Source organism: Vibrio sp. 10N.247.310.23 (assembly GCF_041467155.1).
Lineage (GTDB): Bacteria > Pseudomonadota > Gammaproteobacteria > Enterobacterales > Vibrionaceae > Vibrio > Vibrio crassostreae_C.
In genome coordinates this window covers 1-57288 of the sequence record NZ_JBFSTZ010000028.1, presented here as the reverse complement: position 1 = coordinate 57288, position 57288 = coordinate 1, and the positions used below count along the sequence as shown (strand labels likewise).

Genomic DNA, 57288 nt, shown 5'->3' with positions numbered 1-57288 from the left:
GCCATGTTCCACATGAAACATCCTGCTATTTTCGTCATGCATATCTGCAATCTGATCAGCGGTAATAGAGCTTACAAAAACTTGAGCCTGGGTCGCCTTTAAACACTCAGCAAGACGTGCTCGGCGTTGGCTATCTAATTCGGAAGCGAAGTCATCTATCAAATAGATGCACTGCTTACCTGTCATTTGAGTGAGGTGTTGCCCTTGTGCTACTCGTAGCGCGCACACCATCAACTTCAATTGACCTCGTGACAAGACATCTTCCACTGGAGTGCCGTTCACTTTTATCTTCAGATCCGCTTTGTTTGGCCCACTAAAGGTGTAACCAAGCTGCTGATCCCTTTCAAAATTCTTTTCTAATATATCGGCGTACGGGGTGTCTTTGTCCCAGCCACGATAGTAGTTAATCTTTATCTCAAACTCAGGAAGGAAGGTCGCACAGATTTCTTCGGCGACTTCTTTGAGCTGATCAACGTAGGTGGCACGCCACTGACTGATGCTTTCTGCTAAACGGGCCAATTCTTGGTCCCAATAGCTCAGCTCTCGATAGTGCGTTGCCGTTTTCAATAAGGCGTTTCGCTGCTTATTGAGGCGCTTTACCCTGCCCCACGCATCATAAAAGCCCGACTCACTGTGGAAGACTCCCCAATCAATGAATGCTCGGCGATGCTTAGGTCCATCGGTTAGTAAATCAAACCCTTCAGGGTGAATCAACTGCAAAGGTAAGACTTGAGCTAACTGAGCCAACTTTTGCCCAGTTTGACCGCTTATTTTAACCTCTGTCGTGCCATCGCGCTGCTTATTAATGCCAATTGGCAGCTCAAATTGATCCGAGGTCATAAAACGGCCATGTACAAACAGCTCACTACACTCGTTTTGTATGATACGACCGGTAAGTGAACTCTTGAATGAGCGACCATGTCCGAGCAGATACACAGCTTCAAGGACACTGGTTTTGCCGCTTCCGTTAGCCCCTATAAGAAAGTTAAAGCCTGATGACGGTTGAATGTCACAGGCTTCAATATTTCTAAACTGCTTAACGATTAAGCGCGATAAAGGCATAACGTCTTCATATTAATCTTCAATCACGACTCGGTAGGTCAACATAGGGCTGCTTATAAGCGAATTGGCATAACAACGTACATCGCGCTGTCATCTTGTGCGTTCTCGATAAGAGCACTCGCATTGGCGTCTGACATTGAGATGCGAACCTGTTCACAACGCAGTGTGTTCAGAACATCCAATACGTAGCTTACGTTGAAGCCAATCTCTAGCGCGTCACCGTCGAAGTTAACATCGAGTACTTCTTCTGCTTCTTCTTGCTCTGGGTTGTTCGCGGTAATGCGCATCTCGCTATCCGCAAGGTTAACGCGAACACCACGGAATTTTTCATTCGATAGAATCGCAGCACGAGAAAATGCTGAACGTAATTCATCACAGCCAGCTTCAAGTGTCTTGGTGGTATTTTGCGGCATTACGCGGCGATAATCAGGGAAACGACCATCAACCAGCTTAGAAGTGAAGACATAGTTGTTCACTTCAGCTCGCACGTTAGAGTTACCAATTTGCAGTGTTACTGGCTGTTCAGGTGCATCCAATAGCTTCACTAACTCTTGAACACCTTTACGAGGAACAATGATCTGCTTCTGAGCAAAATCCGCACCCAGTTGTGCTTGAGATACTGCCATACGGTGACCATCGGTCGCTACGCTGCGCAGGATAGAGCCTTCAATCTCAAACAACATACCGTTGAGGTAGTAACGAACATCTTGGTTCGCCATTGAGAATTGTGTTTTCTCGATAAGACCGCGAAGTTCAGCTTGTGTCACTGACACTTCAACTTCACTGCTCCAGTCTTCAATATTTGGAAAATCTGCCGCAGGTAATGTTGCTAAAGAGAAGCGGCTACGACCAGAGCGAACCTGAATACGGTCACCATCCAATACCACAGTGATCACTGAGTTATCTGGCAATCCACGGCAGATATCTAGGAATTTACGTGAAGGTACGGTAATGCTACCCGCTTCGAAATCACCTTCAAGCGTTACACGGCTGATCAGTTCAACTTCTAGATCCGTCGCTGTCATCGACAACACGTTATCTTCTACTTTAATCAGTAGGTTTCCTAGAATTGGAAGCGTTGGCCTGCCACCGAGTGCGCCAGATACTTGTTGTAATGGCTTAATCAGGTGACTACGTTCAATGGTAAATTTCATATCTTGCTCTTACGGTCTAAATGGCACTGCGTAATAGTACGTGGCCAAGATTCTGCTTATTAAGGTTAAGAATACTGTGTATTAAGAAGAAAGGGTACGAATCAAGTTCGAATAATCTTCTTTAATGTCGTGGCTCTCTTCACGCAGCTGAGCAATCTTACGACAAGCATGCAGTACCGTCGTGTGGTCACGACCACCGAATGCATCGCCAATCTCAGGCAAGCTATGGTTTGTTAGCTCTTTCGCCAGTGCCATCGCCAATTGACGTGGACGAGCAACAGAACGAGAACGACGCTTAGACAATAGATCAGCGACTTTGATTTTGTAGTACTCGGCTACTGTCTTTTGAATGTTATCAATAGTGACCAGTTTTTCTTGCAGTGCAAGTAGGTCACGCAGTGCTTCACGCACGAAGTCGATCGTGATCGGGCGGCCAGTGAAGTTTGCATTCGCAATAACACGGTTCAATGCGCCTTCCAGTTCACGAACGTTAGAGCGTAGACGCTTGGCAATAAAGAACGCCACTTCATCCGCAAGGTGAATTTGGTGGTCTTCGGCTTTCTTCATCAAGATCGCAACACGTGTCTCAAGCTCTGGTGGCTCAATCGCTACCGTCAAACCCCAGCCGAAACGAGATTTAAGACGATCTTCTACCCCGTTGATCTCTTTTGGATAACGGTCAGACGTTAGGATGATCTGTTGATTGCCTTCAAGCAGCGCGTTAAAGGTATGGAAGAACTCTTCTTGAGAACGCTCTTTATTAGCAAAGAATTGGATGTCATCGATAAGCAATGCATCAACACTACGGTAGTAGCGCTTAAATTCTTCGATCGCGTTGTTTTGCAGAGCCTTTACCATATCCTGAACAAAACGCTCTGAGTGCATGTAAACCACTTTCGCATTCGGCTTATTATCAACAATGGCGTTACCCACCGCATGCAACAAGTGCGTTTTACCTAAACCAGTGCCGCCGTATAGGAACAACGGGTTGTAGGCTGTACCTGGGTTATCAGAAACCTGACGTGCCGCAGCCAAACCGAGTTGGTTCGACTTACCTTCAACAAAGTTATTGAACTTATGTTTTGGGTTCACGTTTGAGCGGTGATTCAAGTCAACCGCGACAGGCTCTTCATCACGCCAGATATTATGGACAGGTTTGCGAGCTTGTAATTGCGCAGGTGCTGATGACTCAGCGGCCACATCAGCTGCAGTGCGAGTCTGAGTTGGTGTCGGTGTCGCAGGCTTTGGTGCAATCACACGCTTGCTTCCCACTTCAAAATGAAGATGTGGGATATCGTTACCGCAATATTCTTGCAGCAGACGGTTAATGCTATTTAGATACTTATCACGAACCCAATCGAGTACGAAACGGTTCGGTGCAAATAGAGTTAGAGTATTGTCATTGAGTTCCGCTTGTAACGGACGAACCCACATACTGAATTCTGTAGCTGGTAACTCTTCTTGAAGCTGTTGCAAACACTGCAACCAAAGCGAAGATGACACGGTGCCCTCACTCTATTTAAAGTAATATGAAATGACCGCTAATTTTACCTGTTGATAAGTCAGATCACCAGCAATTGATCACAGATCCAGTGAATAAGATCCAAGTTATTCACAATAAATTTGTAATTTATCGGTGGATCCACACATCTTGCCCCTAATTTACTCACACAATGATCCACTTATGCCCGGATCCTTGCTAGTTATCCCCAAATCGGGAATTCAATCTGGTTATGGTTAATAACATCTGGTTATTTATTCTAGTGAGCATTTTCCCAGTAACATCCAAACCCATAAATATAAGGAGTTACCAAATGAATAACTGGATTAAGGCTGCAATTGCGGCTATCGCACTCTCTGCTGCTACTGTTCAAGCTGCGACTGAAGTTAAAGTCGGCATGTCTGGTCGCTATTTCCCGTTTACGTTCGTTAAACAAGACCAGCTACAGGGTTTTGAAGTGGATTTATGGGATGAGATCGGTAAGCGTAACGATTACAAGGTTGAATACGTAACGGCAAACTTCTCTGGTCTGTTTGGTCTTCTTGAAACGGGTCGCATCGATACCATTTCAAACCAAATTACAATGACGGATGCACGTAAAGCGAAATACCTATTCGCAGACCCATACGTAGTAGACGGCGCACAAATTACCGTTCGTAAAGGTAATGACAGCATTAAAGGCATCGAAGACCTTGATGGCAAGACGGTTGCGGTAAACCTAGGCTCAAACTTTGAACAACTGCTTCGCAGCTACGACAAAGATGGCAAGATCAATGTAAAAACCTACGATACAGGTATTGAACATGACGTGGCACTGGGTCGTGCCGATGCATTCGTAATGGATCGCCTATCAGCACTAGAGCTTATCAAGAAGACTGGTCTACCATTACAACTAGCAGGTCAGCCATTCGAAACAATTGAAAACGCTTGGCCTTTCGTCGACAACGATAACGGCAAAAAACTGCAAGCAGAAGTAAATGAAGCATTAGCAGCAATGCGCGCAGATGGTACGCTAGAAAGTATCTCTCAGAAATGGTTTGGTGCGGACATTACTCAGAAGTAATTAATCACTTTCTCCATTCAAGGCCCACTGCTTTATACAGCGGTGGGCTTTTTGCTTTTGTGCACTGATTAAAAAACCTGATACAACAGTACTTACATATAGAACAACACTGCCAATAAAAATACGAGATAGATTATGGGATTTGACTTTAATTACATGCTAGAGCTGTTGCCAATACTACTGAAGTATTTAGGCACCACGATGGAGATGGCGACCTGGGGCTTGTTCTTTGCTCTGATCCTGTCTCTGATACTGGCGAATATTCGTGTATTCAAAATCCCAGTGCTCGACCAACTGAGCCAGCTGTACATTAGCTTCTTCCGAGGCACACCACTGTTGGTGCAGCTGTTCCTCCTTTATTACGGCTTACCACAAGTCTTCCCGTGGATGGTTGGGTTGGATGCCTTCAGCGCCGCTGTGATTGGCTTAACCCTGCACTTTGCCGCGTATATGGCAGAAAGTATTCGTGCCGCGATTATCGGTATTGATCGCAGCCAGATGGAAGCCAGCCTTTCGGTCGGTATGACAACCAGCCAAGCGATGCGCCGAGTGATCTTACCGCAAGCAACTCGCGTGGCACTGCCGTCGTTGATGAACTACTTCATCGATATGATCAAGTCGACTTCACTTGCCTTCACCCTAGGTGTCGCCGAAATCATGGCTAAAGCTCAGATGGAGGCTTCTTCAAGTTTCCGCTTCTTCGAGGCTTTCTTAGCAGTCGCACTGATTTACTGGGGCGTGGTGGTTATCCTCACTCGTATTCAAATTTGGGCCGAAGTGAAACTGAATAAGGCGTATGTACGATGATCAAATTACAAAATATCCACAAGCAGTTTGGTGACACCGAAGTTTTGAAAGGGATCGACCTAGAAATCAAACAAGGTGAGATAATTGTCATCATAGGTTCAAGTGGTACGGGTAAATCTACCCTACTGCGTTGTGTGAATTTTCTAGAGCAAGCCGATCAAGGCACGATTTCGATTGATGATATCAAGGTTGATACTCAGAAACACACTAAGGCAGAGGTGCTTGCACTGCGTCGTAAGACCGGTTTTGTGTTCCAAAACTATGCACTGTTCGCTCACCAAACCGCGAGACAGAATATTGCTGAAGGTTTAATTACCGTTCGTGGTTGGAAAAAACAGCAAGCCCATGAAAAAGCACAACAAATACTTGATGATATTGGCTTAGGTGACAAAGGTGATAGCTACCCAGCCGCGCTCTCTGGTGGCCAGCAACAACGGGTGGGTATTGGCCGTGCAATGGCACTACAACCCGAGCTTTTACTGTTTGATGAGCCGACTTCAGCGCTCGATCCTGAGTGGGTTGGCGAAGTGCTTAACCTAATGAAAAAACTGGCAAATCAGCATCAAACCATGCTGGTGGTTACCCATGAAATGCAGTTCGCGAGAGAGGTCGCAGACCGAGTGATCTTCATGGCTGACGGTCATATTATCGAGCAGGGATCTCCACAGGATATTTTTGGTAATCCACAGGATCCTAAATTAAAAAAATTCTTAAATAAGGTTGGGATCGACTAAGGATCCTTGTGATTTTAGTTATTCTACGTATAATCCCCCGACCGGAATTTTAGTTAACCCAATCATTGACACTTTTTGTGACAGTGATTACAATTCCGCCTCTTTGTTGAGAGGCGTCGGTTTTCCTTTCTTATATAAAGAAGAGAAAAAATGCCCACGCCGGGTTTAACAAAAACCTAAAACTACTGATCAGTAAGGTAATTACAATGAAACGCACTTTTCAACCTACAGTTCTAAAGCGTAAGCGTACTCACGGTTTCCGTGCTCGCATGGCTACTAAGAACGGTCGCGCAACAATCAATGCACGTCGTGCAAAAGGCCGTAAGCGTCTTTCTAAGTAATCTTTGATTATTTTGAATAAGCTAGCCTTCGGTCGGGAGTTACGCTTGTTAACTCCCGAACATTATCAAAATGTCTTCAAGCAAGCTCATCGAGCTGGCTCCCCTCATTTCACCATCATTGCCCGAAATAACTCTCTTTCAAATCCTCGTCTTGGATTAGCCGTTCCGAAAAAGCAGATTAAAACCGCCGTGGGTCGTAACCGATTCAAGCGTCTTACTCGTGAAAGCTTTCGTAACACTCAACACAAACTTCCTAACAAAGATTTTGTTGTAATCGCTAAGAAGAGCGCGCAAGATTTAAGCAATGAAGAAATGTTCAAGCTACTCGACAAATTATGGCTTCGCCTGTCTCGCCCTTCGCGTGGATAGCGCTAATACCCATCTATTTTTATAGATGGTTTATTAGTCCACTCATCGGCCCACGCTGCCGATTTACTCCAACCTGCTCTTTATATGCGATAGAAGCGTTGAAAGCTCACGGTTTTGTAAAAGGGTGTTGGTTATCAGGCAAACGTCTATTAAAATGCCATCCTTTGAACGAAGGGGGCTTTGACCCCGTTCCACCAGTCCAAAAACAAGACAGAGATAAATAACGATGGATTCTCAACGTAATATCCTGTTAATCGCATTGGCTTTGGTTTCTTTCCTACTGTTCCAACAATGGAACGTAGCTCAGAATCCAGCACCACAAGCGGTTGAGCAGGCACAATCTGGCAGCACCCTACCAGCGCCATCTTATGCAGATGATCTAGACCCGGCTCCTGGTCAAGTTGCTTCTTCTGCTAAAACTATCACAGTAACAACTGATGTACTGACTCTGTCAATTGATACGGTTGGTGGTGATGTCGTTAAAGCAAACCTAAACGATTACTCTGCTGAGTTCGATTCTGAAGATACGTTTGTTCTTCTTAAAAACGAACCCGGTCACCAATTTATCGCACAAAGCGGTCTAGTGGGTCCTCAAGGTATCGATTTAAGCAGCACAAACCGCCCAAGCTACACAGTTTCAGCAGACAGCTTCACGCTTGCTGATGGTCAGGATGAACTACGCATCCCGATGACTTACCAAGCGAACGGCCTTGATTACACGAAAACATTCATCCTTAAGCGTGGCAGCTACGCAATGGATGTTGAATACGATGTAGTCAACAACTCTGGTAACAACGCGACATTCGGCATGTACGCTCACCTGCGTCAGAACGTAATGGATGACGGCGGTAGCCTAACAATGCCAACTTACCGTGGTGGTGCTTACTCTACGGAAGATACGCGTTACAAAAAATACAGCTTCGACGACATGCAAGATCGCAACCTGTCTCTTAACCTAGCAAACGGTCAAGGTTGGGCAGCGATGATTCAGCACTACTTTGCAAGTGCATGGATCCCACGCGACGAAGCAGGCAGCAACCTTTACACTCGTGTAATTGGTAACCTTGGCGACATCGGTGTTCGCATGCCGAACAAAACCATCGCTACTGGCGACGAAGCAAACTTCAAAGCAACGCTTTGGGTTGGTCCTAAACTTCAAGACCAAATGGCTGCTGTTGCACCTAACCTAGACCTAGTAGTTGACTACGGTTGGTTATGGTTCATTGCTAAACCACTTCATACTCTGCTTTCGTTCATTCAAGGCATCGTTGTGAACTGGGGTCTGGCAATCATCTGTCTAACTTTCATCGTTCGTGGTGCTATGTACCCACTAACGAAAGCTCAATACACGTCTATGGCGAAAATGCGTATGCTTCAGCCTAAGCTGACTGCAATGCGTGAGCGTATCGGCGACGACCGTCAACGCATGAGCCAAGAAATGATGGAGCTTTACAAGAAAGAGAAAGTAAACCCACTAGGTGGCTGTTTACCTATCCTTCTGCAAATGCCTATCTTCATTTCGCTATACTGGGCACTAATGGAGTCTGTTGAACTGCGTCACTCACCGTTCTTCGGTTGGATTACTGACCTTTCAGCACAAGACCCATACTACATCTTGCCACTTCTGATGGGTGCTTCAATGTTCCTAATCCAGAAGATGAGCCCGACAACTGTAACGGATCCAATGCAGCAGAAGATCATGACCTTTATGCCGGTTATGTTCACATTCTTCTTCCTGTTCTTCCCTTCAGGTCTGGTTCTATACTGGCTAGTATCGAACATCGTAACTCTGATTCAGCAAACGCTTATCTACCGCGCGCTGGAAAAGAAAGGCTTACATTCTAAGTAAGTTCGATAATAGAAAGAGACAAAGAAAGGCGACCAAAAGGTCGCCTTTTTGTTTTTAGCTGATTACAATTCAGCTAATTGATTAATCGTGAGCGCCCCTTTTTGGCTTTCACATGCTAGCAGGCACAACTATGACTACAGATACGATTGTTGCTCAAGCGACTGCACCCGGCCGTGGCGGCGTCGGTATTATTCGCGTTTCAGGCCCACAAGCAGCCCAAGTTGCGCTTGAAGTTACCGGCAAAGTACTGAAACCACGTTACGCTGAGTACACCCCTTTTAAATCTCACGATGGTTTAGAGCTAGACCAAGGCATCGCGCTTTACTTTCCTAACCCGCACTCGTTTACCGGTGAAGACGTATTAGAGCTACAAGGCCACGGTGGCCCTGTGGTAATGGATATGCTCATCAAGCGCATCCTCGCGATTCCAGGGCTACGCGCAGCACGCCCTGGTGAGTTCTCGGAGCGTGCCTTCTTGAACGACAAGATGGATTTAACCCAAGCAGAAGCGATTGCTGACCTCATTGATGCCAGTTCAGAAGAAGCGGCGAAATCAGCTCTGCAATCGTTGCAAGGTGAGTTCTCGAAACGCATTAATACGCTGGTGGACTCTCTGATTCACTTACGCATCTATGTTGAAGCCGCTATCGACTTCCCAGAAGAAGAGATTGATTTCCTTGCTGACGGTAAAGTAAGTGCTGACTTACAAGCTATCATCGACAACCTCGAAGCGGTTCGCCAAGAAGCCAATCAAGGTGCCATCATGCGTGAAGGTATGAAGGTGGTGATTGCAGGTCGTCCTAATGCCGGTAAGTCGAGCTTACTGAATGCATTATCGGGTAAAGACTCCGCGATTGTGACTGATATTGCAGGTACAACCCGTGATGTACTTCGTGAACATATCCATATTGATGGTATGCCACTGCACATTATTGATACCGCAGGCCTGCGTGAAGCCTCGGATGAAGTCGAAAAAATCGGTATTGAACGCGCTTGGGAAGAAATTGCTCAAGCCGATCGCGTTTTATTTATGGTCGATGGCACCACTACCGATGCAACCGACCCGAAAGATATCTGGCCAGATTTCGTTGATCGTCTGCCGAATAACATCGGAATGACCGTGATTCGTAACAAAGCCGATCAAACCGGTGAAGATCTCGGGATTTGCCATGTTAATGATCCAACTCTGATTCGACTATCAGCAAAGACGGGACAAGGCGTTGATGCACTACGTAATCACTTAAAAGATTGCATGGGCTTTGCTGGTGGCAATGAAGGTGGCTTCATGGCACGTCGTCGCCACTTAGATGCCCTAGAACGCGCATCTGAGCATCTAGATATTGGCCAGCAACAGCTCGAAGGCTATATGGCAGGGGAAATCTTGGCAGAAGAACTGCGTATAACGCAGCAACACCTTAACGAGATTACTGGTGAATTCAGTTCCGATGACCTACTCGGCCGTATCTTCACCTCTTTCTGTATTGGTAAATAACCTTTAAAGGCCGGCTCATGCTGGCCTTTTTCTTTAGTAAGGACAGCTTAATGATCCACATTATTACAGGCAGCACCTTAGGTGGTGCAGAGTACGTTGGCGATCACCTTAATGATCTTCTTGAAGAGCAAGGCCACGAGATCACCCTTCATAATCAGCCTGAATTCGATGATATTCCCCAACAAGGCTTTTGGTTGCTGGTGACTTCAACTCATGGTGCGGGTGAATTTCCAGATAATATTAAGCCGTTTATCGACGCATTGACCCAGCAATCTCCAGATTTAAGCCCGGTTCGCTTTGCTGTCGTGGCGCTTGGTGATTCGAGTTACGATACCTTCTGTTTGGCGGGAAAATCAGTCCACAGCCAGATGAAAGAGCTCGGTGCTCAGCCTATTTCTGACTGTTTTACCATCGATGTATTGGAAACTCCGGTACCAGAAGACGCAGCAGAAGCTTGGTTCAACGATCATAGCGACCAGTTTTAACCTCTCTCCTCTCTCAAAAAGCGGCTTATGCCGCTTTTTTTGTCTCTGAACATCGTGATTGTGAATAACTTTTTTTCAAAAACATCGAAAATTAGCGATCTATTTTCAATTTCTGCTGTGGATAAGATCATACATATACGGTGATTAACCTATAGTTATCCAAATAACAAGTTTTAGGCTAATTTCCTCCTGTGAATAAGTAGCCATTTTGATCCCAGCTAATCCTCATCCTGATCAAAGTTAGATCACATCATTTGATCCAAAAAAGATCCATGATCTCGTTGATCATTTCCGACTTATCCACAGATACCCTCGATCCTAATAATAGATCTAATAAAAGATCTCCTTAAAGATCTTATCTATATTAATTAAAAACAGCTTTTTCGAAAAATCCCAAAAACGTTTTCTCAGGCTATGAAAACAGGTAGAATATCGCTCCTTTTTATCAATCTAGAAAACGTTTGAATACCTGAGGTCGGTTCATGCTTTATCACGAAAAATTTGACGTCATCGTTGTTGGTGGTGGCCATGCAGGAACGGAAGCCGCACTCGCATCTGCACGTACTGGTCAAAGTACGTTATTACTTACTCATAATATCGATACACTAGGACAAATGTCTTGTAACCCAGCCATTGGCGGGATCGGTAAGGGCCACTTGGTAAAAGAGGTCGATGCAATGGGTGGATTAATGGCGCAAGCTATTGATCATGCAGGTATTCAGTTCAGAACATTGAACGCATCAAAAGGCCCTGCGGTTCGTGCTACTCGTGCACAAGCTGACCGCGCACTGTACAAAGCCTTTGTTCGTAACGTTCTTGAAAACACGCCAAACCTGACTTTGTTCCAACAGTCGGTTGATGACTTGATCGTTGAACAGGATCAAGTGGTAGGTGTGGTAACGCAGATGGGCCTTAAGTTCCGCGCAAGCGCTGTGGTTCTGACTGTGGGCACATTCCTAGGCGGCAAGATCCATATTGGTATGGAAAGTTCTTCAGGTGGCCGTGCTGGTGATCCACCATCGATCGCACTGGCTGACCGTCTTCGTGATCTTCCATTCCGAGTTGATCGCCTGAAAACAGGTACTCCTCCTCGTATCGATGCGCGTAGCGTTGATTTTTCTGAGCTTGAGGTTCAGCACGGTGATAACCCGACGCCTGTTTTCTCGTTCATGGGCAGCCGAGCTCAACAACCTCGTCAAATTCCATGTTACATCACGCATACCAATGAAAATACGCATGACGTAATTCGTGCCAACCTTGATCGCAGCCCTATGTACGCGGGTGTGATTGAAGGCATTGGCCCTCGTTACTGCCCTTCGATTGAAGACAAAGTAATGCGTTTTGCTGACAAGAACAGTCACCAAATTTTTATTGAGCCAGAAGGTCTAACGACTCACGAGCTATACCCGAATGGTATCTCTACCAGTCTGCCGTTTGATGTACAGGTTCAAATTGTTCGTTCGATGAAGGGCTTTGAAAATGCTCATATCGTTCGCCCTGGCTATGCGATTGAGTACGATTTCTTTGATCCTCGCGACCTTAAGCTGACTTACGAAACTAAGTTTATCAAAGGTCTATTCTTTGCGGGTCAAATCAACGGTACCACTGGCTATGAAGAAGCGGCTGCACAAGGCTTGATGGCCGGTCTGAATGCAAGTTTGTTTACTCAAGGCAAAGAAGGCTGGAGTCCACGTCGTGACCAAGCTTACATGGGCGTGCTTATCGACGACCTATCTACCATGGGTACCAAAGAACCTTACCGCATGTTTACGTCTCGCGCGGAATACCGTCTGCTGCTTCGTGAAGACAACGCCGATATCCGCTTGACTGAAAAGTCGCGTGAACTTGGCCTTGTTGATGACGCTCGTTGGGCTCGTTTCAACGAGAAGATGGAAAACATGGAGAAGGAGCGTCAACGTCTGAAAGAGACTTGGATTAATCCAAAATCTGAAGATATTGATCAACTGAACCAAATTCTGAAAACACCAATGTCTCGTGAAGCGAGCGGTGAAGATCTTCTTCGTCGCCCTGAAATGACTTATTCACAGTTAACCGCATTGGATCGTTTTGGTCCTGCACTGGAAGATCAACAAGCGTCTGAGCAAGTTGAGATCCAAGTGAAGTACGATGGTTACATTCAGCGTCAACAAGACGAAATTGAAAAATCACTGCGTCATGAAAACACCAAACTGCCTGCTGATATCGATTACAGCAAGGTAAAAGGACTTTCTAACGAAGTGGTTCTTAAACTAACGACAGCTAAGCCTGACTCAATTGGTATTGCTTCGCGAATTTCAGGTATCACACCTGCAGCAATCTCAATTCTGTTGGTTTACTTGAAAAAACACGGCCTGTTGAAAAAAGGTGAGGAAGCATAATGAGCGCATTACGCGAAAAACTGGATCACCTTATTGGCCAGACTGAACTTGAAGTATCTGAAAAACAACGTGGCCAGTTGGTTGGCTACGTTGAGTTACTGAACAAGTGGAACAAAGCTTATAACCTAACATCAGTTCGTGACCCACAAGAAATGATGGTGAAACATATCTTAGATAGCATCATTGTTAGCACTCACTTACAAGGTAAGCGCTTTATCGATGTGGGTACGGGACCTGGTCTTCCTGGGATTCCGCTCTCAATCATGAATCCAGACTGCGAGTTTTACTTGCTAGACAGCCTAGGTAAGCGTATTCGTTTTATCAAACAGGTGATTCATGAGCTGGGTATCGACAACGTGGTACCGGTTCAAAGTCGCGTTGAAGAATTTCAACCAGAAGAAAAGTTTGATGCAGTGCTCAGTCGTGCATTTGCGTCAATGACAGACATGGTAGAGTGGTGTCACCATTTACCTAAAGAGCAATCCGGTGTATTTTTGGCTCTTAAGGGACAACATCCTAGAGACGAAATCGACCTGTTACCTGAATGGTGTTCAGTGACAGACATTAAAGCTTTGCAAGTGCCAGAGCTTGATGGAGAGCGTCATCTAGTTACTTTATCGCGTCAGGGATAATCAGCGAGGCCATAGTGGGTAGAATCGTAGCAATTGCCAACCAGAAGGGTGGCGTAGGAAAAACAACAACTTGCATTAATTTAGCAGCATCAATGGCGGCAACAAAACGCAAGATATTGGTTGTTGACCTCGATCCTCAAGGTAATGCCACTATGGCGAGCGGTGTCGACAAGTATCAAGTTGAAGCAACAGCTTACGATTTGTTGGTTGAAGACACCCCATTTGATGAGGTGGTTTGCCGGAGTACATCTGGCAATTATGACCTCATCGCCGCGAACGGTGATGTTACTGCGGCAGAAATCAAGCTGATGGAAGTGTTTGCTCGTGAAGTTCGTTTAAAAAATGCACTCGAACCCATTCGCAATAACTATGATTTTATCTTTATTGATTGCCCTCCCTCATTAAACCTTCTTACAATCAACGCGATGGCTGCGGCCGACTCCGTATTGGTTCCTATGCAATGTGAATACTTTGCTTTGGAAGGTTTGACTGCATTGATGGATACCATCAGTAAGCTAGCGGCTGTTGTAAACGAGAACCTGAAGATCGAAGGTCTTCTGCGTACTATGTACGATCCTCGCAACCGCTTATCGAACGAAGTATCTGATCAACTCAAAAAACACTTTGGTAGCAAAGTCTACCGAACTGTGATCCCTAGAAATGTGCGTCTGGCAGAAGCCCCGAGTCACGGCAAGCCAGCAATGTACTACGACAAATATTCCGCAGGAGCTAAGGCTTACCTTGCTCTTGCAGGCGAAATGTTGCGTCGTGAAGAAGTCCCAGTATAGGTCTAACCAAAGGAATTCGCTCAATGTCTAAGCGTGGTTTAGGAAAAGGGTTAGATGCATTGCTTGCAACTAGCTCATTGGCTCGTGAAAAACAACAAGTTGCTTCTCATAGTCAGGCTTTGTCTGCAGAAGGCGAGTTCACAGAGATTGCTATTGGTAGCTTGAAGCCAGGTGTATATCAACCGCGTAAGGATATGGCGCCAGAAGCGCTAGAAGAGCTGGCCGCATCTATTCAATCTCAAGGTATTATTCAACCTATCGTCGTGCGTCCTTTAGCGTATGGTCAATATGAGATTATCGCTGGTGAGCGCCGTTGGAGAGCTGCGCGTCAAGCTGGCTTAAAACAGGTGCCGTGTTTGGTCAAGAGAGTCGAAGACAAAGCCGCTATCGCGATGGCGTTGATTGAGAATATTCAGCGTGAAGATCTGAATGTTATCGAAGAAGCACAAGCGCTAGAGCGACTACAGAACGAATTTGAGCTGACACACCAACAAGTCGCTGATGTAATCGGTAAATCGAGAGCTACGGTGAGTAACTTATTACGTCTAAATCAGCTCGAAAATGAAGTAAAAGGTTTAGTTTCCAATAAACAACTGGAAATGGGGCATGCTCGAGCACTGCTTGCGCTTGAAGGTGTTACCCAGGTTGAGGCAGCGAATACTGCAGCAACCAAAAAAATGACCGTGCGTCAAACTGAGCAACTTGTCAAAAAGTGCTTAAAACCAGACGTTGAAGCGGAATCGAAGCCCGAAGACACTGAGGCCATCGAACTTTCACGAAGACTCACGGAAAAATTGCAAGCAAACGTTTCAGTTACTCGTTCTGTTAGCGGTAAGTCAAAAGTGACAATTACTCTTGATGAGCCTCACAAATTAGAGCAACTTATTGCTAAACTAGAGTACTAAATGAGATAATTGATTTAGGTCAATTATGTAATAAACAAGTAATTTCTTACAAAAGTTGTCGGTTTGTATACAGAAATGTAAATGATTGCTGCATTCTTATTGCAATCAATTTGGCTGAACGTATAATTTTCGCCAATTTCTCAGCACGCTTTTAAGCGAGTGGTAAAGTGGGCTTAAAGAGGAACGAATACATGGTAGCGGCGTTAGCAAGACCAGGACGAGTGCTTGCAAAGCAAATGTTATTGATCGAGCTTAGCGCGGTTATATTAGTGGCGATAGGGTTAGGTTTAGCTGTTAATCCTGATTGGGGTTTTGCTGCATTGGTTGGTGGCGGTATTTTTGTCATCGCGAATGTGGTTTTTTGTGTGTGTGCTTTCCTATTTTGTGGAGCTCGCGCAACTAAGTTAGTTGCGGCGTCGTTCTATGCAGGTGAAGCACTAAAGATCCTTATCACAGTTCTACTATTCTCTATTGTCTACATGTATATGCAGGTGGAATTAATTCCCCTCAAACTGACCTATTTACTGGTTCTAGGTATTAATATCTTTGCGCCAGTGCTTTTCATTAACAATAAAAAATAGGATGAGTTATGGCTGCGCCAACAGCATCCGGATACATTGAACACCATTTACAAAACCTTTCTTTAGCTAAGTTTGGTCTTGTAGAGGAGACAAGTTTCTGGAACGTACATATAGACAGTCTGTTTTTTTCGGTGTTGACAGGGATGTTATTCCTTTGGGTTTTTCGCTCAGTCGCTAAGAAAGCAACAGTAGGTGTACCTGGTAAGCTTCAGTGTTTTGTTGAAATGGTAGTGGAATTCGTTGGCGACAACGTTAAAGAAACTTTCCATGGTCGCAACCCTCTGATTGCCCCACTAGCACTGACTATATTCTGCTGGATTATCATTATGAACTTGATGGACTTAGTGCCTATCGATTTCTTACCATATCCTGCAGAGCATTGGCTAGGTATCCCTTACTTGAAAGTGGTTCCTACAGCTGATGTAAATATAACCATGGCAATGGCTTTGGGTGTTTTTGCTCTGATGATCTACTACAGCATCAAAGTGAAAGGCCTAGGCGGATTTGCTAAAGAATTGGCACTGCATCCATTTAATCACCCAATCATGATCCCATTTAACTTGGTACTTGAGGTAATTTCGTTATTAGCGAAGCCACTATCTCTAGGTATGCGTTTATTTGGTAATATGTTTGCGGGTGAGGTGGTGTTTATTCTTATCGCGGCAATGCTACCGTGGTACTTACAATGGGTAGGTGCACTACCTTGGGCTATCTTCCATATCTTAGTTATATTGATTCAAGCGTTTGTTTTCATGATGTTGACAATCGTTTACTTATCAATGGCTCATGAAGATAGTGATCACTAAAAAATTTTTAAGCTTTATTCTAACTATTAATGTTAATCGGAGAACGTAAATGGAAACTGTACTAAGTTTTTCAGCAATCGCTGTTGCTATTATTGTTGGTCTTTGTGCCGTAGGTACTGCAATTGGTTTTGCTATTCTTGGTGGTAAATTCCTAGAAGGCGCTGCGCGTCAACCTGAAATGGCTCCAATGCTACAAGTTAAGATGTTCATCATCGCTGGTCTACTGGATGCTGTTCCAATGATCGGTATCGTAATCGCACTACTATTCACGTTTGCTAACCCATTTGTTGGTCAACTAGCAGGCTAATTAACTCTTTAATAGTTAATTAAATTTTTGTAGTTGATTCTTAACGAGGGGTAGCTGTTGTGAATATGAACGCAACTCTGCTAGGTCAAGCAATTGCTTTTTCACTGTTTGTTTGGTTCTGCATGAAATATGTATGGCCACCAATCATGCAAGCAATTGAAGAACGTCAGAAAAAAATTGCTGACGGTCTTGTAGCCGCTGAACGCGCTGCTAAAGACTTGAACCTGGCACAAGCCAACGCTTCTGAGCAAATGAAAGAAGCAAAGCGCACTGCAACTGAGGTTATTGATCAGGCAAACAAACGTAAAGCTCAAATTATTGATGAAGCACGCGAAGAAGCTCAGGCAGAACGCCAGAAAATCTTAGCGCAAGCAGAAGCAGAAATTGAAGCAGAGCGTACACGTGCCCGTGATGACCTGCGCAAACAAGTCGCAACTCTGGCTATAGCTGGTGCTGAGAAAATCCTTGAGCGTACAATCGATAAAGATGTACACGATGATCTTCTTAACAACATTACTGCAAAACTTTAAAGCAAGGGGCTGTATATGTCTGATTTGACTACAATCGCACGCCCCTATGCTAAAGCAGCGTTTGACTTTGCGGTAGATAAAGGTGAGCTAGACCAATGGGGTCAAATGCTTACTTTTGCTGCCGAAGTGGCACAAAATGATGATGTTCACAATTTATTAAGCGGTTCTATGACTGCTGAAAAATTAGCTGAAGTATTCATTGTAATTTGTGGCGAACAATTTGATGAATTCGGCCAGAACTTAATTAAAGTGATGGCAGAGAATGGCCGCTTAATGGCTTTTCCTGATGTTTGTAAAGAGTTCTTTATACTCAAAAAAGAGTATGAGAAAGAGATCGACGTTGAAGTTACTTCAGCTGTTGAACTTTCTGAAGAACAACGCACAAGCATTATCAGCAAATTGGAACTGCGCCTTGCGCGCAAAGTTCAGCTGAATTGCAGTATAGATGAGACTCTACTTAGTGGAGTTATTATTCGAGCCGGAGACCTAGTCATCGATAACTCAGCGCGCAGTCGTTTAGACCGCCTGAGCGATGCATTGCAGTCTTAATGGGGATTGGAGCATGCAACTTAATTCCACTGAAATTAGCGATCTAATTAAACAACGTATTGAATCTTTCGACGTTGTTAGTGAAGCTCGCAATGAAGGTACTATCGTTTCTGTAAGCGATGGCATCCTTAGCATCCACGGCCTAGCGGACGTGATGCAAGGTGAAATGATCGAACTACCGGGTGGCCGTTACGCTCTAGCACTGAACTTGAACCGTGATTCGGTTGGTGCTGTTGTAATGGGCCCGTATGCTGACCTACAGGAAGGCATGAAAGTTACAGGTACTGGTCGTATTCTAGAAGTACCAGTAGGTCCTGAAATGCTTGGTCGTGTTGTAAACACGCTAGGTGAGCCAATTGATGGTAAAGGTCCAATCGAAGCTAAATTGACTTCGCCTGTAGAAATTATCGCACCAGGTGTAATCGACCGTAAATCGGTAGATCAACCTGTTCAAACTGGTTACAAGTCTGTTGACTCAATGATCCCTATCGGTCGTGGTCAACGTGAACTAGTAATCGGTGACCGTCAGACTGGTAAAACAGCAATGGCGATCGATGCGATTATTAACCAAAAAAATTCTGGTATTTTCTCTATCTACGTAGCTATCGGCCAAAAAGCGTCGACTATTGCTAACGTAGTTCGCAAACTAGAAGAGCACGGCGCACTAGCAAACACTGTTGTTGTTGTTGCATCGGCTTCTGAATCTGCAGCGCTGCAATACCTTGCACCGTATGCTGGTTGTGCGATGGGCGAATACTTCCGTGATCGCGGTGAAGATGCACTGATTGTTTATGATGATCTATCTAAGCAAGCTGTCGCTTACCGTCAGATCTCACTACTGCTTAAGCGTCCACCAGGTCGTGAAGCGTTCCCTGGTGATGTTTTCTACCTTCACTCTCGTCTACTAGAGCGTGCTGCTCGTGTAAGCGAACACTACGTAGAAGAATTCACTAAAGGCGAAGTGAAAGGCAAGACGGGTTCTTTAACTGCTCTTCCTATCATCGAAACGCAAGCTGGTGACGTATCTGCATTCGTACCGACGAACGTAATCTCGATTACCGATGGTCAGATCTTCCTACAAACTGAGCTATTCAACGCGGGCGTACGTCCAGCTGTTGACCCTGGTATCTCAGTTTCTCGTGTAGGTGGTTCGGCGCAGACTAAAATCATCAAGAAGCTATCTGGCGGTATCCGTACTGCTCTAGCTCAATACCGTGAACTTGCAGCATTTGCTCAGTTCTCTTCGGATCTTGATGAAGCGACTAAGAAGCAGCTAGACCATGGTCAAAAAGTTACAGAACTGATGAAGCAGAAGCAATACGCTCCTATGTCTGTATTTGACCAAGCTCTAGTAATCTTCGCTGCAGAGCGTGGATACCTTCAAGACGTTGAACTTTCTAAAGTTCTAGACTTTGAAGCTGCTTTACTGTCGTTTGCTCGTGGTCAATATGCCGATCTAGCAACACAGATCGACACAACGGGTGCTTTCAATAAAGAAATCGAAGCTGAGCTGAAGAAGCTTGTTGACGATTTCAAGGCAACCCAGACCTGGTAATTGGTAGGTGGTCTTAGGGCCACCTCATACCATTAACGGAGAGTAACGATGGCCGGCGCAAAAGAGATACGTAATAAAATCGGTAGTGTTAAAAGCACACAGAAGATTACGAAAGCAATGGAAATGGTAGCAGCTTCAAAAATGCGTCGTTCTCAAGACGCAATGGAAGCTACTCGTCCATATGCAGAAACAATGCGTAAAGTGATCGGTCATTTGGCTAATGGTAGCCTCGAGTATAAGCATCCTTATCTTGAGGAACGTGAAGCCAAACGTGTTGGTTACATCATCGTTTCTACAGACCGTGGTCTTTGTGGTGGTTTGAACATTAACTTGTTCAAAAAAGCCATGAACGACATGAAAGATTGGTCTGAGAAAGGTGCTGACGTTGAACTTGCAATTGTAGGTTCAAAAGCGACAGCATTTTTCAACAACAGCGGCGCGAAAGTAGCAGCTCAAGTTTCTGGTCTGGGCGATCGCCCAAGCCTTGAAGACTTGATTGGCTCAGTAAGCGTTATGCTGAAGAAATATGATGAAGGCGAATTGGATCGCCTGTTCGTAGTGTTCAACAAGTTTGAAAACACTATGGTACAAGAACCAACGATCGATCAATTACTTCCTTTGCCTAAATCAGACAGCGAAGACATGAAACGCGATCATGCTTGGGACTACATTTATGAGCCTGAGCCAAAACCACTACTAGATGCACTACTGGTTCGCTACGTCGAATCTCAAGTATATCAAGGTGTGGTCGAGAACCTTGCTTGTGAGCAAGCGGCTCGAATGATTGCTATGAAATCAGCAACAGATAACGCTGGTGACATTATTGATGACTTAGAACTTGTGTACAACAAAGCGCGTCAAGCGGCAATTACACAAGAACTTTCTGAGATCGTTTCAGGCGCAGCTGCGGTTTAAGCTTAGGTAAAACTAAATAGTTAGAGGATTAACGATGGCTACAGGTAAGATCGTACAGATCATCGGTGCGGTAGTCGACGTAGAGTTCCCACAGGGTGAAGTACCTCGTGTATACGACGCTCTGAATGTTAATGAAGTACAAGAACGTCTAGTTCTTGAAGTTCAGCAACAACTTGGCGGTGGCGTAGTTCGCGCAATCGTAATGGGTAGCTCTGATGGTTTACGTCGTGGTTTGACAGTTGAAAATACTGGCGCTCCAATCTCAGTACCAGTAGGTACTAAGACATTGGGTCGTATCATGAATGTCCTAGGTGACGCGATTGATGAGTGTGGCGAGATTGGTGCTGAAGAGCATTACGCCATTCACCGTGAAGCTCCAAGCTATGAAGAGCAGTCTAACGAGACAGCTCTTCTAGAAACTGGTGTTAAAGTAATCGACTTGATTTGTCCATTCGCTAAGGGTGGTAAAATCGGTCTATTCGGTGGTGCTGGTGTAGGTAAGACCGTTAACATGATGGAACTTATCAACAACATCGCACTTCAACACTCAGGCCTATCTGTATTTGCAGGTGTAGGTGAGCGTACTCGTGAAGGTAACGATTTCTACTTTGAGATGCAGGAAGCAGGTGTTGTAAACATCGAAAAACCTGAAGAATCAAAAGTAGCGATGGTTTACGGTCAGATGAACGAGCCACCAGGTAACCGTCTACGTGTTGCCCTGACTGGCCTAACAATGGCAGAGCGCTTCCGTGACGAAGGTCGTGACGTTCTACTGTTCGTTGATAACATCTACCGTTACACACTAGCAGGTACTGAAGTATCAGCACTTCTAGGTCGTATGCCTTCTGCGGTAGGTTACCAACCTACACTGGCTGAAGAAATGGGTGTTCTACAAGAGCGTATCACGTCAACTAAAGCTGGTTCTATCACGTCTGTACAGGCGGTATACGTACCTGCGGATGACTTGACTGACCCGTCTCCAGCAACAACGTTCGCTCACTTGGATGCAACGGTTGTACTTAACCGTAACATCGCATCTATGGGTCTATACCCTGCGATCGACCCGCTAGATTCTACTTCACGTCAACTGGATCCATTGGTAGTTGGACAAGAGCACTACGACATCGCTCGTGGCGTTCAGTCTACTCTTCAGCGCTATAAAGAGCTGAAAGATATCATTGCTATCCTAGGTATGGACGAGCTATCTGAAGAAGATAAGCAAGTTGTATCTCGTGCTCGTAAGATTGAGAAGTTCCTAACTCAGCCTTACCACGTAGCGGAAGTATTTACAGGTGACCCAGGCATTTACGTACCTCTTAAAGAGACTCTACGTGGCTTCCAAGGTCTTCTATCTGGTGAATACGATGACATTCCAGAGCAAGCGTTCATGTACTGTGGTGCAATTGACGAAGCTATCGAGAATGCTAAGAAGCTATAAGGCTAACTAGGAGGCGATATGGCAGCAATAACCTTTCACCTAGACGTTGTAAGTGCCGAGAAACAAATTTTCTCTGGTCTTGTTGAGACGTTTCAGGTGACCGGTAGTGAGGGTGAGCTTGGTATTTTCCATGGTCACACTCCACTGCTGACCGCTATCAAGCCTGGTATGGTGCGTATTGTTAAGCAGCACGGCCACGAAGAAATTATTTATGTTTCTGGTGGTATGGTAGAAGTTCAGCCTGGTACAGCGACTGTACTGGCTGATACAGCTATCCGTGGTGAAGAGCTAGACGCAGCAAAGGCGGAAGAAGCTAAGCGCAAGGCTGTGGAGAATATCCAAAATCAGCATGGCGACATAGACTTCGCACAAGCGGCCGGTGAACTGGCTAAAGCCATTGCTCAGTTACGAGTTATCGAACTGACAAAACAGCGTCGTTAATCTTTTTAAGATTACAGACTCTGAGATAAAGGCGACCTAAGGGTCGCCTTTTTGCATTTTTAGATTCTCAAAAATGCTTCTTTTACGTATCACTACCGGTTAAATGGTTATTGCGATTTAATTTTTTGCCCAAAAACGGTTACAATATCGGCTTAATAAAAATAACGTTGGATAGGTTTACAATGAAGTTTAGCGCGGTAATTCTCGCGGCGGGCAAAGGCACTCGCATGTATTCAAACACACCAAAGGTTCTGCACACACTTGCGGGTAAGCCAATGGTGAAACATGTTATCGATACATGTAATGGTCTAGGCGCTCAAAACATCAACCTGGTTTACGGCCACGGTGGTGATCAGATGAAGGCTACCTTAGCTGAAGAATCTGTAAACTGGGCACTGCAAGCTGAACAGCTCGGCACAGGTCACGCTGTGGATCAAGCATCTGCACATTTCGCTGATGATGAAAAAGTATTGGTGCTCTACGGTGATGTTCCACTAATCTCACCTGAAACCATTGAAAACCTATTAGACGCTCAGCCAAACGGTGGCATCGCGCTACTTACTGTCGTGTTAGACAACCCGATGGGCTACGGACGTATTATTCGTCGTAATGGCCCTGTTGTGGCTATCGTTGAACAGAAAGATGCAACGGATGAGCAGAAGCTTATCAAAGAGATCAATACCGGCGTTATGGTGGCGACTGGTGGCGATCTGAAGCGCTGGTTGTCAGGTCTAAGCAACGACAACGCACAGGGTGAATATTACCTGACTGACGTTATCGCTGCGGCTCACGACGAAGGTCGTGCAGTTGAAGCGGTACACCCAGTAAGCCCGATTGAAGTGGAAGGCGTAAACGACCGCTCTCAACTGGCTCGTCTAGAGCGCGCTTACCAAGCTGAGCAAGCCGATAAGCTATTGAAGCAAGGCGTAATGCTACGCGACCCAAGCCGCTTTGATCTGCGTGGTGAACTGCAGTGCGGTATGGACGTTGAGATTGATACTAACGTTATCATCGAAGGCAGCGTAAGCATTGGCGATAACGTGGTTATCGGCACTGGCTGCGTGCTGAAAGACTGTGAGATCGATGACAACACAGTTATTCGTCCATACAGCGTAATCGAAGGAGCGACTGTTGGTGAAGACTGTACGGTTGGTCCATTTACTCGCCTACGCCCTGGTGCAGACATGCGTAACGATTCGCACGTTGGTAACTTTGTTGAAGTGAAGAACACTCGCCTTGGTGAAGGTTCTAAAGCGAATCACCTAACGTACTTGGGCGATGCTGAAATTGGTCAGCGTGTAAACGTAGGGGCGGGTGCAATTACTTGTAACTACGATGGGGCGAATAAGTTTAAGACCATTATTGGTGATGACGTGTTTGTTGGTTCAGATAGTCAATTAATAGCGCCTGTTACGATTGGTAATGGTGCGACGGTTGGTGCTGGCTCTACAGTGACGCGTGATGTGTTGGAAAATGAGCTGGTTATCAGCCGTGCGAAAGAACGTAAGATTGCTGACTGGCAGCGTCCGACTAAGAAAAAGTAGTCTCTTAATAAATAAGATGATTTAAATGAAAGTCAGTAGTACCGCTACTGGCTTTTTCTTATTTATCTAGATATAAAAAAAGAGCGAGTAATCTCGCTCTTTTTTGTTTTCGTTAACTTAGAAACTAGTCTTGTTTCTCGTCAGCGACTACTCGAGAGTTGTCAGGTGTCGCGAAGTGTTCAGAAAGCTCTTTGTTCGAAACAATATAGCCAACCCACAACGCACCCAAACAGATCACAACGGCAATACCCGTCGCGCTTAGTGCTTGGCTAGCCATTGCCGCGACCAATGCACTTGATAGGCCACTGATACTGATTTGCAGGCTGTTTTGTAGACCAGCAGCTGTTGCTGGGCTTTGTTTAGCGCTTGATAGAGCACGGTTTACTACGATTGGGTAAAGTGCGCCGTTTGCGACAGCAATCAAACAGAAAGGCGCAAGTAGAGGCCAGATTGACGTCAGTTCCCACTGTGATGCGATAAAGATAAGCATCGCCGCTACACTGAACAAACCGATAAGGTTTCTTAGTACAACGCCATCGCCATATTTCTTCACTGCTTGCTTACCGAAGTAACCACCCGCCATGAACGCGATTGTTTGTGGGATAAAGCTCAAACCGATGTCTTTTGCTTCATAACCTAGTTGGGCCATGATCTCTGGCATACCCGTTAGGTAAGCGAAGAACGCTGCAGATGCTGAAGCAAACATTAAGACATTACCCATGTAAGGCTTTGATTTAAGCAACATCTTGATGTCTGTCTTAATCGATGTCTGTTTTACTTCAGGCGCTTCTTTTGGTTGAGCCATTGTTGTCGCCACTAGCAGTGCACCCATCAAGGTTAATGTGATGAAGATGCTGTGCCAGCCAAAGCTATCCGCCAGTAACACACCTAGCTGAGGTGCTAATGCAGGAGATAGCGCAACCAAAGGCATGATGGTTGCAAAAATTTGTTGGCTACTGCTTTGTGAGTAACGCTTGATAACCATTGCTTGCCAGATTACCGCAGGAGCACATACGCCGATCGCTTGAATGAAGCGCAGTGTCAGTAGATGCCATACCTCGGTGCTGAATGCTAAGCCGAATGAAGCCGCAGTAAAGATAACAAGACCAACCGCCAACGTATTACGGTGACCATACTTGTCACTCGCTAGGCCCCAAAGAAGCTGACCCATTGCCATACCGCCAAGGAATACCGTTAGAGACAGAGCAATTTGCTCTGGGCCGGTTGCGAAATCAACTTCCATTGCCTTAAATGCAGGAAGGTACATATCGGTCGCAATAAAGCCAAGCATTGAAAGAACTGCAAGGTAGACCAATTGAAATTTAGAAATATTCATAAGATGCCATTAAGCTAAAGGTAATGATGTTTTTATCATCAAAAAAATTGTTTGATATACAGAAGTGAAAGCCCCTGTTTATTTATGCTGACATTCTATTTTTCAGACCTGATAAAATAAAACGCTAAAATATGTGGTTATCAATCAAAAAAATTGAAGGCTTATGTTCTCTAAATCCTCTTTAGAAATGCTCGATACGGTAGCGCGCTTGGGCAGTTTTACCGCGGCGGCTGAGCAGTTGCACAAAGTGCCCTCGGCGATCAGTTATGGTGTCAGACAGGTCGAACAAGAACTGGATGTGCTGCTTTTCAGGCGTTTACCGAGAAAGGTTGAGCTCACTCCGGCAGGTGAATTGTTCATTGAAGAGGCACGTGCGTTACTGAGACAGATGGAAGAGGTCAGTGCCCAGACTCGCCGAGCAGCGCGTGGCTGGAAGAAAACCTTGCGCCTAACGCTCGATAACGTGGTTAAGCTCGACAAAATGAAGCCGATGATTGAAGAGTTCTACCAAACCTTTGAGTTTGCAGAGCTTCAGATCAACATGGAGGTGTTTAATGGCTCTTGGGAGGCGATTGCACAGGGCAGAGCGGATATTGTGATTGGTGCGACCTCGGCGATTCCGGTCGGCGGCGACTTTGAGGTTAAAGATATGGGACGCCTAGATTGGGCGTTTGTAATGTCGCCAAGTCACCCGTGTGTGCGAGAGCAAAACCTCAACGAAGAATTTGTTAGCCAGTATCCCGCGATATGTTTGGACGATACCTCTAGTGTGCTCCCCAAGCGACACACAGGTCACTACTCAAGTCAAAGACGCCTGTTGTTACCCAACTGGTATAGCGCCATAGAGTGTCTTAAAAATGGAGTAGGAGTGGGTTATATGCCAAGGCACATTGCCGCGCCAATTATCGAACAAGGCCTGCTGGTGGAGAAAATACTGCCTGAACCGAGTCCGCAGAGTCATTGTTGTTTGGTATGGCGAAAAGACGATAACCATAAACTGATCGAATGGATGGTGAAGTACCTAGGATCGAGTGAGCAACTTCACCAAGATTGGTTGGATCATCGCAAGGCGATCTAATGATCTGTTTACAAGAAGATCCTTTTCAAGCTTGAGCTGAATCAGCACCAATAAAAAGAGCGAGTAAATACTCGCTCTTTTTTGATTCGGTCGTTAACTCTTAAGACAAGAAGAACTTGTAGGAAGGGTTATCAGTTTCATCTTTACACTGGTAGCCAAGTTCTTCTAAGTGTGTTGAGAACTGAGCCAAGTCATCGTCATCAAGTTCAAAGCCACACAATACGCGGCCGTAGTCGGCACCATGGTTACGGTAATTGAATAGGCTGATGTTCCAGTGGGTACCTAAGGTATCAAGGAATTTAATCAATGCACCTGGGTATTCTGGGAACTCAAAGCTGTATAGGCGTTCTTTCAGTGGCTTCGATGGTTTACCGCCAATCATGTAGCGAATGTGCAGTTTTGCCATCTCATCATCAGACAGATCGACAACTGGGTAGCCGCCCTCACGTAGGTCATTGATGATGTGTTCGAGTTCTTCTTGGCCACCTTGCAGGCGTACACCAACGAAGATATTCGCTAGGCTTTCGTCGTTGTGGCGGTAGTTAAACTCAGTCACCGCTCGACCACCAATGATATTACAGAACTCTAGGAATGCCCCTTGTCGCTCTGGAATCGTCACCGCAAGTAGGCCTTCTCGCTTCTCACCCAGCTCACAACGTTCAGAGACATAACGTAGACCGTGGAAGTTGGTGTTAGCACCAGACAGTACCGTTGCCAATTGCTTGTCTTGCAGTTGGTTCTGCTCAGCAAACTTCTTCAAGCCAGCCAGAGCAAGCGCTCCTGAAGGTTCAGCTATCGCTCGAGTGTCTTCAAAGATGTCTTTCACCGCCGAGCATATCTCATCGCTAGAGACTGCAATGTGACCGTCAATGTACTGTTGGCAAAGACGGAAGGTTTCTTCGCCAATGCGTTTAACTGCAACACCATCAGCAAACATGCTGACCTGATCCAGTACCACAGGTTCACCGGCATCGAGGGCCGCTTTTAAGCAAGACGAATCTTCTGGTTCTACTGCAATGACTTTAATCTCTGGCATCAGCTGTTTTACTAGCACAGCAACACCCGCAGCTAAGCCACCACCACCAACCGGCACAAAGATATAATCCATGTGACCGTTTTGCTGCAGCATTTCCATACCCATCGTGCCTTGTCCTGCAATCACCAGTGGGTGATCGAAAGGAGGCACAAAGGTAAAGCCATGTTCAGCAGAAAGACGCTCGGCTTCTGCCTTGGCTTCATCAAAGTTGCTGCCGTGCAGAACCACGTTACCGCCAAAGCCTCGTACCGCATCAACCTTGATGTCTGGTGTGGTTTTTGGCATCACAATCGTGGTTTGAATACCAAGCTTAGAACCGGACAGCGCCATACCTTGAGCATGGTTACCTGCCGATGCTGCAATCACACCTGCGGCTTTCTGTTGCTCTGAAAGGCTTGATACCATGTTGTAGGCACCACGTAGCTTGAACGAGTGGACCGGCTGACGGTCTTCACGCTTTAGCTGAACCTGATTACCAATGCGAGCACTTAAGCGAGGCATCTCTTGCAGAGGTGTCACGATTGCGGCTTCGTAAACTGGCGCTCTCAGGATCTGACGCAGATAATCTGCGCCAGTTTGTTTTTGGGGACTGACCGTGTCATCACTCATAGACTAGCCCTCTAGCTTAGACTTATCACGCACGGCGCCTTTGTCGGCACTGGTCGCCATGCTTGCGTAAGCTTTCAGTGCGAAAGACACTTCACGCTGACGGTTTTCTGGTTTCCAGCCTAGTGCGTCTTGCTTAACACGACGCGCTTCTAGTTCAGCTTCAGGCACATCAAGTGTGATCGAACGGCTAGGGATGTCGATAGTGATGATATCGCCAGTGTTTACTAGACCAATCACACCGCCACTTGCTGCTTCTGGAGAAGCGTGACCGATAGACAGACCCGATGTACCACCCGAGAAACGACCATCTGTTAATAGAGCACAAGACTTGCCTAGACCCATAGATTTTAGGTAAGTGGTTGGGTAAAGCATTTCTTGCATGCCCGGACCACCTTTAGGACCTTCGTAACGAATAACAACCACTTCGCCCGCTTTCACTTTGCCACCTAAGATGCCATCAACAGCACTATCTTGGCTTTCAAATACGATAGCAGGACCTTGGAATTTCAGGTTCTCTTCATCAACACCTGCTGTCTTAACGATACAACCGTCAACGGCGATGTTGCCTGAAAGTACGGCTAGGCCACCTTCTTGGCTGAATGCATTCTCTTTAGTACGGATACAACCTTCTTTACGGTCGTCATCAAGACGATCCCAACGGCAATCTTGTGAGAAGGCTTTGGTGGTACGAATACCTGCTGGGCCCGCGCGGAAGAACTTAAGTACCGCTTCGTCTTCTGTCTGCATGATGTCGTATTGAGCTAGCTGCTCTTGCATGCTTAGGCCAAGTACAGTGCGAGTTTGGTTGTTCAGTAGGCCTGCGCGGTCTAGTTCACCTAGGATAGCCATAACACCACCAGCGCGGTGAACGTCTTCCATGTGGTATTTAGGTGTTGAAGGCGCAACCTTACATAGGTGTGGAACGCGGCGAGACATCTCGTCGATATCACCCATATCAAAGTCGACTTCACCTTCTTGAGCTGCTGCCAATAGGTGAAGAACGGTGTTACTCGAGCCACCCATTGCGATATCTAGAGCCATTGCATTTTCAAAGGCTGCGCGGTTCGCGATGTTACGAGGCAGTGCTGATGCGTCATCTTGCTCGTAGTAACGCTTAGTTAGGTCAACGATACGCTTACCAGCATTGATGAACAGCTCTTCACGGTCAGCGTGCGTTGCTAGCATAGAACCGTTACCAGGCTGAGATAGGCCTAGCGCTTCAGTTAGACAGTTCATTGAGTTAGCCGTGAACATACCTGAACAAGAACCACATGTCGGACACGCAGAACGTTCTACTTGCTCACTTTGCTCATCAGAAATCGTTGGATCGGCACCTTGAATCATTGCATCAACAAGGTCTAACTTGATGATTTGATCGGAAAGCTTGGTTTTACCTGCTTCCATTGGGCCGCCTGATACAAAGATCACTGGGATGTTAAGGCGCATTGCAGCCATCATCATTCCCGGAGTGATTTTGTCACAGTTAGAGATACATACCATCGCATCCGCACAGTGAGCATTCACCATGTACTCTACTGAGTCTGCGATAAGCTCACGTGATGGCAGTGAGTACAGCATGCCACCGTGACCCATTGCGATACCATCATCAACTGCGATGGTGTTGAATTCTTTAGCGATACCGCCCGCTTTCTCGATTTCACCTGCTACCAATTGACCCATATCTTTAAGGTGAACGTGGCCTGGTACGAATTGAGTGAAAGAGTTTACAACTGCGATGATTGGCTTACCGAAGTCATCATCTTTAACGCCAGTTGCACGCCATAAAGCGCGCGCACCAGCCATGTTGCGTCCGTGGGTAGTCGTTGCTGAACGATAGATTGGCATTGTTTAAATCCTTATAAAATATTTGGCTGTTGCTTACTTAGTTGTTTGCGTTTGGTTTTCTGAAGTTTGGTCTGCTGGATAAACGTAGTCTAACCAGCCCCACTTATCTTCAGTGGTGCCATTGAATAGACCAAAGTAAGCCGCTTGAACTTTTTCAGTGATAGGACCGCGTTTGCCTTCACCTACTGTAATTTTGTCTACGCTACGAACCGGAACGATTTCCGCCGCTGTGCCTGTCATGAATACTTCATCAGCAAGGTATAGCGCTTCACGAGCAATGTTCTCTTCACGGATCTCATAACCCATGTCTTTTGCTAGTGTCATGATCGAATCACGCGTGATACCCGGCAGAATCGCACTGGTCGCTGGTGGTGTGGATAGCACGCCGTTACGTACCACAAAGATGTTCTCACCAGCCCCTTCAGAAAGGTAACCATCAACACTCAGTGCGATGCCTTCATCGTAACCATGACGTCGAGCTTCGCCACCAACTAATAGTGAAGATAGGTAGTTACCACCGGCTTTTGCTGCGGTTGGGATCGTGTTTGGAGCGGCACGGTTCCAGCTAGAAATCATTGCATCAACGCCGTTTTCTAGTGCTTCTTCGCCTAGGTAAGACCCCCAAGGGAAAGCAGCGATGATCAGTTCCATCTCAGTATTTTCTGGCGGGCAGACACCCAAGCCAACGTTACCTACGAAACCTAGAGGGCGGATGTACGCTGACTCTAGCTTATTTTGGCGTAGCGTTTCGCGAGTCGCTTCCATAATTTCTTCCTCAGTGTAAGGAATAGGGAAGCGATAGATTTTTGCTGAGTCTTTTAGGCGCTTAGCATGTTCAGGGTGACGGAAGATAACCGGCCCTTTTGGTGTGTTGTAACAACGAACACCTTCAAACACAGAAGTACCGTAGTGCATTGCGTGAGTCAGGACGTGAACGTTCGCCTCTGCCCAAGGAACCATCTCACCGTTAAACCAAATATAGTCTGCCGTTTTAGCTGTCATGTTTGTGGTTCCTTATGCGTTTATCTTTTGTTGTAAGTTGTTGTTTGGCAGTTCATTACGGCTGATCGAGATAACGTCAACGGTACGTACATCCCACAGCTTTTCGATTTGGTTTACCAAGAACGAGATCGGACGGTCACTGTCTACGATGATCTCAACACTCGCCACTTTGCTTTCGTGGTTTTGAGTGCCCGCAACTTGCTTAACAATGAAGCCACGGTGGCGGATAACACGAAGAACACGCTCTAGTAGTACAGGCTTATCATCGGCTTTGATGTCTAATAGGTATCTTTTCATGTTATGTGTTCTCCAACATCTCACTGTTTGAAGCACCTGGCGGTACTAGTGGCCATACGTTTTCTTCTTCATCGATAAGAACATGAAGTAGGTAAGCGGTTTTGCTTTCTAGCATCTCTTTCAGTGCTGGCTCTACTTCTTCTTTGCGCGTGATGGTTTTACCCGGGATATCGAAGGCTTTCGCTAGCATCACGAAGTCTGGGTTGTCATCTAGGATGGTTTCACTGTGGCGGCCATCGAAGAACAACGATTGCCATTGGCGAACCATACCCAAGCGAGAGTTGTTTAGAAGCACCATCTTCACTGGGATTTGGCGGCGTTTCAGTGTGCCAAGCTCTTGCACGTTCATCATGAACGAGCCATCACCAGAGATTAGAATAGATTGGTCATCAGGACGCCCAACCGAAGCACCCATTGCAGCTGGCAAGCCAAAGCCCATGGTGCCTAAACCGGCAGAGGTAATGAAGTTCTGTGGATCGCGAGGCTGAATGTGCTGAGCTGCCCACATTTGGTGTTGGCCCACATCAGTCGATACGATAGAGCTTGCTGGCATCATGTCTGACAGTTGCTTCAACAGCAGTGGAGCAAAAATCAGATCACCAGGGTGGTCGTAACGCCATTTGAATGAGCTACGAAGACCTTCAGAGTGATGAACCCAAGAGGAGATGTCTTGGCTTAGCTCTAGTTGAGGCATGATCTTGTTGATGTCACCGCGAATTGGCGCATTGGCAAGACGCAGTTTGCTGAACTCAGCGGCATCGATATCGATATGGATAACCTTAGCATGCGGCGCAAAGGTATCGAGTTTGCCAGTTACTCGGTCATCAAAACGAGCACCGACAACAATCAACAGGTCACTCTCTTGAACCACAAGGTTAGCGGCTTTAGTGCCGTGCATACCCAGCATGCCAAGGTAGTGTGGGTCGTCACGTTCGATAGTGCCCAAGCCTTTCAGTGTGCTTACTGCTGGCATTGGGTTTAGGCGTAAAAACTCACGAACCGCATCGGTTGCTTTAGCAAGTTGAACACCACCACCTACGTATAAAACAGGACGGGTCGCTTGAGACAAAAAGTACTGTGCCTGTTCAATGGCATCAGTTGTCGCAACAGGAATTGCGGGTGGAGTAAATTCAGGAAGAGCGTTAACAGGTGCTTCTGCTAGTTGAACGTCTTTAGCGATATCGACGATAACCGGGCCAGGGCGGCCAGACTTTGCTACCACAAACGCTTCAGCGAGGGTTGGAGCTAGCTCTTCAATATCAGTTACTAGGTAGCTGTGTTTAGTACATGACAGAGACATACCAATCACATCCATTTCTTGGAATGCATCGGTACCAATGTGGGAACTTGCAACTTGACCAGTGATGGCAACCATTGGGATAGAGTCCATAAAGGCATCAGCAAGGCCAGTAACTAGGTTGGTAGCACCTGGGCCAGACGTTGCCATACAAACAGCGACATCTTGTGTTGCTCGAGCCATGCCGATCGCGGCCATAGCGGCGCCTTGCTCATGGCGACATAGGATATGTTCAACCCCGCCGTCATAGAGTGCATCGTAGATTGGCATAATGGCACCACCGGGGTAACCAAATACGGTCTCAATTCCTTGTTGCTTGAGTGCGGATACGACTAGTTCTGCGCCTTTCATCGGAATTCTCCCGTATTACCTTTATTTTGGTAACTGTTTCCTTTGTCTCTGCACATCTTGTGCTCCCATTCTTCCTGTAAATCGGCAAAGCCGAAAATGCTCAAAAATATAAAAATCGAATGTTTAAATTAGAAAAAACCCCCGGACTTGTCAGTGCGGGGGTTTTTTCTAATTCGTGGTTACTTTCTTCCCACTCGCCCCCGCGCAGTCTTAATAATGACTACGATAATCAGGTTAATCAGTGCGTAAATGCGAGCGTTAAAAATCATAATATTCGAGTTTTCTCGTTTATTGTCTTCAGTAAATGTCTACATCTCTAGTGTTATCACACAAATCTGCCGCATGACAAGGGAAATGTCATTCTTTTTTCACATTAAAATACCATTCCACCAAGCTATATAACAACCTTATCGCTTTGGTGAGCAACGAATATCCAGAGCGAATACTTTTAAATCAAAGACAAAGGAAAGTTATGGGACTCGCGATAATTCATAGCCGAGCTAGTGTGGGTGTAGAGGCGCCAGAAGTGACCGTTGAGGTGCATATAAGCAACGGAATGCCTGGCTTCACGCTGGTGGGTCTACCTGAAACAACGGTCAAGGAATCTAAAGACCGAGTGAGAAGCGCGATCATCAATTCTCGCTTTGAGTTTCCATCGAAAAGAATCACGGTCAATCTCGCCCCAGCCGATTTGCCCAAAGAAGGTGGCCGTTTTGACCTGCCCATCGCGCTTGGGATTTTGGTGGCGTCAGATCAGCTTCCGACATCAAAAATAGCTCAACATGAATTTATCGGTGAGTTGGCATTGTCAGGAGAACTTCGCTCGGTAAAGGGCGTTTTGCCTGCGACGTTAGCCGCCGACAGTGTAGAGCGATGCTTAGTTGTCCCACATCATAACGGTGATCAGGCTGCGCTGGTGGGCAAGGGAGCGCATAAATCTGCACAAACCTTGTTGGAGGTTTGTGCTGACATGTGTGGACAGGCTCAGCTTGGGCTATATAGAACGGAACATCATCAGGCTGATGTTTCAGTGCTTCGCGACCTACAAGATATTATCGGCCAACAACAAGGCAAGCGAGCTCTAGAGATAGCCGCTGCTGGGAATCATAACTTATTGTTTCTTGGCCCACCCGGAACCGGAAAAACTATGCTCGCTTCTCGACTGCGTGACCTATTACCTGAAATGAGTGATGACGAAGCGATGGAAACCGCGTCGGTGGCCTCGTTAACGCAACAAGAAATCAATCAATACAACTGGAAGCAACGACCTTTTCGCTCTCCTCACCATTCCAGTTCAATGGCGGCATTAGTGGGTGGTGGTTCGGTGCCTCGCCCCGGAGAGATCTCTTTAGCGCATAACGGCTTATTGTTCTTAGATGAGATGCCGGAGTTTGAGCGCAAGGTGCTTGATTCATTACGAGAGCCACTAGAGTCGGGCGAGATCATTATCTCCCGTGCTGCGGGCAAGACTCGTTTTCCTGCGCGTTTTCAATTGGTCGGTGCACTTAACCCAAGTCCAACGGGTTATTACGAAGGTAACCAGGCGCGCGCCAACCCACAGATCATCCTGCGTTACCTCAATCGCTTATCTGGGCCCTTGCTGGATAGGTTCGATATGTCATTGGAGATACCTCTGTTGCCAAAAGGAATGTTGGCCGAAGGCGGTGATCGCGGTGAAACCACTCAAGTAGTTAAGCAAAGGGTTAGGCAGGCGCGAGAGTTAATGCTATCTCGCAACCATAAATCGAATGCACTGTTAGGTAGCCGAGAAATTGAGAAGTATTGCCCACTGCGACGCGAAGATGCAGAGTTTCTTGAGACAGCACTACATCGCTTGGGTTTATCGATTCGTGCTTATCATCGAATTATTAAGGTGGCACGAACCATTGCCGACCTTGACGGTAACGAGCAGATCGAAAAGAAACATCTATCAGAAGCGCTAGGCTATCGCGCGATGGATCGCTTGCTGAAACAACTCACGGCTCAAGCTGTCTAGCAAGCAGAAAAAGCCTGCTTAGATGCAGGCTTTCGTTGGATTGCAGTTCATACTCGCTAAGGTTAGAAGTTGTAGTTCAAGCCAACTGAAACGATATATTGAGACTCGTCGTAGAAGGTAATGTTCGAGTCGCTGGTGCCGTAGCCTGCCAGTGAAATAAACGACCAGTTTTCCCAATCCATGAATTGATCATACTCATAGGCGGCGAATAGGTTGATATTGTCGTCGCTGCGTTTCTTGTCGTAGATCGGGTTGCTCGCATCGTAAGAGCGTTGGTTGTAACCCGCTGTTAGTGCGTACTTGTGACGCCCCATGCCACCAAACAAGCTTACCTCACCACCGAATTGGTCGTAAGATTCAGCTTTACCATCAGCATCACGTGTTTGATAGATGACGGATGGAATAAGCATCATGGTACGACTAAGTGGCAGGCGATATTGACCTTTCAAGTAGAGAGTATTGGCATCTCGTTTGAGCTCTTGATCTTGAATATCATCCTTGTCGACATCTTTGGTCGCATAGGCCATGTCTAGCGAGAAAGCTGAGCCCGCAATGTTGCTTAGCTTCAAACGAAACGCATTGCCAGTTTCATCGGTCTTGGTGCGAGCTGATGTGGTGTTGTATGGATCAGCCCAAGTTTCACCAGACATAATGGTTGGCAGCAGTGAAGCGTCGATCACCATGCCTGACTCAAGTTGGTATTTGTAACCGACTTCGAGAACTACAGTACCTGTTGCTACATCATCTCGCGCGGTACCTGTGTATACCTGATGGTTTAGCTTTTCACCAAAGGTATAAGCAACACTACCTAAAGGAGCAACCAGAAAAGAGCTTTCCGAAGAAGCCTTCTGATCTGTGGATGAAAGATTGCTATCAGCATCGGTATTAAAGTTCGAGGTGGAAGAGGTAACCCCGGTATTGAGAGAGATTTCACCACTGAAACCTTGTTGGTCTGCAAGCTTGGCAAAAGCGGGAGAAGCCGCAACGCTCAATGCCAAGAGAGTTATTTTTATTTTCATTCAAGGGCTCCTTGCCCACCGGTTCTTAGGACGGGTTATTAATAGCAGTAAAGCTTTAAACTTCCAGGTTAATTATTTATCAATAATGATTTTTGAACTAGCAAAAAAAAAGGAAGCCGAAGCTTCCTTTCATCAATGGCTTACTTCTTTAATAAGAAGTTCACGAGCTCGAAGTACTCATCAAGAGAGTTGATACCTTGAGCTTCTACTAGGTAGCGGTTGTTAACCACAACAGCGGGTACACCTGAAAGGCCGCTGTCTTTGAATGCTTTGTCGAAGCGACGAACCATAGAATCTACAGCAAAGCCGTTATACGCAGCATCGAATTTCTTCGCATCAACGCCTTCGTCTAGGAAGATTTGACGCAGTTCTTCTTCATCACGTGGTGGCTTGTTCATTGTGTGGATGCGGTTAAACATCACTGGCACCATTTTATCTTCAACTTTCAGTGCAATCATTGTCGCGTAAGCTTTGCTCATTGGCAGACCCATGTTGCCACCCATGAATGAAACATGGTTCTTCTGTAGCTTAGCGTCTTTAGGTAGCTGTTGTTTTAGCTGCTGGATGATTGGCTCAAAGCTATTACAGTGTGGGCAGTAAAAAGAGAAGAACTCTGTCACCATTGGTTTTTTTGATGCTTCTAGGTCGAGAACTTTGTAGTGTTCACCTTCGTTAAATTTCGCAGCGTGAGCGGTAAGGCTCAACATGATCAATGAGAAAAATGCGAATAGCTTTTTCATTTATCCAATCTCCATTATGTTTGAATTTTTATCTAGTTGTATGTTGCGATTGCTGTTACCACTGAGGCATTAACGAAAGTGGTGGCTCTTGCAGGGTAGCAATTTGCTCTTTACAAGCAAGTACTTGTTGCTCCCAATATTTCGGATCATTAAACCACGGGAAGGCCAGAGGAAACGCAGGATCGTGCCATCGTTTCGCCAACCATGCCATGTAATGCACCATACGTAGACCGCGTAGTGGTTCGATTAGTTTCAGTTGTGCGGTATTAAAATCGCAAAACTCTTGGTAACTCTCTAGCAAAATATCCAGTTGCATCAGCTTATCTTGGCGCTCGCCATTGAGCAGCATCCACAGATCTTGTATCGCAGGGCCGTTACGTGCGTCATCAAGATCGACGAACATTGGCCCATCGCGCCACAAAATATTGCCAGGGTGGCAGTCACCGTGCAGGCGGATATTCTCAATGTTGCTCGGCCACTGGCTCTCTAGCTCTTTGATCAGAAGGTCAACGTCATTGAAGAAGGCATTTTCTAGGTGCGTCGGGATAAACTGAGAGTTCTCTAGAATCTTACGTGGCTGATAAAGGTATTCATCTAAGCTGATGGTCGGGCGATGCTGGAATGTTCTTCCCGCGCTGGCTTTATGAATACGACCAAGAAAGCGTCCTACGCCTTCCAATTGATCTAGATTGTCAACTTCATACTGTCTGCCGCCAACACTTTCAAATAGTGCAAATAGGTAGCCTTGGTATTCATGTAAGGTTGCACCGTTGATTCGCATTGGAGGCGCAACCGGCATCTCTTGCTCGATAAGCTCGAGTGCGAAGTCATGCTCTTCTTGGATCTGTGCCTTGTTCCAGCGTTGCGGACGATAAAACTTAACGACGTAGCGCTTACGGTCTTCATCGGTGAATTGATACACCCGGTTTTCGTAGCTGTTGAGAGCGAGAAGCCCGGATTCAGCACGAACTCCAATGCTCTCCAGTGCGTACCACATGAAGTCAGGAGTCAGGTTATCAAAGTTAAAGGCTTGCATCGTCATAGAATAAAAAAGGCTCATTACTGAGCCTTTTTCCATTTATTGGGTTGTTATACCAAGCACTAAGGTGCGGGTATCAGAGCTTCTTGATAAAGCGGCTTTCGACTTCCATCGTAAACTCTTCATTATCCGAGAGTATAAACTGAATTGTCGAAACTGGTGAGCTCAGTTTTTCTGGGTCGGCGCCTAAACTGATAGGTAGGTTCAAAACCTCGCCTGGATCGACAGTAATCGTCTGTTTACCATACCAGATAGAATCGGGCAGTCCGCTAACACCGAGTTTGTACTCTTGTTCTTGTTGAGTCTTGTTGATCACTTTCAAGGTGTAGGTGTTTTCAACCAACCCTTGGTTATTGACTCTAAACAGTTGGTTTCGGTCACGCAGAACACTTAGGCCGGCAGGATCAACGCTCGCGATTTGGGCGAAGAACAAGCCCAGCATCACGATCAAGATAGCGCCATAGCCCAACAGCTTGGGACGCATTACCTTGGTCGAGTGACCTTCAAGTCTGTGCTCGGTGGTGTAATTGATCAGGCCTTTCTCATAGCCCATACGCTCCATCGTGTTGTCACAGGCATCAATACACGCGCCGCAGTTAATACACTCGTATTGCAGGCCGTCACGGATATCGATACCCGTAGGGCACACTTGTACACACAGATTACAGTCAATACAGTCGCCTAGACCAAGCTCTTTTGGATCGGCTTTACGAGAGCGAGGGCCACGGCTTTCACCACGTTCTGTGTTGTAACCAACGATGAAGGTGTCTTTATCGAACATTGCCGACTGGAAACGCGCGTAAGGACACATGTGCAGACAAACAATTGAACGCATCCAACCCGCATTGGCATAAGTACATCCAGCAAAGAACAGTACCCAAAACACCGGCCAGAAAGACGAGTTAAAGGTAAAGAAGCCAACCACTAACTCTTTGATTGGGATGAAGTAACCAACAAAGGTTAAGCCCGTCGCAATGGCAATCGCCCACCACGCAATGTGTTTGAGGGTTTTTCTGAGGATTAAATTGCTCGTCAGTTTGCCCGAGTCTTGTTTTCTTCGCTTATTGGCAGCGCCTTCTAGCTTCTCTTCGAACCAGATATACATGAAGGTCCAGACGGTTTGCGGGCATAAATAGCCACACCAGACGCGGCCTAAGAAGGTGGTTATGAAAAACAGGCCAAACGCGGCAATCATAAATAGGATCGCGAGTAGGGTCAGATCTTGCGGGTATAAGGTGGTGCCAAAGAAGTTGAACTGTTGGCTGCCGATATCGAGCAAGATCGCTTGACGTTCACCAAAGGGAATCCATGGGATAAGCGCAAAAAGTAAAAGTAAGAACCAACCGCCATAGCGACGCAGTTGTTGGAATTTACCTTTGCTTTCTCGAACATAGATTCGGTTACTTGGGTTAAATCGATCTCCATTACCTTTATGTGTTTTCGGGTTAAAGGTTTTAGGAGTCACATCTTTGATATCGATTTTATCCTGACTCATGGACTATCCTTTTTGTGGCTTGTTTGCCCGGTTAAGTCGGGCATGACGACATTACTTGAAAGTATGGTTTAGAGAACCTGTTGAAATTGAGCTTGGTGCATTTGTTGTTATCGCACTCACTCTTATTATTTTAGAAGATTCTTATGGATGGCGATTATAGCGACAATCTTGTTCTCATTTCTTTAACGCTATCAACCTTTAACAACAAAAGTCATAACAGTTGTGACGAAAAAATAGCGAACAGAAACAAAAAAGCGACCTGGTGGTCGCTTTTTAAAATTGAGTGTTTTATCTATACGGCAATTGAGCTCTAAACTAACGGGCGACTAAAGAAGGCCACGTGCTTTTAGAATTGCGGTTTTGAAATCATCTTCTTGGTCTTTTTTCAGGCCCGGGATCATCTCATCTTTTTCGCTGTTGCGCATTTTTAGGTGATAGATAAGAACATCGTCAGTCAGTTCTTCAAGCTTGCCTTGATAGCCCGCTTCTTTTGATAGCTTAATGATGAACTCTAATAGGTTAAGCTCTTGATCTTTCTGCCACTCAGGCTCCATCAGTTCAAGCAGTTCTTCAATGCGGTGACACTTCATACTTTATTTCTCCACAAATTTTATAATGATTTGTGGCTAAGGTATCAAATCGGGTAGGGAATACCAATGTGTAAACACATTTCAAGATGGGAGCGGGCAAGAAAAAAGCGCAGTAAAAACTGCGCTTTTTGTTAAGCGGCTTTAATCACTTTCGTTGTAGTCGGTGCTAATAAAGCAGTCTTCTCAACTAGAGTCATTGTAGGAGCCAATTTCTTAGCCGTTGGAGCAGCAACAAAGCCACTACGACGACGCATCGCACTACGGTTGGTGTGCGAGAACCTGACAGCTGTTGGGCGCATTAATTTACCTAACGGTCAGGCATATCCATTGCCAATCTAATGGCCTGATTTACCATGAGCTCCACCTCAATTGCTTGAAGCGTCACTCGTCTGGCTTTCGCCAATCCGAAGAATAAATCAGGATAATGATATGCATGCATATCAAGGCTTAGATTATCACTATCTAAGTTATCGATCGACGCCTGAGTGATAAATAGACGATATTAGAGCTAAAATAGTGTGAGCAGTATATTTGAGTTTGAACCTCTTTCAGGCTTAAGATGATGCTTTAAAGGAGGTGCATATGTCGTTCTTAAAGAAAACGTTAGCAAGTTTTGGAATTGGATCTGCCAAGGTGGATTCTGTATTGCAACAGGAAGTGCTTTATCCAGGCAAGAAGGCGAGCATTATTGTGCATGTCTATGGTGGCGCTCAGCCACAAGAGATCGACAATATCGATCTCAACTTGTGCTGTCGTTACGTCAAAGAAATTACTATGAATTCGCAAAGGCAAGAGGGCGGTCAAACACGTCGAATGCACCAGACATACTCTTTGGCCAAATGGAGCCTGCCGTATGCCTTTGTTATTCAGCCGGGTGAAACCCGTGATTTTGAATGTGAGTTTGATGTCCCGCTGAACACACCTGTCACGATTGGTGATTCAAAGGTGTGGCTAGAAACCGGGCTCGATATTGCGATGGCGATTGATCCATCGGATAAAGACATCTTAACGGTGCGCCCTGACGCACTCCTCGATGGTATTTTTAACGAGCTTGAAGCTCAAGGGCTGCGTATTCGCCAAGTTGAGTGCGAAGCAGTAGAGGGCTTTGAACTGCCATTTGTTCAAGAGTTCGAGTTTGTTCCTACCACTGGTCCATATCATGGCCGTTGGCGTGAGCTTGAGGTTGTAGCTCATCGTGATGAAACTGAGCTTAAGTTGTGGTTTGAGATAGACCGTAATCGCGATGGTGCAAAAGGCATGTTGGCGAGCTTGTTAGGCATTGGCCAACTGCAGCGTCAATTGAGTGTGCCATTGGATACGTCACCACAAGATGCGGGCAAGATGGTACTTGAGTATCTAGACAACGCATCTTAGTTAGCTCTTTGGTTCTGTAGCTTTAGAGACCTTAGCTTCATCACACCGTTTAGGCGTTATTAATGTCATAAAAGATGTCATAAAAATTTAAGCTTACACGTGTAAGCTTAATGTGCAATACTAGGCAAATCGAACATTTACTCTAGTAGGATAATCATGTCTGCATCATCGGCGAGCGAATACAGTGACATCGAAGAACGCGCCAATGCGATAACCCATGGCTTGGGTGTTGTGCTTGGCGTGGTTGGTTTAGTCCTGTTACTGATTCGTGCGTTTGATTACCAAGCCGACATGCTTACTGTTGCCAGTATGGCGGTGTATGGCAGCAGTATTATTCTGCTCTTTCTTGCTTCCACGTTGTACCACTCGATCACCACTGAGAAAACCAAGCGCTTACTCAAAACACTCGATCACTGTGCGATTTATTTGCTGATCGCGGGCAGTTACACGCCGTTTCTCTTGGTGGGCTTAAGAACCCCATTAGCGATGGGCTTGATGGCGGTGATCTGGGGAATTGCGCTGGTGGGCATCATCATGAAGATTGCCTTCGTCTACCGATTTAAGCGTCTATCGCTGTTCATTTACTTAGCGATGGGTTGGTTGTCGTTGATTGTAGTCTATCAACTGGCGATGAATATCGAGATGGGTGGTTTGGTGCTACTAGCACTCGGTGGCGTGATTTACTCGTTGGGTGTGATTTTCTATGTGGCAAAACGCATCCCTTACAATCATGCTATCTGGCATTTGTTTGTGTTGGCGGGCTGCGCTTGCCATTTCTTCGCTATCTATCTGTACGTGACTCCGGTTTAACGAGTCAGCACTTCAACGATTTCAGCTTTGATTTGGTACTCAGGGTGCTGTTCAACCGCTAGTTTGATGGAAGTACCTTCGGCATCTGTTTTTGGTCGAAGGTAGGTATCAGCCATACGCTTAATTGATTTCCAAACGGCTACCGTTTTCTCTTCTAATAATTCACTGCTTGCTGAATACAGATCGAGTTTTACCGATACTAAGATCACGGCTTGTGTGCTTTGGTTAGTAATCGCGGTTGGGATAATCAGCTCACCGTCTTCATAGTGACTTGCGCCTAGCACTACATCTACCCCTGACTGAGATAGCTGTAAGCTTGGCTTTTTGCTATCAACGACAATCGTCGTACCACGCACGTTAGTCGCAACTGGAACTGCCACAACAGGCGCTGCAGTCTCTGATGTTGTCGTTGCTGCTTCCGTTTGCTTTGGTGCCACGTATTGCCAAGTAAAATCATCTTTGAGTAACACTTGCTTGCCATCAGGCAAGGTGACCATTTGATCAGCAAAGGCAGAACTTACGAATACTGAGTTTGCGAGCAATGCGCTAGCGAGAAGTACGTATGATTTCATCTGTGTTTCCTTGATTTTGTGCTTGGTTAACGTCGCCAAAAGGCTGGGAAAAATAGAACAATGAGCGTCAATATCTCGAGTCGCCCCATCAGCATTCCTAAGCTTAGCAACCATTTAGCGGCGTCGGGCAGTGGAGCAAAGTTCCCGGTTGGACCGATAACGCTGCCCATACCAGGACCAACGTTGGCAACGGCTGTGATAGCGCCAGATATACTGGTTACAGGATCAAGTCCCATCGCGCTCAAGCCGCCTGCAATTAAGATAATCGTGATAAAGAACATCAAACCAAATGCCACGAGTGAACGCACAATATCGTCATTCACAGGTCGCTGATTGTAGCGTTGAACAAACACGCCTGATGGGTGAATCAGCTTCATCATTTGTTTGTGGAGCATGGTCATCGCAATCTGGAAACGGAAGATTTTAATACCGCCAGAGGTTGAACCCGAGCAAGCTCCCGCCATCATTAGGAATGCAAACAAGGTGGTTGGCAGTGCACCCCAGGCGGTGAAGTCTTCTAGGCCAAAACCGGTTGTGGTGACGACTGATACGATGTTGAACATCGAAACACGCATCGCATCCATAACAGTGTAGCCATCTCTAACCACCAACCATGTTGATATTACGGCGCTGGTGACCAAGAACAGGTACGTGAAACCTCTCACTTGCGCGTCTTTGTAGAGGATTGAGAGTTTTCTGCCACGCAGTGCGCTAACAAACAGTAAGAACGGCAGGCCGCCAAGGAACATGAACAGGGTTCCCACCCAGTGAGCACTGTTGGAGAAGTGGTTCATCGATCCATCTGAGGTTGAGTAACCCCCCGTCGACAGTGTTGTGAACGCGTGATTGATCGCGTCAAAGATGCCCATGCCTGCAAACAAATAGCTAATGATGCATAAACCAGTCAGAACCAGATAAACCGCCACGATGTTCTTCGCGACGGTTTTTGCTCGTGGGCTGCTTTTATCTGACCAGTCGGATGATTCGGTTTGGAACAGGCGCATACCACCAACGTTGAGCATTGGTAGAACCGCTACCGCCATGACGATGAAGCCGATACCACCTAACCATTGCAGTATAGAACGCCACAACAGAATGCTTGGTGCCATGCTGTCTAAGCCGCTTAATACGGTTGAGCCTGTCGTGGTGATACCTGACATGGTTTCGAAGTAGGCGTCCGTAAAGCTGATGTGGTTAATGAAGACAAATGGCAGGGCGGCAAAGGCGCTGGCAATGGTCCAAACCAAAGAGGTGATCAGGAACATGTCCCGCACCCCAAGTCGGAACTTAGCGGAGCGGCCTAAACTCAAGCAGATGAACGCCACAATGTGCGTGATCACTACTGATTGACCAAACTCGAGGAAGCCACCGGTGCCAGTAAAAAAGGCGACCAATGTGGGGATGTACATGAAAAGGGCGAGTTTTGATAACACTAACCCTATCACTAATAATATCGGACGAAAGTTGACCATAGCTTAATAGACCATAGCTTTAATTGATTACAGCTTTGTGCCGGAGCGTCGTTCTCACAAAAAGAAAGTTGCGAGAACAAGCTTACGAGAACAAGGCTATAAGAAGAACGGGCTCGGTTGGAATAGAGACTCAACATCAGGTACGTATTTCTTGTCCACTAGGAACATCACTACGTGGTCATCCTGTTCGATTACGGTTCTATCGTGCGCGATAAGCACCTCTTCTCCGCGAACAATCGCACCAATAGTGGTGCCCGGTGGCAGTTTAATGTCGCCAATCGCTCGGCCAACGACTTTAGATGTGGTCTCGTCACCGTGAGCAATGGCTTCAATCGCCTCAGCAGCACCGCGACGTAGAGAGGATACGTTAACAATATCAGCACGACGAACGTGAGTAAGCAGCGCAGAAATCGTCGCTTGCTGTGGCGAGATAGCAATATCAATCACGCCACCCTGAACAAGGTCGACATAAGCGCCACGCTGAATCAGCACCATTACTTTCTTGGCACCCATTCGCTTCGCCAGCATCGCTGACATGATGTTGGTTTCATCTTCATTGGTTAGAGCGATGAACACATCAACTTGATCGATGTTCTCTTCGGTCAGCAGTTCTTGGTCGGCTGCATCACCACAGAATACGATGGTGTTTTCTAATTCTTCAGATAGTTTCTCGGCGCGAGTATAGCTGCGCTCGATAAGTTTGATGCTGTAGCTCTGTTCAAGGCGTTTTGCCAAGCTTGCACCAATGTTACCACCGCCAACAATCATGATGCGACGATACGGTTTCTCTAGACGCTGAAGCTCACTCATTACTGAGCGGATATGGTTACTCGCTGCCACAAAGAAAACCTCATCATCGGCTTCAATGATGGTAGTACCTTGTGGGCGAATAGGGCGACCTTGACGGAAGATAGCGGCAACACGAGTATCAATGTGCGGCATGTGCTCACGCAAAGCAGAAAGTGCATTACCAACCAATGGTCCACCGTAATAAGCTTTTACTGCTACTAGGCTAACCTTCTGTTCAGCAAAGCTCACAACCTGCAATGCACCTGGATATTGAATCAGACGCTCGATGTAGCTAGTGACGAGTTCTTCTGGGGCAATTAAATGATCGACCGGAATCGCACCTGATTTGAAGAGTGCTTCTTTCTCTTCTAGGTATTGAGGAGAACGAATACGAGCAATACGGTTTGGCGTGTTAAACAGAGAGAAAGCAACCTGACACGCAGCCATATTGGTTTCATCCATATTGGTTACGGCAACCAACATGTCGGCATCTTGCGCACCTGCTTCACGTAGTGTGTTTGGGTGGCTGGCATAACCGTTTACAACCCTAAGGTCGTACTTATCCTGAAGTTCACGAAGTCGGTCAGCATTACGGTCGACAATGGTGATGTCGTTGTTTTCACCAACTAGGTTTTCAGCAAGGGTACCGCCAACTTGTCCAGCACCTAGGATAATGATCTTCATAGCCTTTCTCTTATTTTTGCCGTTGTAATTCTAGTGCGTGCATTTTGCTTCGATAATGCACTAGAAAGAAACAGCGGCTAAGAAATAAATTCTTAGCCGCTGTTAGTTGTTATGCCTGTTTTACTAGAACAGCGTAGTAGAAGCCATCCATATCTTCTTCCCCAGGCAGTATTTGACGACCCGGATTTTCGATATCAGACCCAACCAGCGTTGCGTTCTCTGTACGTGCTAGGAATGCTTTCACTTGCAGCACGTTTTCTTGCGGCGTGATAGAACATGTCGCATAAACCATGGTGCCGCCTTCTTTCAGCTGACGCCACATAGCATCCATAATCTCGCTTTGCAGTTCAGCCAGCGCGTCAATGTCAGATGCACGACGTAGCCACTTGATGTCAGGGTGACGGCGAATTACGCCAGTCGCTGAACAAGGTGCATCAAGCAGAATACGGTCGAACTTATCACCCATCCACCACTCTTCAGGGTAGCGAGCATCGCCACAAATTACGTCGGCACGTAGTTGTAGGCGCTCAAGGTTATCGTAAACACGGTCTAGACGTTTGATGTCGCAGTCAATCGCAACCACTTCAGTATCGTTGGTATGCTCAAGAATGTGTGCCGTTTTACCACCTGGCGCAGCACAGCAATCTAGGATCAGCTCACCATCTTTTGGTGTTAGGTAATCAACCGAAAGCTGAGCAGCAGCGTCTTGCACAGATACCCAACCTCTGTCGAAGCCAGGAAGCAAAGTAACATCACAAGGTGCAGCTAATTTTATGGCATCGGCTGCTTCAGGGTGCAATGTGTATTCAATGTTTTCGTTTTTAAGCAGCTCAACATACTCGTCACGAGTGTGGTGTTGGCGGTTAACGCGCAGCCACATTGGTGCCTTGCTGTTGTTTGCTTCAACCAGTTGCTCCCATTGATCTGGGTAGCTCTCTTGAAGCATTTTTAGAATCCAGCTTGGGTGGCCGTATTTGCCTGCATTGTGGCTAACGGCTTTCTCGTCTAGTTCTTCTTGGTCACGTAGGTAGCTACGTAGTACAGCGTTGATCAAACCACTCAGGCTTGGACCGCGCAGTGTTTTAGTACCCTCAACCGTTTCAGCAACCGCAGCATGCGAAGGGATACGCATAAAGCTTAGTTGGTAAATGCCCACCAAGATTAGGTGGTGGAATACACGCTTTTTACCTTTAAGCGGGTTTTCCATCAGTTCGTTAGCGATTGACTCTAAACGAGGCAGATAACGAAGTGCGCCGTAGCAAATCTCTTGCAGTAGAGCATGGTCTCGCGGACGGATCGTTTTTTGAGCCGCAGGGAGAGCGTGTGAAAGAGAGTGGCCTTTATCGACAACTTGGAATAGGACATTTGCAGCAGCAGCGCGAACATTCATGAGGGGTACCGAATATTTATTTGAATACATGAGGACATCTCTGCCCTCGTAAAGGTTTTCTAAGCTGTGTAATTAACAGCTTTAAAAGCGGATTAAGAAAGTTGAGTACCAACTTCAAACCAGCTTGCACGTGAGTTCAAGATATCCTGAACTGACATGGCTTTCTTACCTGGAACTTGTAGCTGTTCAAGAACAAGTACGCCTTGTCCTGTCGCTACGTAGATACCAGTTTTATCCGCTTGCAGAATTGTACCTGAAGGCTTATCAGAAGTTTGCTCTGCCACACGGCTTTGCCATACTTTGATGCTGTTCTCAGCAGCTTCAAAGTGGCTCATTGGCCATGGGTTGAAGGCACGAACGCAGCGTTCAATATGCGCAGCTTCATCACTCCAGTTGATACGCGCTTCTTCTTTGCTTAGCTTCTTCGCGTAGTTCGCAAGCTCATCGTCTTGCTTTTCTGCAACTGCTTTGCCAGAAGCGATGTCCGCTAGACATTCAACAAGCGCGTCAGGGCCAAGGCCCGCTAACTTCTCGTACATTGATGCGCTGGTATCTGTCGCTTCGATAGGCAGCGTTGCGATGCTTAGCATGTCGCCAGTATCTAGGCCGATATCCATCTGCATGATCGTCACGCCTGTCTCTTTATCACCTGCCCAAATAGAGCGTTGAATCGGAGCAGCACCACGCCAGCGCGGTAGGATAGAGCCATGTACGTTGATACAACCTAAGCGAGGCGTATCTAATACAACCTGCGGAAGCAATAAGCCGTAAGCGACAACAACCATGATGTCAGCGTTCAATTCAGCTAGCTCTTGCTTAGCCTCATCTGACTTGAAGTTTTCTGGTTGGTAAACCGGAATATTGTTTTCAAGTGCGATGTTTTTTACTGGGCTCGCAGTGAGTTTTTTACCGCGGCCTGCTGGGCGATCTGGCTGTGTGTAAACAGCAACAACTTCATGCTCCGAAGACAACAACGCCGCCAAGTGACGGGCGGCGAAATCCGGAGTACCTGCAAAGACAATTCTTAAAGACTGACTCAAGGTAGGCTTCCTTCTAATTTAGTAATAGCAGCGGTTATTAACCTTGTTTCTCGTTGAAACGTTTAATCTTCGCTAGCTTATCTTGGATACGTTTACGCTTTAGTGGCGATAGGTAATCAACAAACAACTTGCCTTCTAGGTGGTCAAGTTCGTGCTGAACACAGATAGCCAGAAGGTCGTCAGCGTCGAATGTGAATTCGTTGCCGTCACGGTCTAGTGCTTTAACCGTTACTTCTGCAGCGCGAGGTACTAGAGCTCGAGCGCCTGGTACAGATAGGCAGCCTTCTTCGATTCCATCTTCGCCGCGCTTCTCAGTAATTTCAGGGTTGATAAGCACCATTGGCTCATCACGTGTTTCTGAAATATCGATAACAACGATGCGTTGGTGGAAATCTACTTGCGTTGCCGCAAGGCCGATACCTTCTTCGTCGTACATGGTTTCAATCATGTCATCAACGAACTTTTGAATCTCTGGGGTAACTTCTTTTACCGGTTTCGCCACGGTACGTAGACGATCATCTGGTAATGTTAATACTTGTAATACAGACATATACACTCGAAATATTGAACTGTGCCGAAACAGCTTAAACCTTGTTGGCTCAATTCTAGACATTTTAGAGGTCAAATGACAGCATCCTGAAGGTAATTCTCCAATCAGATGTCATATATTCAGACCAAGGAACCTAGGTCATGCGTCATTTATTGCCTGCTTTATCTCTTATTTGTGCCTCGATTTCGTTCGCCGCTACGGCTGAAAATAGTGAGCAACCTTTAACCATTAAACAGGGCGCACCTGAGGCGTATGTGGTGGTTAAGGGCGATACTTTGTGGGATATCTCTGCGATGTATCTCGATAGTCCATGGTTGTGGCCAAGGTTATGGCAGGTCAATCCAGAGATAGAAAACCCTCACCTTATTTATCCCGGAGATAAACTGTCTTTGGTTTGGATTAATGGCGAGCCTGTATTGAGCCTCAAGCCTGTTATCAAGCTTAGCCCTAAGATTCGTGTCTCTGAGAAGAAAGCAGTACCTACCGTCAACGAGGGACTGGTTCTACCTTATTTACAGTCTGATCGCTTGGTAGAGCAGCAAGATATCGAATCGGCACAACGAGTATTAGGAACCAGTGATGGCAAACGCTTCTTATCGGGTGAAGACCGGTTGTTTATCTCGGGCAACCAACAACATCAAAAGTGGGGTATTTACCGCGCCGTTGAAACCTACCAGCGACAGCAACCTCAAGCGAGTATGACCTCGTTGCGTTTGGTCGCCACGGCGCGCTTAAAAGAAGTGGATGCTGAGTTCAGCAGCTTGCAGATAGACACTCAGCTGCAAGAGGTATTGCTGAACGACCTTGTGCTACCAGAACTTGGTGTTGATCAGGTGAAGCTCTCTACCACGTTTTATCCTGCACCTAGTGCGGCGGGTCAATTTGCTAATATCTTGGGCTCATTAGATGGCAGCCAATACAGCGCGAAGAATCAGGTGGTAGTGATCAACAAAGGTTCACAGGATAACCTTCGCCAAGGTTCTATGTTTACCCTCAGCGAAAGCGGTGCGGTGGTGTTTGGTAAGCAAGGTGAATACAGTTATAAAGAGTCTGCGGCGAGCGATAAGGTGCAATTGCCAAGTACCTCGCTGGGTAGCTTGATGGTCATTCGTCCTTATGAGTATTTTAGCCTCGCGTTGATCACTCAGAGCTCTAAGCCTGTTAGCAAGGGCATTCTGGCAGTATCGCCTTTGGATCTTGCTTTGACAGAAGAGGTTAAGGGCACCGAGTGAATGAGCAACAACTGAGTGCTTGGCTAACTCTAAGTTTTGTTCCTCAATTGGGTGGCAAACGCCTTTCTCGCCTGCTGAGTATCGATTCCCCTTCGAACATTGTTGGCTACTCAAGCCAGCAGCTGCAAGTGATGGGTTTATCAGGCAAACAAATTTCTTATCTAAGAGAGCAAGCCCCAAGAGAAGTGGAGGCTTGCTTATCATGGCAAGCAAAACAGCCTAACCATCACATCATTACCCCTAATTGCCCACATTATCCCAAACTGCTTAATGAGATTGCCTCTGCGCCCAGTGTTCTTTTCGTTAAAGGTCACGTTGAAAAACTGATCGAGCCTCAAATCGCGATGGTCGGCAGCCGCAATGCCAGTATTGAAGGACTGCAGACCGCCAAGTCCTTCGCCAAAGAGTTTGTCCAAAACGGTTTAATTGTCACCAGTGGCTTAGCTTTAGGTATCGATGGCTATGCTCATGATGGTGCTCTAGATAAAAGAGGGGAAACTTTTGCAGTGTTGGGGTCTGGCTTGGACTCCATTTATCCTGCCCGCCACCGAAATCTAGCTGAGAGGATCTGTGAGAACGGAGCGCTGATTTCAGAGTTTCGACCGAGTGCTAAACCAAGACCTGAACATTTCCCCCGTCGTAACCGTATTATAAGTGGCTTGTCGTTAGGAACCTTGGTGGTGGAAGCGGCTGAGAAGAGTGGCTCTTTAATTACCGCTCGCTATGCCATGGAGCAAGGTCGAGAAGTGTTTGCGCTGCCCGGTTCTATTCATAGCCCAACCAGTCGCGGAGGTAACAGTCTCATCAAAGCTGGAGCATGTTTAGTGCAAAATGCTCAAGATGTTCTGATTGAAATAAAGAGTCTGTTAAACTGGTCTATAGATCAGCAGCCGAGCTTATTCGAACCTACGCCGAATGAGGGTGAAAATGAACAATTGCCATTTCCACAGCTGTTAGCTAACGTAGGATTAGAGGCGACACCCGTTGATATTTTGGCACAGAGAACCCATATACCTGTGCATGAAGTCATGATGCAGCTTTTAGAGCTTGAGCTCTCAGGGCATGTTGTTGCAGTTTCCGGTGGCTATATTCGAAAGGGGAGAGGCTAAGCTATGATGATGGACATACTGATGTACTTGTTTGAAACCTACATCCATAGCGATTCTGAATTGCAGGTGGATCAAGACGAACTTGAAGATGAACTTCTTCGAGCGGGGTTTCACCAAGATGATATTTATAAGGCTCTCCATTGGTTAGAAGACCTTGCTGCACTGCAAGATACCGATAACCAAGCGGCGATTACTATGTGCTCTAATACCTCGATGCGTGTTTACACAAGTAAAGAGATATCACGTATTAATATGGAGTGTCGTGGTTTCTTGTTGTTCCTTGAGCAGATCAACGTCCTCACGACAGAGATTCGTGAAATGGTGATTGATCGTGTCATGGGGTTAGAGACCAATGAATTTGAGTTGGATGATCTGAAGTGGATTATCTTAATGGTACTGTTCAATGTACCGGGTAATGAAAGTGCTTACACGCAAATGGAAGAGCTGTTGTACACCAAAGAGCAAGGTATCTTGCATTAATACAGGCTTATCATGAGTAGTAAGATTGATAATCAGCTTTTTTCAGCACATGAACATGCGTTTGAGCATGAACCATGTCCACAGTGTGGTGGGGAGCTTCAGCTTCGCCACGGTAAGCACGGCCCATTTTTAGGCTGTAAGCAGTATCCGAGCTGTGATTACATCAAGCCTCTTCATCAAAATGATGGTCATGTGGTGAAAGAGCTGGGCGTTCCGTGTCCTAAATGCCAAAACGAATTGGTATTAAGGCAAGGTCGCTTTGGGATGTTCATTGGCTGTAGCAGTTATCCAGAGTGTAATCACATCGAATCTTTGGACCAACCGAAAGAACAACCTGAAGAGCAGCCACTTGTTGCCTGCCCTGAGTGTGGTCGAGGCCACTTGGTTGAGCGTAAATCTCGCTATGGCAAAACCTTCTATGCGTGTGATAACTACCCTAAGTGTAAGTTCGCCGTTAATCAGCCACCTGTTATAGGTCGTTGTGAACAGTGCCAGTTCCCGTTGTTACTTGAGAAGAAAACAGCCAGTGGTACCAAGAAGCAATGCGCTGATCGCAAGTGTCACCACATTCAATCTCAATAACTCGATATTATAGACACAAAAAAACGGCGCTCACTGAGCGCCGTTTTTGTATCCAATAAACTTTTCATATCAATAAGCCAATGTAGGCTTACTTCATCTGCTCAGCAAACTCATGCACAGCAGGGTAGGCTTGCTTATCAAGAATCTCAGCCAATGAGCACAAAGCTCTTTGTAATTCTGCGTTGTAGTCAGCGCTCACGTTAATGTGACCCATCTTGCGACCTGCACGCTTTTCTTTGCCATACCAATGAACATGACAACCACCTTGAGCAAGAATAGCCTCAGGAAGAGTATCTTCGCCAAGAATGTTGATCATTGCGGTTGGACGAATCAGTTTAGTGCTACCTAGTGGCATGCCACACACTGCACGTAGGTGGTTTTCAAACTGACAAGTCTCTGCGCCTTGTTGCGTCCAGTGGCCCGAGTTATGAACACGTGGTGCAATCTCATTAACAAGCAGTGAACCTTGAACATCAAAGAACTCAAGTGCTAGCACGCCAACGTAATCTAAACGCTCAGCAATGGCAGTGAACATGGCTTTAGCTTGCTCTTGCAGTTCAATGTCATCAATCGCTGTCGATAAGCTCAACACGCCGTCGGTGTGAACATTCTCAGCCAGTGGATACACTTGAACCTCGCCATTGGTATCACGAGCACCAACCAGTGATACTTCGCGGTCAAACGGAACAAACTCTTCAGCCACAATCGCTTGGTTGTCGGTCGCGGTAATGCACTCAGCCATTTCTGCCCAAGTCGCGTCAACATTGTCTAATGTCTTTAAGCGCCATTGGCCCTTGCCGTCGTAGCCGCCAAGTGTGCTCTTCAACACCATTGGTAAGCCAACGTGAGCAATTGCAGCGTCAAAGTCTTCGCGAGAGTTAACCACGTAGTACTTAGCATTCTTCACGTTCGCTTCGTCTAACAGGGCTTTTTCAAGACGACGGTCACCGCCAGCTTTGATTGCTTCTGTTGTCGGTAAGAACTTACCGCTGCGCTCACACACCTCAAGTACATCGTGAGGAATATGTTCGAATTCAGCAGTAATGACGTCCGCACGCTCAATCGCATTTTCTAAGCCGTTACCTAGAATCGCTTGCGTTAATGGGTGAACAATATTTTTGCTGCCAACATCAAAAGCAGAAATTTCAATATTCAGCGGTGCCCCAGCTAGGGACATCATGCGAGCAAGTTGGCCCGCGCCTAACACAAGAACATGCATGGAAATTAGTCCTCTGCAGGGTTTGGATTAGCCAAAACCGTTTCTGTTTGCTCAGAACGGAATGCTTCTACTTTTGCCATTACTTCTTCATTGTGTGTACCAATGATTTGAGCCGCTAGGATGCCTGCATTGGCAGCGCCAGCTTCACCGATAGCCAAAGTACCTACCGCGATACCTTTTGGCATCTGCACGATAGAAAGCAGAGAGTCCATGCCTTTCAGTGCTTTAGACTGAACTGGAACACCCAGAACTGGTACGCTTGTGAAAGCAGCAGCCATGCCCGGAAGGTGCGCTGCACCGCCAGCACCAGCAATAATTACTTTAATACCGCGCTCTTTCGCACTGGTTGCGTAGTCTGCAAGCAACTGAGGTGTGCGGTGAGCAGAAACCACTTTTGTTTCGTACGCCACGCCAAACTGATCCAACATTTCTGCAGCTAGCTTCATTGTTGGCCAATCAGATTTAGAACCCATGATAATACCGACAGTCATCTCAAACTCCTTCAGGTACGATTTAATTAGTGATTAGATATTTTGCGCGCATTATACGGGTAAAATTACTTAAGGAAAACGTTTGCGTCAGTCTAAGTTGTTAATTGATACATTTTATAAACAAATAGCTTTAGTCACAGTGAATGATAATTTGTACACTTAGCGAGTTTGATAACTGACTTAATGAGGCAACCCGTGGATAACTTTCAACATACTTTGCAGGCATTACAACAAGGTGAAGTCATTGCTTACCCGACTGAAGGCGTTTTTGGGGTCGGTTGTGATCCCGATAATCCACAAGCCATCAAGAAATTACTCGACTTAAAACAACGACCGATCGAGAAAGGGTTGATCTTAATTGCTGCAAGTTACGAGCAACTGTTACCTTACATTGATGAAAGCCAGTTGACGGAAGAACAGTTGGTAACAGTGAAAGCGACATGGCCAGGTCCGGTCACTTGGATTATGCCAACCAGCAGCAAAGTTACTGACTGGGTAAGTGGTCAATTTGATTCCATCGCGGTACGAGTGACTGATCACCCTTTGGTTCAAAGAATGTGTAATGAGTTTGGTAAGCCGTTAACCTCTACCAGTGCTAACCTGACCGGCGAGCCGCCTTGTATGACGACTGAAGAAGTTAAGCAGCAACTTGGCCAACATTTGGTGGCTATTTTAGAAGGTCAAACGGGTGGTCGTGAGAAGCCAAGCGAAATTAGAGATGCAAAAACGTCGAAAATATTAAGACAGGGCTAAACCCTGCAAAGGAAGTAAGATGTCAGCAATTGATAAAGAAGCAGTAAAGCAGTTTTTACTGAGCCTACAAGATTCGATTTGCCAGCAGCTTGAGCAAGCTGATGGTGTAGCGTTGTTTGAAGAAGATGCATGGGAGCGAGAACCTGGCGATCGTCTAGGTGGCGGTGGTCGTACTCGCGTGATGACCAATGGTGCTTTATTTGAACAGGGTGGAGTTAACTTCTCTCACGTCGCTGGTAAAGCAATGCCTGCCTCTGCAACCGCTCACCGTCCTGAGTTAGCCGGACGTAAGTTTGAGGCGATGGGGGTTTCATTAGTTATCCACCCTAAAAACCCATATATCCCAACCTCACACGCGAACGTTCGATTCTTCATTGCGGAAAAAGAAGGGGAAGACCCGATTTGGTGGTTTGGTGGTGGTTTTGACTTAACGCCATTTTATCCTGTCGATGAAGATTGCCAATCTTGGCATCAAACTGCTAAAGATCTTTGTGCGCCGTTTGGTGATGATGTTTATCAAGAACACAAAGAGTGGTGTGATAAGTACTTCTATCTTCCTCACCGAGACGAAACACGTGGTGTTGGTGGTCTGTTCTTTGATGACTTAAATGAGTGGGGTTTCGATAAGAGCTTTGCTTATATGCAGGCTGTCGGTGAAGGTTTTGCTGCGGCGTACTTACCTATTGTCGAGCGTCGCAAAGATACACCTTATGGCGAACGTGAGCGTGACTTCCAACTATACCGTCGTGGCCGCTATGTTGAATTCAACCTAGTTTACGACCGTGGTACCTTATTTGGCCTGCAAAGCGGTGGGCGCACAGAGTCTATATTGATGTCGATGCCGCCGTTGGCTCGTTGGGAATATCGCTATGAACCGCAAGCGGGCTCACCAGAAGCTCTGCTTTATAGTGACTACCTCAAACCTCGAGTTTGGTAGTTCTTCCTTCCTTATAGGGATAGTGATAGGGTCATCTATATAGATGACCCTTTTTATTATTTCTGTTAGGTAAGGATATGACACAGCAAGTAGATCGTTATGCCGTTTTCGGTAATCCTATTGGGCAAAGCAAATCGCCATTCATTCACACATTATTTGCTCGCCAAACCAGCCAACAACTTACCTATACAGCATTACAGCCAGAGCACGGTCAATTTATCACTGCTGCCAAAACCTTTTTCAGCGAAGGTGGTCGAGGGTGCAATGTCACAGCGCCTTTTAAAGAAGATGCCTATCAGTTAGCCAATCGCCTAACTGAGAGAGCTGAACTAGCTGGTGCCGTAAATACCCTTAAGAAGTTAGATGATGGAGAGATCATTGGTGATAACACCGATGGTGAGGGCTTAGTTCAAGACCTGCTTCAACATCAAGTCACGCTAAAAGGAGCACGTGTTCTTCTTCTTGGCGCTGGTGGTGCTGCGAGAGGAGTGATTCAACCTCTTCTCGACCAAAAGCCACAACAGCTGGTGGTCGCTAATCGAACCAGCTCCAAGGCTGAACTTCTGGCTGAGATGTTTTCGTCGCATGGCAACATCAAGGGGATGGGGCTAAGTGATGTTAATGAAGGCTTTGATGTCATTATTAACTCTACCTCATCTGGTCTAAGCGGGCAGCTTCCTGAAGTGTCTGAGGTGATTTTCAATTCTACTAGCGCCGTTTATGACATGGTTTATGGATCTGGAACGACGGTATTCAATCAATGGGCATTAGATAATGGTGTTCATGCTGCTTATGATGGTTTGGGTATGCTAGTGGGGCAGGCAGCAGAAAGCTTTATGCTTTGGCGTGGTCTTCGTCCGGGAACAAAACAGATTTTAAGAGAATTACGTAAAAATCTAGAGATGTAATGGGGTGTTTATAAAAAATGAATCAATCAATTCTATTTCCTGATATCCAAGATTGGGATGAAGAGGGCCGAACAATCACGTTCCCAGCACAACAGTCGGGCGCATTGATCGAATGTGTCATGTCTATTGAGGAATTATCACGATTGGCAGGTAAAGATATAGAAGAAGGCGATCAAGCTTTAGTTATCTTTTCAGAGTTACGTTTCGATATTGAAGAGCTAGCGGAAGAGTTAATAGAAGAAGAGGAGTATGACTCCTCTAATCGGATTCAGATCAAAGCGCTTTAGACTGAAATTACAGAGTCTAGATAGTCATTTTTATTCTGAACGTAGTTGTCTGCAGACTTCTGTAGAAAGGCACGCTCTTTATCATTTAATGGGCGAGCTTGTTTTACTGGGCTTCCTACATAGAGGTAACCGCTTTCAAGTACCTTGTTTGGTGGCACTAAGCTACCAGCACCAATCATCACTTCTTTTTGGATAATCACGCCATCCAACACGATCGCTCCCATACCAACAAGTACACGATCCTCAATAGTGCAGCCATGCAGCATTACTTTATGCCCGATAGTGACATCATTACCTATTAAGAGAGGATAACCGTCAGGGTTTTCAGCATTCTTATGGGTGACGTGCAAGACACTACCATCTTGGATATTCGTTCTCTCTCCAATATGAATGTGGTTCACATCCCCTCGAGCTGCAACCAAAGGCCACACGCTAGAGTCGTTACCGATTTTGATATCACCAACCAGTACTGAACTGGTATCTATATAGACACCTTGCCCAATCTGAGGGGATATTCCTTTATAACTGCGTATTGAACTCATAAATCCTCCTTTATATAGGCACCTTAAGCCCTTAATTAAGAGGAATACTAGTGAAAATGGGGTGTTTTGAACAAAAAACGCTCGAACAATCAAAAAAGTAAGAAAAACTTC

Annotated in this window: 59 protein-coding genes (1 of these 59 only partly in view); 35 read left to right on the top strand and 24 right to left on the bottom strand. The window is 46.1% G+C overall.

Annotation, left to right across the window (positions count from 1 at the left end; genetic code table 11):
* From recF to dnaA, 3 genes are all read right to left on the bottom strand, one after another.
* Nucleotides 1–1062, bottom strand: the 5' portion of a protein-coding gene (gene recF / locus AB6D93_RS19165; protein ID WP_017058810.1) for a DNA replication/repair protein RecF. The gene continues 18 nt to the left of window position 1, outside the view; the window shows 1062 of its 1080 coding nt (coding positions 1–1062); the start codon lies at nt 1060–1062; the stop codon falls past the left edge of the window.
* Nucleotides 1063–1115: 53 nt separating this feature from the next.
* Nucleotides 1116–2216, bottom strand: coding sequence for a DNA polymerase III subunit beta (gene dnaN, locus AB6D93_RS19160; RefSeq protein WP_017058809.1), 1101 nt, complete (start codon nt 2214–2216; stop codon nt 1116–1118).
* Nucleotides 2217–2297: 81 nt separating this feature from the next.
* Nucleotides 2298–3719, bottom strand: coding sequence for a chromosomal replication initiator protein DnaA (gene dnaA, locus AB6D93_RS19155; RefSeq protein ID WP_017058808.1), 1422 nt, complete (start codon nt 3717–3719; stop codon nt 2298–2300).
* 311 nt (nt 3720–4030) lie between these two features.
* On the opposite strand from dnaA, the gene AB6D93_RS19150 reads away from it, so the two are divergent.
* From AB6D93_RS19150 to glmU, 23 genes are all read left to right on the top strand, one after another.
* The gene (locus tag AB6D93_RS19150) at nt 4031–4780 is read left to right on the top strand and encodes an amino acid ABC transporter substrate-binding protein (protein WP_009848135.1); all 750 of its coding nucleotides are present in this window, start codon (nt 4031–4033) and stop codon (nt 4778–4780) included.
* Nucleotides 4781–4915: 135 nt separating this feature from the next.
* On the top strand, nt 4916–5587 hold the full coding sequence (locus AB6D93_RS19145) for an amino acid ABC transporter permease (RefSeq protein ID WP_009848134.1): 672 nt from the start codon (nt 4916–4918) through the stop codon (nt 5585–5587).
* On the top strand, nt 5584–6321 hold the full coding sequence (locus AB6D93_RS19140) for an amino acid ABC transporter ATP-binding protein (RefSeq protein ID WP_017058807.1): 738 nt from the start codon (nt 5584–5586) through the stop codon (nt 6319–6321). The genes AB6D93_RS19145 and AB6D93_RS19140 overlap by 4 nt, the downstream gene beginning before the upstream one ends.
* 206 nt (nt 6322–6527) lie before the next feature.
* Nucleotides 6528–6662, top strand: coding sequence for a 50S ribosomal protein L34 (gene rpmH, locus AB6D93_RS19135; RefSeq protein ID WP_004735800.1), 135 nt, complete (start codon nt 6528–6530; stop codon nt 6660–6662).
* Nucleotides 6663–6707: 45 nt separating this feature from the next.
* A complete protein-coding gene (gene rnpA / locus AB6D93_RS19130; protein WP_017055478.1) occupies nt 6708–7031 on the top strand; it encodes a ribonuclease P protein component in 324 nt (107 codons plus the stop codon).
* On the top strand, nt 6998–7255 hold the full coding sequence (gene yidD, locus AB6D93_RS19125; RefSeq protein ID WP_004735802.1) for a membrane protein insertion efficiency factor YidD: 258 nt from the start codon (nt 6998–7000) through the stop codon (nt 7253–7255). Before rnpA ends, yidD begins: the two co-directional genes overlap by 34 nt.
* A 2-nt stretch (nt 7256–7257) precedes the next feature.
* Nucleotides 7258–8880: a membrane protein insertase YidC gene (gene yidC, locus AB6D93_RS19120; RefSeq protein ID WP_017058806.1), complete on the top strand. Its 1623-nt coding sequence runs from the start codon at nt 7258–7260 to the stop codon at nt 8878–8880.
* Between the two features lie 130 nt (nt 8881–9010).
* A complete protein-coding gene (mnmE, locus tag AB6D93_RS19115; protein ID WP_029235098.1) occupies nt 9011–10372 on the top strand; it encodes a tRNA uridine-5-carboxymethylaminomethyl(34) synthesis GTPase MnmE in 1362 nt (453 codons plus the stop codon).
* 50 nt (nt 10373–10422) lie between these two features.
* Nucleotides 10423–10857, top strand: coding sequence for an FMN-binding protein MioC (gene mioC, locus AB6D93_RS19110; RefSeq protein WP_017058804.1), 435 nt, complete (start codon nt 10423–10425; stop codon nt 10855–10857).
* A 482-nt stretch (nt 10858–11339) separates the two neighbouring features.
* The gene (mnmG, locus tag AB6D93_RS19105; protein ID WP_017058802.1) at nt 11340–13235 is read left to right on the top strand and encodes a tRNA uridine-5-carboxymethylaminomethyl(34) synthesis enzyme MnmG; all 1896 of its coding nucleotides are present in this window, start codon (nt 11340–11342) and stop codon (nt 13233–13235) included.
* The gene (gene rsmG / locus AB6D93_RS19100; RefSeq protein ID WP_017058801.1) at nt 13235–13867 is read left to right on the top strand and encodes a 16S rRNA (guanine(527)-N(7))-methyltransferase RsmG; all 633 of its coding nucleotides are present in this window, start codon (nt 13235–13237) and stop codon (nt 13865–13867) included. The genes mnmG and rsmG overlap by 1 nt, the downstream gene beginning before the upstream one ends.
* A 14-nt stretch (nt 13868–13881) precedes the next feature.
* Entirely contained in the window at nt 13882–14655 is a 774-nt protein-coding gene (locus AB6D93_RS19095; RefSeq protein WP_029235097.1) for a ParA family protein, read from the top strand.
* A gap of 23 nt (nt 14656–14678) precedes the next feature.
* Nucleotides 14679–15560 (top strand): ParB/RepB/Spo0J family partition protein, encoded by an 882-nt coding sequence (locus AB6D93_RS19090; protein WP_102331975.1) that lies wholly within the window; start codon nt 14679–14681, stop codon nt 15558–15560.
* A 191-nt stretch (nt 15561–15751) separates the two neighbouring features.
* On the top strand, nt 15752–16141 hold the full coding sequence (locus tag AB6D93_RS19085) for a F0F1 ATP synthase subunit I (RefSeq protein ID WP_010433210.1): 390 nt from the start codon (nt 15752–15754) through the stop codon (nt 16139–16141).
* A gap of 8 nt (nt 16142–16149) precedes the next feature.
* A complete protein-coding gene (gene atpB / locus AB6D93_RS19080; protein WP_009848124.1) occupies nt 16150–16947 on the top strand; it encodes a F0F1 ATP synthase subunit A in 798 nt (265 codons plus the stop codon).
* Between the two features lie 49 nt (nt 16948–16996).
* Nucleotides 16997–17254 (top strand): F0F1 ATP synthase subunit C, encoded by a 258-nt coding sequence (gene atpE / locus AB6D93_RS19075; protein WP_004411110.1) that lies wholly within the window; start codon nt 16997–16999, stop codon nt 17252–17254.
* Nucleotides 17255–17313: 59 nt separating this feature from the next.
* Nucleotides 17314–17784 carry a F0F1 ATP synthase subunit B gene (gene atpF, locus AB6D93_RS19070; protein WP_010433231.1) on the top strand — a complete coding sequence of 157 codons (471 nt, stop codon included), beginning with the start codon at nt 17314–17316 and terminating at the stop codon, nt 17782–17784.
* Nucleotides 17785–17799: 15 nt separating this feature from the next.
* Nucleotides 17800–18333, top strand: a complete 534-nt coding sequence (gene atpH / locus AB6D93_RS19065) for a F0F1 ATP synthase subunit delta (protein ID WP_010433233.1) — start codon at nt 17800–17802, stop codon at nt 18331–18333.
* Between the two features lie 13 nt (nt 18334–18346).
* The gene (atpA, locus tag AB6D93_RS19060) at nt 18347–19888 is read left to right on the top strand and encodes a F0F1 ATP synthase subunit alpha (RefSeq protein WP_102331974.1); all 1542 of its coding nucleotides are present in this window, start codon (nt 18347–18349) and stop codon (nt 19886–19888) included.
* Nucleotides 19889–19936: 48 nt separating this feature from the next.
* Entirely contained in the window at nt 19937–20803 is an 867-nt protein-coding gene (gene atpG / locus AB6D93_RS19055) for a F0F1 ATP synthase subunit gamma (RefSeq protein ID WP_017058793.1), read from the top strand.
* A gap of 34 nt (nt 20804–20837) precedes the next feature.
* Complete coding sequence (gene atpD, locus AB6D93_RS19050; RefSeq protein WP_017058792.1) at nt 20838–22241, top strand: F0F1 ATP synthase subunit beta; 1404 nt, start codon at nt 20838–20840, stop codon at nt 22239–22241.
* Between the two features lie 18 nt (nt 22242–22259).
* The gene (locus tag AB6D93_RS19045; RefSeq protein ID WP_004735742.1) at nt 22260–22682 is read left to right on the top strand and encodes a F0F1 ATP synthase subunit epsilon; all 423 of its coding nucleotides are present in this window, start codon (nt 22260–22262) and stop codon (nt 22680–22682) included.
* A gap of 182 nt (nt 22683–22864) precedes the next feature.
* The gene (gene glmU, locus AB6D93_RS19040) at nt 22865–24226 is read left to right on the top strand and encodes a bifunctional UDP-N-acetylglucosamine diphosphorylase/glucosamine-1-phosphate N-acetyltransferase GlmU (protein WP_102331973.1); all 1362 of its coding nucleotides are present in this window, start codon (nt 22865–22867) and stop codon (nt 24224–24226) included.
* Between the two features lie 124 nt (nt 24227–24350).
* Here glmU and punC read toward each other — a convergent pair whose 3' ends face one another.
* Nucleotides 24351–25562 carry a purine nucleoside transporter PunC gene (gene punC, locus AB6D93_RS19035; protein WP_017063021.1) on the bottom strand — a complete coding sequence of 404 codons (1212 nt, stop codon included), beginning with the start codon at nt 25560–25562 and terminating at the stop codon, nt 24351–24353.
* A gap of 163 nt (nt 25563–25725) precedes the next feature.
* Here punC and punR point away from each other — a divergent pair, with 163 nt between their 5' ends.
* Entirely contained in the window at nt 25726–26640 is a 915-nt protein-coding gene (punR, locus tag AB6D93_RS19030) for a DNA-binding transcriptional activator PunR (RefSeq protein ID WP_017067697.1), read from the top strand.
* A gap of 100 nt (nt 26641–26740) precedes the next feature.
* On the opposite strand, the gene ilvA is transcribed toward punR, so the two are convergent.
* Genes ilvA through ilvG form a run of 5 tightly spaced genes read right to left on the bottom strand, consistent with a single transcriptional unit; the run spans nt 26741 to nt 33077 of the window.
* Nucleotides 26741–28285, bottom strand: a complete 1545-nt coding sequence (gene ilvA, locus AB6D93_RS19025) for a threonine ammonia-lyase, biosynthetic (protein WP_102331972.1) — start codon at nt 28283–28285, stop codon at nt 26741–26743.
* 3 nt (nt 28286–28288) lie between these two features.
* Nucleotides 28289–30130 (bottom strand): dihydroxy-acid dehydratase, encoded by a 1842-nt coding sequence (gene ilvD, locus AB6D93_RS19020; protein ID WP_065584155.1) that lies wholly within the window; start codon nt 30128–30130, stop codon nt 28289–28291.
* A 33-nt stretch (nt 30131–30163) separates the two neighbouring features.
* A complete protein-coding gene (locus tag AB6D93_RS19015) occupies nt 30164–31132 on the bottom strand; it encodes a branched-chain amino acid transaminase (protein ID WP_017063017.1) in 969 nt (322 codons plus the stop codon).
* A 12-nt stretch (nt 31133–31144) separates the two neighbouring features.
* Nucleotides 31145–31429: an acetolactate synthase 2 small subunit gene (gene ilvM / locus AB6D93_RS19010; RefSeq protein WP_017055442.1), complete on the bottom strand. Its 285-nt coding sequence runs from the start codon at nt 31427–31429 to the stop codon at nt 31145–31147.
* 1 nt (nt 31430) lies between these two features.
* Nucleotides 31431–33077, bottom strand: a complete 1647-nt coding sequence (gene ilvG / locus AB6D93_RS19005; protein WP_102331971.1) for an acetolactate synthase 2 catalytic subunit — start codon at nt 33075–33077, stop codon at nt 31431–31433.
* 472 nt (nt 33078–33549) lie between these two features.
* On the opposite strand from ilvG, the gene AB6D93_RS19000 reads away from it, so the two are divergent.
* Nucleotides 33550–35073 carry a YifB family Mg chelatase-like AAA ATPase gene (locus tag AB6D93_RS19000; RefSeq protein ID WP_017058783.1) on the top strand — a complete coding sequence of 508 codons (1524 nt, stop codon included), beginning with the start codon at nt 33550–33552 and terminating at the stop codon, nt 35071–35073.
* Nucleotides 35074–35135: 62 nt separating this feature from the next.
* On the opposite strand, the gene AB6D93_RS18995 is transcribed toward AB6D93_RS19000, so the two are convergent.
* The 6 genes from AB6D93_RS18995 to AB6D93_RS18970 form a co-directional block, all read right to left on the bottom strand.
* The gene (locus AB6D93_RS18995; protein ID WP_102331970.1) at nt 35136–36092 is read right to left on the bottom strand and encodes a DUF2860 domain-containing protein; all 957 of its coding nucleotides are present in this window, start codon (nt 36090–36092) and stop codon (nt 35136–35138) included.
* A gap of 140 nt (nt 36093–36232) precedes the next feature.
* Nucleotides 36233–36832: a thiol:disulfide interchange protein DsbA/DsbL gene (locus tag AB6D93_RS18990; RefSeq protein ID WP_017063015.1), complete on the bottom strand. Its 600-nt coding sequence runs from the start codon at nt 36830–36832 to the stop codon at nt 36233–36235.
* A 55-nt stretch (nt 36833–36887) separates the two neighbouring features.
* Entirely contained in the window at nt 36888–37874 is a 987-nt protein-coding gene (locus AB6D93_RS18985) for a serine/threonine protein kinase (protein ID WP_017058781.1), read from the bottom strand.
* Between the two features lie 73 nt (nt 37875–37947).
* Nucleotides 37948–39366 (bottom strand): cytochrome c oxidase accessory protein CcoG, encoded by a 1419-nt coding sequence (gene ccoG / locus AB6D93_RS18980; RefSeq protein ID WP_017058780.1) that lies wholly within the window; start codon nt 39364–39366, stop codon nt 37948–37950.
* A 326-nt stretch (nt 39367–39692) separates the two neighbouring features.
* A complete protein-coding gene (locus AB6D93_RS18975) occupies nt 39693–39956 on the bottom strand; it encodes a YihD family protein (RefSeq protein ID WP_009848104.1) in 264 nt (87 codons plus the stop codon).
* Nucleotides 39957–40087: 131 nt separating this feature from the next.
* The gene (locus AB6D93_RS18970) at nt 40088–40255 is read right to left on the bottom strand and encodes a hypothetical protein (RefSeq protein WP_004739323.1); all 168 of its coding nucleotides are present in this window, start codon (nt 40253–40255) and stop codon (nt 40088–40090) included.
* Nucleotides 40256–40538: 283 nt separating this feature from the next.
* On the opposite strand from AB6D93_RS18970, the gene AB6D93_RS18965 reads away from it, so the two are divergent.
* Together AB6D93_RS18965 and AB6D93_RS18960 are read left to right on the top strand one after the other, a co-directional pair.
* Nucleotides 40539–41330 carry a sporulation protein gene (locus AB6D93_RS18965; protein ID WP_017058778.1) on the top strand — a complete coding sequence of 264 codons (792 nt, stop codon included), beginning with the start codon at nt 40539–40541 and terminating at the stop codon, nt 41328–41330.
* A gap of 156 nt (nt 41331–41486) precedes the next feature.
* Complete coding sequence (locus AB6D93_RS18960; RefSeq protein ID WP_102331969.1) at nt 41487–42140, top strand: hemolysin III family protein; 654 nt, start codon at nt 41487–41489, stop codon at nt 42138–42140.
* Here the strand turns inward: AB6D93_RS18960 and AB6D93_RS18955 are convergent.
* The 6 genes from AB6D93_RS18955 to def form a co-directional block, all read right to left on the bottom strand.
* Entirely contained in the window at nt 42137–42712 is a 576-nt protein-coding gene (locus AB6D93_RS18955; RefSeq protein ID WP_102331968.1) for a DUF3157 family protein, read from the bottom strand. The genes AB6D93_RS18960 and AB6D93_RS18955 overlap by 4 nt on opposite strands.
* 26 nt (nt 42713–42738) lie before the next feature.
* Nucleotides 42739–44184, bottom strand: a complete 1446-nt coding sequence (locus AB6D93_RS18950; RefSeq protein WP_017077319.1) for a TrkH family potassium uptake protein — start codon at nt 44182–44184, stop codon at nt 42739–42741.
* 96 nt (nt 44185–44280) lie between these two features.
* Nucleotides 44281–45657, bottom strand: coding sequence for a Trk system potassium transporter TrkA (gene trkA, locus AB6D93_RS18945; RefSeq protein WP_004735766.1), 1377 nt, complete (start codon nt 45655–45657; stop codon nt 44281–44283).
* A 109-nt stretch (nt 45658–45766) separates the two neighbouring features.
* Nucleotides 45767–47047 (bottom strand): 16S rRNA (cytosine(967)-C(5))-methyltransferase RsmB, encoded by a 1281-nt coding sequence (rsmB, locus tag AB6D93_RS18940; RefSeq protein WP_017063007.1) that lies wholly within the window; start codon nt 47045–47047, stop codon nt 45767–45769.
* Nucleotides 47048–47139: 92 nt separating this feature from the next.
* Entirely contained in the window at nt 47140–48087 is a 948-nt protein-coding gene (gene fmt / locus AB6D93_RS18935; RefSeq protein ID WP_017063006.1) for a methionyl-tRNA formyltransferase, read from the bottom strand.
* 37 nt (nt 48088–48124) lie between these two features.
* Complete coding sequence (def, locus tag AB6D93_RS18930; RefSeq protein ID WP_017058772.1) at nt 48125–48637, bottom strand: peptide deformylase; 513 nt, start codon at nt 48635–48637, stop codon at nt 48125–48127.
* A 140-nt stretch (nt 48638–48777) separates the two neighbouring features.
* On the opposite strand from def, the gene AB6D93_RS18925 reads away from it, so the two are divergent.
* From AB6D93_RS18925 to AB6D93_RS18910, 4 genes are read left to right on the top strand one after another with little or no spacing between them, the layout of a single operon-like run.
* A complete protein-coding gene (locus AB6D93_RS18925; RefSeq protein WP_102331967.1) occupies nt 48778–49869 on the top strand; it encodes a LysM peptidoglycan-binding domain-containing protein in 1092 nt (363 codons plus the stop codon).
* The gene (gene dprA, locus AB6D93_RS18920; protein ID WP_017071760.1) at nt 49866–50978 is read left to right on the top strand and encodes a DNA-processing protein DprA; all 1113 of its coding nucleotides are present in this window, start codon (nt 49866–49868) and stop codon (nt 50976–50978) included. The genes AB6D93_RS18925 and dprA overlap by 4 nt, the downstream gene beginning before the upstream one ends.
* A gap of 3 nt (nt 50979–50981) precedes the next feature.
* A complete protein-coding gene (locus AB6D93_RS18915; protein WP_029235095.1) occupies nt 50982–51458 on the top strand; it encodes a DUF494 family protein in 477 nt (158 codons plus the stop codon).
* A 12-nt stretch (nt 51459–51470) separates the two neighbouring features.
* Nucleotides 51471–52040, top strand: a complete 570-nt coding sequence (locus AB6D93_RS18910; RefSeq protein WP_102331966.1) for a type I DNA topoisomerase — start codon at nt 51471–51473, stop codon at nt 52038–52040.
* A gap of 88 nt (nt 52041–52128) precedes the next feature.
* On the opposite strand, the gene AB6D93_RS18905 is transcribed toward AB6D93_RS18910, so the two are convergent.
* Together AB6D93_RS18905 and purE are read right to left on the bottom strand one after the other, a co-directional pair.
* Nucleotides 52129–53259 (bottom strand): 5-(carboxyamino)imidazole ribonucleotide synthase, encoded by a 1131-nt coding sequence (locus AB6D93_RS18905; protein WP_102321074.1) that lies wholly within the window; start codon nt 53257–53259, stop codon nt 52129–52131.
* Between the two features lie 5 nt (nt 53260–53264).
* A complete protein-coding gene (purE, locus tag AB6D93_RS18900; RefSeq protein WP_004735777.1) occupies nt 53265–53750 on the bottom strand; it encodes a 5-(carboxyamino)imidazole ribonucleotide mutase in 486 nt (161 codons plus the stop codon).
* Nucleotides 53751–53945: 195 nt separating this feature from the next.
* Between purE and AB6D93_RS18895 the strand changes: the two genes are divergently transcribed.
* The 4 genes from AB6D93_RS18895 (at nt 53946) to AB6D93_RS18880 (ending at nt 56635) form a co-directional block, all read left to right on the top strand.
* Nucleotides 53946–54503: an L-threonylcarbamoyladenylate synthase gene (locus AB6D93_RS18895; protein ID WP_065584144.1), complete on the top strand. Its 558-nt coding sequence runs from the start codon at nt 53946–53948 to the stop codon at nt 54501–54503.
* 19 nt (nt 54504–54522) lie between these two features.
* Nucleotides 54523–55440, top strand: coding sequence for an oxygen-dependent coproporphyrinogen oxidase (gene hemF, locus AB6D93_RS18890; RefSeq protein WP_017069580.1), 918 nt, complete (start codon nt 54523–54525; stop codon nt 55438–55440).
* Nucleotides 55441–55517: 77 nt separating this feature from the next.
* Nucleotides 55518–56348, top strand: coding sequence for a shikimate dehydrogenase (aroE, locus tag AB6D93_RS18885; protein ID WP_017067739.1), 831 nt, complete (start codon nt 55518–55520; stop codon nt 56346–56348).
* A 17-nt stretch (nt 56349–56365) separates the two neighbouring features.
* Nucleotides 56366–56635, top strand: coding sequence for a DUF1488 domain-containing protein (locus tag AB6D93_RS18880; RefSeq protein WP_102331965.1), 270 nt, complete (start codon nt 56366–56368; stop codon nt 56633–56635).
* Here the strand turns inward: AB6D93_RS18880 and AB6D93_RS18875 are convergent.
* The gene (locus AB6D93_RS18875) at nt 56632–57177 is read right to left on the bottom strand and encodes a gamma carbonic anhydrase family protein (RefSeq protein ID WP_017058763.1); all 546 of its coding nucleotides are present in this window, start codon (nt 57175–57177) and stop codon (nt 56632–56634) included. The two genes, AB6D93_RS18880 and AB6D93_RS18875, sit on opposite strands and share 4 nt — an antisense overlap.
* Nucleotides 57178–57288: the final 111 nt, after the last annotated feature.

Bases quoted from the DNA above. Each gene is read 5' to 3' on its own strand.
- ilvD (WP_065584155.1), bottom strand. From the start codon at position 30,130: ATGCCAATCTATCGTTCAGCAACGACTACCCACGGACGCAACATGGCT.
- AB6D93_RS19090 (WP_102331975.1), top strand. From the start codon at position 14,679: ATGTCTAAGCGTGGTTTAGGAAAAGGGTTAGATGCATTGCTTGCAACT.
- atpB (WP_009848124.1), top strand. From the start codon at position 16,150: ATGGCTGCGCCAACAGCATCCGGATACATTGAACACCATTTACAAAAC.
- rsmB (WP_017063007.1), bottom strand. From the start codon at position 47,047: ATGAATGTTCGCGCTGCTGCTGCAAATGTCCTATTCCAAGTTGTCGAT.
- atpG (WP_017058793.1), top strand. From the start codon at position 19,937: ATGGCCGGCGCAAAAGAGATACGTAATAAAATCGGTAGTGTTAAAAGC.
- AB6D93_RS18905 (WP_102321074.1), bottom strand. From the start codon at position 53,259: ATGCATGTTCTTGTGTTAGGCGCGGGCCAACTTGCTCGCATGATGTCC.
- atpD (WP_017058792.1), top strand. From the start codon at position 20,838: ATGGCTACAGGTAAGATCGTACAGATCATCGGTGCGGTAGTCGACGTA.
- AB6D93_RS19150 (WP_009848135.1), top strand. From the start codon at position 4,031: ATGAATAACTGGATTAAGGCTGCAATTGCGGCTATCGCACTCTCTGCT.
- glmU (WP_102331973.1), top strand. From the start codon at position 22,865: ATGAAGTTTAGCGCGGTAATTCTCGCGGCGGGCAAAGGCACTCGCATG.
- yidC (WP_017058806.1), top strand. From the start codon at position 7,258: ATGGATTCTCAACGTAATATCCTGTTAATCGCATTGGCTTTGGTTTCT.
- ccoG (WP_017058780.1), bottom strand. From the start codon at position 39,366: ATGAGTCAGGATAAAATCGATATCAAAGATGTGACTCCTAAAACCTTT.
- def (WP_017058772.1), bottom strand. From the start codon at position 48,637: ATGTCTGTATTACAAGTATTAACATTACCAGATGATCGTCTACGTACC.
- purE (WP_004735777.1), bottom strand. From the start codon at position 53,750: ATGACTGTCGGTATTATCATGGGTTCTAAATCTGATTGGCCAACAATG.
- AB6D93_RS18960 (WP_102331969.1), top strand. From the start codon at position 41,487: ATGTCTGCATCATCGGCGAGCGAATACAGTGACATCGAAGAACGCGCC.
- atpA (WP_102331974.1), top strand. From the start codon at position 18,347: ATGCAACTTAATTCCACTGAAATTAGCGATCTAATTAAACAACGTATT.
- AB6D93_RS18995 (WP_102331970.1), bottom strand. From the start codon at position 36,092: ATGAAAATAAAAATAACTCTCTTGGCATTGAGCGTTGCGGCTTCTCCC.
- AB6D93_RS19000 (WP_017058783.1), top strand. From the start codon at position 33,550: ATGGGACTCGCGATAATTCATAGCCGAGCTAGTGTGGGTGTAGAGGCG.
- AB6D93_RS18925 (WP_102331967.1), top strand. From the start codon at position 48,778: ATGCGTCATTTATTGCCTGCTTTATCTCTTATTTGTGCCTCGATTTCG.
- AB6D93_RS19145 (WP_009848134.1), top strand. From the start codon at position 4,916: ATGGGATTTGACTTTAATTACATGCTAGAGCTGTTGCCAATACTACTG.
- aroE (WP_017067739.1), top strand. From the start codon at position 55,518: ATGACACAGCAAGTAGATCGTTATGCCGTTTTCGGTAATCCTATTGGG.
- AB6D93_RS18915 (WP_029235095.1), top strand. From the start codon at position 50,982: ATGATGATGGACATACTGATGTACTTGTTTGAAACCTACATCCATAGC.
- atpE (WP_004411110.1), top strand. From the start codon at position 16,997: ATGGAAACTGTACTAAGTTTTTCAGCAATCGCTGTTGCTATTATTGTT.
- AB6D93_RS18975 (WP_009848104.1), bottom strand. From the start codon at position 39,956: ATGAAGTGTCACCGCATTGAAGAACTGCTTGAACTGATGGAGCCTGAG.
- AB6D93_RS19015 (WP_017063017.1), bottom strand. From the start codon at position 31,132: ATGACAGCTAAAACGGCAGACTATATTTGGTTTAACGGTGAGATGGTT.
- AB6D93_RS18880 (WP_102331965.1), top strand. From the start codon at position 56,366: ATGAATCAATCAATTCTATTTCCTGATATCCAAGATTGGGATGAAGAG.
- AB6D93_RS19045 (WP_004735742.1), top strand. From the start codon at position 22,260: ATGGCAGCAATAACCTTTCACCTAGACGTTGTAAGTGCCGAGAAACAA.
- mnmE (WP_029235098.1), top strand. From the start codon at position 9,011: ATGACTACAGATACGATTGTTGCTCAAGCGACTGCACCCGGCCGTGGC.
- AB6D93_RS18875 (WP_017058763.1), bottom strand. From the start codon at position 57,177: ATGAGTTCAATACGCAGTTATAAAGGAATATCCCCTCAGATTGGGCAA.
- AB6D93_RS18955 (WP_102331968.1), bottom strand. From the start codon at position 42,712: ATGAAATCATACGTACTTCTCGCTAGCGCATTGCTCGCAAACTCAGTA.
- rsmG (WP_017058801.1), top strand. From the start codon at position 13,235: ATGAGCGCATTACGCGAAAAACTGGATCACCTTATTGGCCAGACTGAA.
- trkA (WP_004735766.1), bottom strand. From the start codon at position 45,657: ATGAAGATCATTATCCTAGGTGCTGGACAAGTTGGCGGTACCCTTGCT.
- dnaN (WP_017058809.1), bottom strand. From the start codon at position 2,216: ATGAAATTTACCATTGAACGTAGTCACCTGATTAAGCCATTACAACAA.
- ilvM (WP_017055442.1), bottom strand. From the start codon at position 31,429: ATGAAAAGATACCTATTAGACATCAAAGCCGATGATAAGCCTGTACTA.
- mioC (WP_017058804.1), top strand. From the start codon at position 10,423: ATGATCCACATTATTACAGGCAGCACCTTAGGTGGTGCAGAGTACGTT.
- AB6D93_RS18970 (WP_004739323.1), bottom strand. From the start codon at position 40,255: ATGCGCCCAACAGCTGTCAGGTTCTCGCACACCAACCGTAGTGCGATG.
- AB6D93_RS19140 (WP_017058807.1), top strand. From the start codon at position 5,584: ATGATCAAATTACAAAATATCCACAAGCAGTTTGGTGACACCGAAGTT.
- atpH (WP_010433233.1), top strand. From the start codon at position 17,800: ATGTCTGATTTGACTACAATCGCACGCCCCTATGCTAAAGCAGCGTTT.
- AB6D93_RS18990 (WP_017063015.1), bottom strand. From the start codon at position 36,832: ATGAAAAAGCTATTCGCATTTTTCTCATTGATCATGTTGAGCCTTACC.
- punR (WP_017067697.1), top strand. From the start codon at position 25,726: ATGTTCTCTAAATCCTCTTTAGAAATGCTCGATACGGTAGCGCGCTTG.
- ilvA (WP_102331972.1), bottom strand. From the start codon at position 28,285: ATGAGTGATGACACGGTCAGTCCCCAAAAACAAACTGGCGCAGATTAT.
- AB6D93_RS18985 (WP_017058781.1), bottom strand. From the start codon at position 37,874: ATGACGATGCAAGCCTTTAACTTTGATAACCTGACTCCTGACTTCATG.
- hemF (WP_017069580.1), top strand. From the start codon at position 54,523: ATGTCAGCAATTGATAAAGAAGCAGTAAAGCAGTTTTTACTGAGCCTA.
- AB6D93_RS18965 (WP_017058778.1), top strand. From the start codon at position 40,539: ATGTCGTTCTTAAAGAAAACGTTAGCAAGTTTTGGAATTGGATCTGCC.
- ilvG (WP_102331971.1), bottom strand. From the start codon at position 33,077: ATGAAAGGCGCAGAACTAGTCGTATCCGCACTCAAGCAACAAGGAATT.
- yidD (WP_004735802.1), top strand. From the start codon at position 6,998: ATGGCTTCGCCTGTCTCGCCCTTCGCGTGGATAGCGCTAATACCCATC.
- AB6D93_RS19085 (WP_010433210.1), top strand. From the start codon at position 15,752: ATGGTAGCGGCGTTAGCAAGACCAGGACGAGTGCTTGCAAAGCAAATG.
- AB6D93_RS18950 (WP_017077319.1), bottom strand. From the start codon at position 44,184: ATGGTCAACTTTCGTCCGATATTATTAGTGATAGGGTTAGTGTTATCA.
- punC (WP_017063021.1), bottom strand. From the start codon at position 25,562: ATGAATATTTCTAAATTTCAATTGGTCTACCTTGCAGTTCTTTCAATG.
- rpmH (WP_004735800.1), top strand. From the start codon at position 6,528: ATGAAACGCACTTTTCAACCTACAGTTCTAAAGCGTAAGCGTACTCAC.
- AB6D93_RS18910 (WP_102331966.1), top strand. From the start codon at position 51,471: ATGAGTAGTAAGATTGATAATCAGCTTTTTTCAGCACATGAACATGCG.
- mnmG (WP_017058802.1), top strand. From the start codon at position 11,340: ATGCTTTATCACGAAAAATTTGACGTCATCGTTGTTGGTGGTGGCCAT.